This is a genomic window from Streptomyces sp. NPDC057428, from assembly GCF_042803195.1.
In the GTDB taxonomy this organism is placed as follows: domain Bacteria; phylum Actinomycetota; class Actinomycetes; order Streptomycetales; family Streptomycetaceae; genus Streptomyces.
In genome coordinates this window covers 1-55757 of the sequence record NZ_JBHVCT010000040.1, presented here as the reverse complement: position 1 = coordinate 55757, position 55757 = coordinate 1, and the positions used below count along the sequence as shown (strand labels likewise).

Annotated in this window: 56 protein-coding genes and 1 pseudogene; 28 read left to right on the top strand and 29 right to left on the bottom strand. The window is 70.2% G+C overall.

Translation table 11 applies throughout. From position 1 onward, the window contains the following. Nucleotides 1-257: 257 nt before the first annotated feature. Nucleotides 258-1607: an ISL3 family transposase gene (locus ACFU5K_RS17660; RefSeq protein ID WP_384062247.1), complete on the top strand. Its 1350-nt coding sequence runs from the start codon at nt 258-260 to the stop codon at nt 1605-1607. A gap of 150 nt (nt 1608-1757) precedes the next feature. On the opposite strand, the gene ACFU5K_RS17655 is transcribed toward ACFU5K_RS17660, so the two are convergent. Beyond that, a complete protein-coding gene (locus ACFU5K_RS17655) occupies nt 1758-2111 on the bottom strand; it encodes a hypothetical protein (RefSeq protein ID WP_384062245.1) in 354 nt (117 codons plus the stop codon). Nucleotides 2112-2677: 566 nt separating this feature from the next. Between ACFU5K_RS17655 and ACFU5K_RS17650 the strand changes: the two genes are divergently transcribed. Next, a complete protein-coding gene (locus ACFU5K_RS17650; protein ID WP_384062242.1) occupies nt 2678-3613 on the top strand; it encodes an acetate/propionate family kinase in 936 nt (311 codons plus the stop codon). A 252-nt stretch (nt 3614-3865) separates the two neighbouring features. Here ACFU5K_RS17650 and ACFU5K_RS17645 read toward each other — a convergent pair whose 3' ends face one another. Then, nucleotides 3866-5644, bottom strand: a complete 1779-nt coding sequence (locus ACFU5K_RS17645; RefSeq protein ID WP_384062241.1) for a PucR family transcriptional regulator — start codon at nt 5642-5644, stop codon at nt 3866-3868. A 472-nt stretch (nt 5645-6116) separates the two neighbouring features. Between ACFU5K_RS17645 and dnaK the strand changes: the two genes are divergently transcribed. From dnaK to ACFU5K_RS17590, 11 genes and pseudogenes are all read left to right on the top strand, one after another. Further along, nucleotides 6117-8015 carry a molecular chaperone DnaK gene (dnaK, locus tag ACFU5K_RS17640; RefSeq protein WP_384062238.1) on the top strand — a complete coding sequence of 633 codons (1899 nt, stop codon included), beginning with the start codon at nt 6117-6119 and terminating at the stop codon, nt 8013-8015. A gap of 7 nt (nt 8016-8022) precedes the next feature. Further along, a complete protein-coding gene (locus ACFU5K_RS17635) occupies nt 8023-8625 on the top strand; it encodes a nucleotide exchange factor GrpE (protein ID WP_384062236.1) in 603 nt (200 codons plus the stop codon). 6 nt (nt 8626-8631) lie between these two features. Further along, nucleotides 8632-9591 carry a DnaJ C-terminal domain-containing protein gene (locus tag ACFU5K_RS17630; protein WP_384062233.1) on the top strand — a complete coding sequence of 320 codons (960 nt, stop codon included), beginning with the start codon at nt 8632-8634 and terminating at the stop codon, nt 9589-9591. After that, nucleotides 9588-9998 (top strand): chaperone modulator CbpM, encoded by a 411-nt coding sequence (locus tag ACFU5K_RS17625; RefSeq protein WP_384062229.1) that lies wholly within the window; start codon nt 9588-9590, stop codon nt 9996-9998. Before ACFU5K_RS17630 ends, ACFU5K_RS17625 begins: the two co-directional genes overlap by 4 nt. Beyond that, nucleotides 9989-12628 carry an ATP-dependent chaperone ClpB gene (gene clpB, locus ACFU5K_RS17620; RefSeq protein ID WP_384062226.1) on the top strand — a complete coding sequence of 880 codons (2640 nt, stop codon included), beginning with the start codon at nt 9989-9991 and terminating at the stop codon, nt 12626-12628. The genes ACFU5K_RS17625 and clpB overlap by 10 nt, the downstream gene beginning before the upstream one ends. Further along, entirely contained in the window at nt 12625-13083 is a 459-nt protein-coding gene (gene trxA, locus ACFU5K_RS17615; RefSeq protein WP_384062223.1) for a thioredoxin, read from the top strand. Before clpB ends, trxA begins: the two co-directional genes overlap by 4 nt. Nucleotides 13084-13128: 45 nt before the next feature. Next, complete coding sequence (locus ACFU5K_RS17610; protein WP_384062221.1) at nt 13129-13392, top strand: UBP-type zinc finger domain-containing protein; 264 nt, start codon at nt 13129-13131, stop codon at nt 13390-13392. Next, nucleotides 13392-15119: an FAD-dependent oxidoreductase gene (locus tag ACFU5K_RS17605; protein ID WP_384062219.1), complete on the top strand. Its 1728-nt coding sequence runs from the start codon at nt 13392-13394 to the stop codon at nt 15117-15119. The genes ACFU5K_RS17610 and ACFU5K_RS17605 overlap by 1 nt, the downstream gene beginning before the upstream one ends. Before the next feature lie 274 nt (nt 15120-15393). Then, nucleotides 15394-16476 (top strand): annotated as a pseudogene (locus tag ACFU5K_RS17600) (ABC transporter); the annotation flags it as partial. A 185-nt stretch (nt 16477-16661) separates the two neighbouring features. Then, complete coding sequence (locus ACFU5K_RS17595; protein WP_384062216.1) at nt 16662-17783, top strand: hypothetical protein; 1122 nt, start codon at nt 16662-16664, stop codon at nt 17781-17783. 318 nt (nt 17784-18101) lie between these two features. Then, nucleotides 18102-20273 carry an FUSC family protein gene (locus ACFU5K_RS17590; protein WP_384062213.1) on the top strand — a complete coding sequence of 724 codons (2172 nt, stop codon included), beginning with the start codon at nt 18102-18104 and terminating at the stop codon, nt 20271-20273. Between the two features lie 442 nt (nt 20274-20715). On the opposite strand, the gene ACFU5K_RS17585 is transcribed toward ACFU5K_RS17590, so the two are convergent. Genes ACFU5K_RS17585 through ACFU5K_RS17555 form a run of 7 tightly spaced genes read right to left on the bottom strand, consistent with a single transcriptional unit; the run spans nt 20716 to nt 27358 of the window. After that, a complete protein-coding gene (locus tag ACFU5K_RS17585) occupies nt 20716-21408 on the bottom strand; it encodes a CBS domain-containing protein (RefSeq protein WP_384062210.1) in 693 nt (230 codons plus the stop codon). Further along, nucleotides 21408-21677: a phosphopantetheine-binding protein gene (locus ACFU5K_RS17580; protein WP_384062207.1), complete on the bottom strand. Its 270-nt coding sequence runs from the start codon at nt 21675-21677 to the stop codon at nt 21408-21410. The genes ACFU5K_RS17585 and ACFU5K_RS17580 overlap by 1 nt, the downstream gene beginning before the upstream one ends. Beyond that, the gene (locus ACFU5K_RS17575; protein WP_384062204.1) at nt 21674-23023 is read right to left on the bottom strand and encodes a dihydrolipoamide acetyltransferase family protein; all 1350 of its coding nucleotides are present in this window, start codon (nt 23021-23023) and stop codon (nt 21674-21676) included. The genes ACFU5K_RS17580 and ACFU5K_RS17575 overlap by 4 nt, the downstream gene beginning before the upstream one ends. Nucleotide 23024: 1 nt before the next feature. Next, on the bottom strand, nt 23025-24038 hold the full coding sequence (locus ACFU5K_RS17570; protein WP_384062201.1) for an alpha-ketoacid dehydrogenase subunit beta: 1014 nt from the start codon (nt 24036-24038) through the stop codon (nt 23025-23027). Continuing rightward, nucleotides 24035-25093, bottom strand: a complete 1059-nt coding sequence (gene pdhA, locus ACFU5K_RS17565) for a pyruvate dehydrogenase (acetyl-transferring) E1 component subunit alpha (protein WP_384062198.1) — start codon at nt 25091-25093, stop codon at nt 24035-24037. The genes ACFU5K_RS17570 and pdhA overlap by 4 nt, the downstream gene beginning before the upstream one ends. Beyond that, nucleotides 25093-26871: an acetate--CoA ligase gene (gene acsA, locus ACFU5K_RS17560; RefSeq protein ID WP_384062196.1), complete on the bottom strand. Its 1779-nt coding sequence runs from the start codon at nt 26869-26871 to the stop codon at nt 25093-25095. The genes pdhA and acsA overlap by 1 nt, the downstream gene beginning before the upstream one ends. Then, nucleotides 26858-27358 (bottom strand): CBS domain-containing protein, encoded by a 501-nt coding sequence (locus tag ACFU5K_RS17555; protein WP_384062193.1) that lies wholly within the window; start codon nt 27356-27358, stop codon nt 26858-26860. Before ACFU5K_RS17555 ends, acsA begins: the two co-directional genes overlap by 14 nt. A gap of 168 nt (nt 27359-27526) precedes the next feature. Here ACFU5K_RS17555 and ACFU5K_RS17550 point away from each other — a divergent pair, with 168 nt between their 5' ends. Both ACFU5K_RS17550 and ACFU5K_RS17545 read left to right on the top strand, forming a co-directional pair. Further along, a complete protein-coding gene (locus ACFU5K_RS17550) occupies nt 27527-27775 on the top strand; it encodes a DUF1918 domain-containing protein (protein ID WP_384062190.1) in 249 nt (82 codons plus the stop codon). Nucleotides 27776-28134: 359 nt separating this feature from the next. Further along, complete coding sequence (locus ACFU5K_RS17545; RefSeq protein WP_384062187.1) at nt 28135-28884, top strand: SDR family oxidoreductase; 750 nt, start codon at nt 28135-28137, stop codon at nt 28882-28884. 295 nt (nt 28885-29179) lie between these two features. On the opposite strand, the gene ACFU5K_RS17540 is transcribed toward ACFU5K_RS17545, so the two are convergent. Next, nucleotides 29180-29332, bottom strand: a complete 153-nt coding sequence (locus tag ACFU5K_RS17540) for a hypothetical protein (protein ID WP_384062185.1) — start codon at nt 29330-29332, stop codon at nt 29180-29182. Nucleotides 29333-29344: 12 nt separating this feature from the next. On the opposite strand from ACFU5K_RS17540, the gene ACFU5K_RS17535 reads away from it, so the two are divergent. Continuing rightward, nucleotides 29345-30745, top strand: coding sequence for an SIS domain-containing protein (locus ACFU5K_RS17535; protein ID WP_384062183.1), 1401 nt, complete (start codon nt 29345-29347; stop codon nt 30743-30745). 42 nt (nt 30746-30787) lie between these two features. Here ACFU5K_RS17535 and ACFU5K_RS17530 read toward each other — a convergent pair whose 3' ends face one another. Beyond that, the gene (locus ACFU5K_RS17530; protein ID WP_384062180.1) at nt 30788-32182 is read right to left on the bottom strand and encodes an NAD(P)-binding domain-containing protein; all 1395 of its coding nucleotides are present in this window, start codon (nt 32180-32182) and stop codon (nt 30788-30790) included. A gap of 104 nt (nt 32183-32286) precedes the next feature. On the opposite strand from ACFU5K_RS17530, the gene ACFU5K_RS17525 reads away from it, so the two are divergent. Continuing rightward, the gene (locus tag ACFU5K_RS17525) at nt 32287-32664 is read left to right on the top strand and encodes an ArsR/SmtB family transcription factor (RefSeq protein ID WP_384062177.1); all 378 of its coding nucleotides are present in this window, start codon (nt 32287-32289) and stop codon (nt 32662-32664) included. 127 nt (nt 32665-32791) lie between these two features. On the opposite strand, the gene ACFU5K_RS17520 is transcribed toward ACFU5K_RS17525, so the two are convergent. Genes ACFU5K_RS17520 through ACFU5K_RS17505 form a run of 4 tightly spaced genes read right to left on the bottom strand, consistent with a single transcriptional unit; the run spans nt 32792 to nt 35398 of the window. After that, nucleotides 32792-33850 carry an ArsO family NAD(P)H-dependent flavin-containing monooxygenase gene (locus tag ACFU5K_RS17520; protein ID WP_384062174.1) on the bottom strand — a complete coding sequence of 353 codons (1059 nt, stop codon included), beginning with the start codon at nt 33848-33850 and terminating at the stop codon, nt 32792-32794. Further along, the gene (locus ACFU5K_RS17515; protein ID WP_384062171.1) at nt 33847-33987 is read right to left on the bottom strand and encodes a hypothetical protein; all 141 of its coding nucleotides are present in this window, start codon (nt 33985-33987) and stop codon (nt 33847-33849) included. Before ACFU5K_RS17515 ends, ACFU5K_RS17520 begins: the two co-directional genes overlap by 4 nt. Beyond that, a complete protein-coding gene (gene arsB, locus ACFU5K_RS17510; protein WP_384062169.1) occupies nt 33987-35093 on the bottom strand; it encodes an ACR3 family arsenite efflux transporter in 1107 nt (368 codons plus the stop codon). Before arsB ends, ACFU5K_RS17515 begins: the two co-directional genes overlap by 1 nt. Next, nucleotides 35090-35398, bottom strand: a complete 309-nt coding sequence (locus ACFU5K_RS17505) for a helix-turn-helix transcriptional regulator (RefSeq protein WP_023416076.1) — start codon at nt 35396-35398, stop codon at nt 35090-35092. Before ACFU5K_RS17505 ends, arsB begins: the two co-directional genes overlap by 4 nt. 92 nt (nt 35399-35490) lie before the next feature. On the opposite strand from ACFU5K_RS17505, the gene ACFU5K_RS17500 reads away from it, so the two are divergent. Both ACFU5K_RS17500 and trxB read left to right on the top strand, forming a co-directional pair. Beyond that, nucleotides 35491-35904 (top strand): arsenate reductase ArsC, encoded by a 414-nt coding sequence (locus ACFU5K_RS17500; RefSeq protein ID WP_384062166.1) that lies wholly within the window; start codon nt 35491-35493, stop codon nt 35902-35904. Continuing rightward, nucleotides 35901-36884 (top strand): thioredoxin-disulfide reductase, encoded by a 984-nt coding sequence (trxB, locus tag ACFU5K_RS17495; RefSeq protein WP_384062165.1) that lies wholly within the window; start codon nt 35901-35903, stop codon nt 36882-36884. Before ACFU5K_RS17500 ends, trxB begins: the two co-directional genes overlap by 4 nt. Nucleotides 36885-36956: 72 nt before the next feature. Here the strand turns inward: trxB and crcB are convergent, their stop codons facing one another. From crcB to ACFU5K_RS17480, 3 genes are read right to left on the bottom strand one after another with little or no spacing between them, the layout of a single operon-like run. Beyond that, nucleotides 36957-37334, bottom strand: coding sequence for a fluoride efflux transporter CrcB (gene crcB / locus ACFU5K_RS17490; protein WP_384062162.1), 378 nt, complete (start codon nt 37332-37334; stop codon nt 36957-36959). Further along, nucleotides 37331-37681: a DUF190 domain-containing protein gene (locus tag ACFU5K_RS17485; RefSeq protein ID WP_384062159.1), complete on the bottom strand. Its 351-nt coding sequence runs from the start codon at nt 37679-37681 to the stop codon at nt 37331-37333. Before ACFU5K_RS17485 ends, crcB begins: the two co-directional genes overlap by 4 nt. Then, the gene (locus ACFU5K_RS17480; RefSeq protein WP_384062157.1) at nt 37678-38172 is read right to left on the bottom strand and encodes a fluoride efflux transporter FluC; all 495 of its coding nucleotides are present in this window, start codon (nt 38170-38172) and stop codon (nt 37678-37680) included. Before ACFU5K_RS17480 ends, ACFU5K_RS17485 begins: the two co-directional genes overlap by 4 nt. 410 nt (nt 38173-38582) lie before the next feature. Here ACFU5K_RS17480 and ACFU5K_RS17475 point away from each other — a divergent pair, with 410 nt between their 5' ends. Both ACFU5K_RS17475 and ACFU5K_RS17470 read left to right on the top strand, forming a co-directional pair. Then, nucleotides 38583-39155: a DUF2243 domain-containing protein gene (locus ACFU5K_RS17475; protein ID WP_384062154.1), complete on the top strand. Its 573-nt coding sequence runs from the start codon at nt 38583-38585 to the stop codon at nt 39153-39155. Next, complete coding sequence (locus ACFU5K_RS17470; protein ID WP_384062152.1) at nt 39152-39991, top strand: cytochrome c oxidase assembly protein; 840 nt, start codon at nt 39152-39154, stop codon at nt 39989-39991. The genes ACFU5K_RS17475 and ACFU5K_RS17470 overlap by 4 nt, the downstream gene beginning before the upstream one ends. Before the next feature lie 47 nt (nt 39992-40038). On the opposite strand, the gene ACFU5K_RS17465 is transcribed toward ACFU5K_RS17470, so the two are convergent. Beyond that, complete coding sequence (locus ACFU5K_RS17465) at nt 40039-40437, bottom strand: DUF302 domain-containing protein (RefSeq protein ID WP_384062149.1); 399 nt, start codon at nt 40435-40437, stop codon at nt 40039-40041. A 167-nt stretch (nt 40438-40604) separates the two neighbouring features. Between ACFU5K_RS17465 and ACFU5K_RS17460 the strand changes: the two genes are divergently transcribed. Genes ACFU5K_RS17460 through ACFU5K_RS17450 form a run of 3 tightly spaced genes read left to right on the top strand, consistent with a single transcriptional unit; the run spans nt 40605 to nt 43120 of the window. Next, entirely contained in the window at nt 40605-41969 is a 1365-nt protein-coding gene (locus ACFU5K_RS17460; RefSeq protein WP_384062146.1) for a rhodanese-like domain-containing protein, read from the top strand. A gap of 45 nt (nt 41970-42014) precedes the next feature. After that, nucleotides 42015-42380, top strand: coding sequence for a rhodanese-like domain-containing protein (locus ACFU5K_RS17455; RefSeq protein ID WP_384062143.1), 366 nt, complete (start codon nt 42015-42017; stop codon nt 42378-42380). After that, entirely contained in the window at nt 42377-43120 is a 744-nt protein-coding gene (locus ACFU5K_RS17450; RefSeq protein ID WP_384062140.1) for a sulfite exporter TauE/SafE family protein, read from the top strand. The genes ACFU5K_RS17455 and ACFU5K_RS17450 overlap by 4 nt, the downstream gene beginning before the upstream one ends. Before the next feature lie 21 nt (nt 43121-43141). Here ACFU5K_RS17450 and ACFU5K_RS17445 read toward each other — a convergent pair whose 3' ends face one another. Then, the gene (locus ACFU5K_RS17445; protein WP_384062252.1) at nt 43142-43420 is read right to left on the bottom strand and encodes a metal-sensitive transcriptional regulator; all 279 of its coding nucleotides are present in this window, start codon (nt 43418-43420) and stop codon (nt 43142-43144) included. An 85-nt stretch (nt 43421-43505) separates the two neighbouring features. Here ACFU5K_RS17445 and ACFU5K_RS17440 point away from each other — a divergent pair, with 85 nt between their 5' ends. Beyond that, complete coding sequence (locus ACFU5K_RS17440; protein ID WP_384062138.1) at nt 43506-44072, top strand: rhodanese-like domain-containing protein; 567 nt, start codon at nt 43506-43508, stop codon at nt 44070-44072. A gap of 118 nt (nt 44073-44190) precedes the next feature. Here the strand turns inward: ACFU5K_RS17440 and ACFU5K_RS17435 are convergent, their stop codons facing one another. Then, complete coding sequence (locus tag ACFU5K_RS17435; RefSeq protein ID WP_384062135.1) at nt 44191-45294, bottom strand: SPFH domain-containing protein; 1104 nt, start codon at nt 45292-45294, stop codon at nt 44191-44193. Between the two features lie 42 nt (nt 45295-45336). Next, entirely contained in the window at nt 45337-45774 is a 438-nt protein-coding gene (locus ACFU5K_RS17430) for an NfeD family protein (RefSeq protein ID WP_384062132.1), read from the bottom strand. Between the two features lie 250 nt (nt 45775-46024). On the opposite strand from ACFU5K_RS17430, the gene ACFU5K_RS17425 reads away from it, so the two are divergent. Continuing rightward, nucleotides 46025-47296, top strand: a complete 1272-nt coding sequence (locus tag ACFU5K_RS17425; RefSeq protein WP_384062129.1) for an MFS transporter — start codon at nt 46025-46027, stop codon at nt 47294-47296. Between the two features lie 97 nt (nt 47297-47393). Here the strand turns inward: ACFU5K_RS17425 and ACFU5K_RS17420 are convergent, their stop codons facing one another. From ACFU5K_RS17420 to ACFU5K_RS17405, 4 genes are all read right to left on the bottom strand, one after another. Further along, nucleotides 47394-48182 (bottom strand): VOC family protein, encoded by a 789-nt coding sequence (locus ACFU5K_RS17420; RefSeq protein ID WP_384062126.1) that lies wholly within the window; start codon nt 48180-48182, stop codon nt 47394-47396. Between the two features lie 108 nt (nt 48183-48290). Then, nucleotides 48291-49619, bottom strand: a complete 1329-nt coding sequence (locus tag ACFU5K_RS17415) for a carboxyl transferase domain-containing protein (RefSeq protein ID WP_384062249.1) — start codon at nt 49617-49619, stop codon at nt 48291-48293. A 19-nt stretch (nt 49620-49638) separates the two neighbouring features. Continuing rightward, entirely contained in the window at nt 49639-51105 is a 1467-nt protein-coding gene (locus ACFU5K_RS17410; RefSeq protein WP_384062123.1) for an acyl-CoA synthetase, read from the bottom strand. Between the two features lie 10 nt (nt 51106-51115). After that, nucleotides 51116-51274, bottom strand: a complete 159-nt coding sequence (locus tag ACFU5K_RS17405; protein ID WP_384062120.1) for a hypothetical protein — start codon at nt 51272-51274, stop codon at nt 51116-51118. Between the two features lie 149 nt (nt 51275-51423). Here ACFU5K_RS17405 and ACFU5K_RS17400 point away from each other — a divergent pair, with 149 nt between their 5' ends. Then, on the top strand, nt 51424-51855 hold the full coding sequence (locus ACFU5K_RS17400) for an Lrp/AsnC family transcriptional regulator (protein WP_384062117.1): 432 nt from the start codon (nt 51424-51426) through the stop codon (nt 51853-51855). On the opposite strand, the gene ACFU5K_RS17395 is transcribed toward ACFU5K_RS17400, so the two are convergent. From ACFU5K_RS17395 to ACFU5K_RS17385, 3 genes are all read right to left on the bottom strand, one after another. Continuing rightward, a complete protein-coding gene (locus ACFU5K_RS17395) occupies nt 51833-53329 on the bottom strand; it encodes a GAF domain-containing protein (RefSeq protein ID WP_384062114.1) in 1497 nt (498 codons plus the stop codon). The genes ACFU5K_RS17400 and ACFU5K_RS17395 overlap by 23 nt on opposite strands. 18 nt (nt 53330-53347) lie before the next feature. Beyond that, nucleotides 53348-54385, bottom strand: coding sequence for a rod shape-determining protein (locus ACFU5K_RS17390; RefSeq protein ID WP_384062111.1), 1038 nt, complete (start codon nt 54383-54385; stop codon nt 53348-53350). A 132-nt stretch (nt 54386-54517) separates the two neighbouring features. Further along, nucleotides 54518-55090, bottom strand: coding sequence for a hypothetical protein (locus ACFU5K_RS17385; protein ID WP_384062108.1), 573 nt, complete (start codon nt 55088-55090; stop codon nt 54518-54520). A gap of 123 nt (nt 55091-55213) precedes the next feature. On the opposite strand from ACFU5K_RS17385, the gene ACFU5K_RS17380 reads away from it, so the two are divergent. Then, nucleotides 55214-55757: hypothetical protein (locus ACFU5K_RS17380; protein ID WP_384062105.1), on the top strand; the 544-nt coding region annotated here is incomplete at its 3' end.

Genomic DNA, 55757 nt, shown 5'->3' with positions numbered 1-55757 from the left:
TCCGTAACCGCGCCAACCAGCGGCTCCGATCACGTTGTGCAACCACCCGGCGGAGCCGACGGGAAGCACACCCCCACTAAATTCGAAGACCCGATTTAATGGGTCTTCGAATTTAGTGGGGGTGCGGCGGTGACGGCCTGACGTTCGGTCACCGAGCGTGATGGGCTTGGGGTGTGGGTGGCCTGGGCGCAAGGAGCCCGCGGGTCTTCGTGATCATGGTTGTTGTCTAGGCAACCGATCATGAAGAACCCACGGGCGTGAGCATCGACGATACCGGGACCAACGAGGCTGCGACGCGACTGCTTGGGCTGGAGGGGGTGAGTGTGACGCAGGTCAAGGAAGACAAGGCAGGCGGATCGACGGTATACGTCGTGACGAACGAGGAGTCCGCGAGGGCCTGCCCCTCGTGCGGGGTTTTCTCCACCCGGCTGAAGGACTACCGCACCACCGTCCCCAGACACCTGTCCTGCGGCGGGCGCCCCGTGAGTATCCGGTGGCGCAAGGCACGCTGGTACTGCACCGAACTCGACTGCGACCGCCGCTCGTTCACCGAGTCCATAGACCAGGTACCCGCGCGGATGCGTACGACCGGGGCGCTTCGGCGGGCGGCCGGGGCCGCGGTGTGTGACGGCGGACGATCGGTGGTGCAGGCCGGCCGGGATCTGGGCCTGTCCTGGCCGATCGTGCAGCACTGCTTCGAGGACTACGCCGCGAAGGTCCTGCCCGAGGAGCCGCCGGCGTGCGAGGCGATCGGGATCGACGAGACCCGGCGGGGCAAGCCGGTGTGGAAGCAGAACCCGGACACGCAGAAGTGGGAACTGGTCGCGGACGCCTGGCACATCGGCTTCGTCGACGCGATCGGCGGGCGCGGCCTGTTCGGCCAGGTCGAGGGCCGCAACTCCGCCTCCGTCGCCGACTGGCTGACGGCCCGGCCCGCCGCCTGGCGCGAGCAGGTCCGCTACGTCGCCATCGACCTGTGCTCCACCTTCCGCGCCGCCGTCCACCGTGCCCTGCCGCACGCGGCGGTGGTCGTGGACTGCTTCCACATCGTCCAACTCGCCCAGCGCCACCTCGCCGACCTGCGCCGACGCCTCACCTGGAAACAGCACGGCCGCCGAGCCCGCAAGGGCGACAGCATCTACAGCGTCCGCAAGCTCCTACGCCGCAACAAGGAAGACCTCACCGACGAACAACGCGAGCTCCTCAAGACCGAGTTGGAGTACATGGGGACCTACGGCCGACAGATCTATGCGGCCTGGCAGGGCAAGGAACTCCTGCGCGACCTCCTCCACCTGGCCGTCACGCGCACCCACGTCACCCCCGACCACTCCGCGATCTCCGCCGCCCGCCACCGCTTCTTCGCCCACGTCACCGACCACGCCCACCTGCCCGAACTCGTCACCCTCGCCGAGACCATCGAGCAGTGGTGGGACGGCATCGAGACCTACCTGACCACCGGGATCACCAACGCCGCCTCCGAGGGCAACAACCGCCTCATCAAGCTCGAAGCGCGCAACGCCTTCGGCTTCCGCAACCGAGCGAACCAACGCCTCCGCTCACGCTGTGCAACCACCCGGCGAAGCCGACGGGAGGCACACCCCCACTAAATTCGAAGACCCGGTCTTCATGGCCGACGCGTCGGTCTGGAGCGGTGAGGTCAGCTTGCCGATCATCTCGGTCCACTGGGGCACCGCCGTGTCGAGCGGGCCGAGTCTGGCAGTGAGGAGCTGTTCGAAGGTGGGCATGGCAGCGGCTCCTTACTGGAAGTACTTGCTGATCTGCGAGGCGGGAACGGCCCCGTCCGCTTCCGGGGCGACGGGACCTACGATGCGCAGCTGCGTCTCGATCCACTCGTCGTCGGCCTTCGTCGAGGCTTTCGTGTAGTCGAGGTGGTTGGAGATATGGGCGCACGCCTGAAGGAGAGTCTTCACCTGCGTCTCCCACGTCCCGATCACCTCCGTGAACGCCGCGCCGGTATCGAACCCGTCGCCCTTGAGGCTCGTACCAGCGGTCTCACTGGCCACCTTCGCGTGCTTACCGGTCGACTCGAGGCCGTTGAACAGGCCGAAGGCCGCGTGGCCGATGTCCCCCAGCTCGTCGTCCGAAACCACGTAGTCGGCTCAGCCTTTCGCCGCCCCTGAACCGCCACTGCCGCCGGCCGAGTTCAGCCTCATCGCGGCGGCGGCCTTCAGCTCGCCCCACTCCTCTTCGAACGACATGATCCACACCCCGTGTATTCATAGACAGCCCTCTGGCGCGCCACGATACCGGTGTGATCAAACGACTCCCCAAGCGAAGAGACTTCCGCATCCTGGGGAGGCGCCGAAGCTCCATCGAGGCAACGGTCGCCACAACTTGCTTGGTTCGGATGAGCTTCGAGGGAGTCCATCGGAATCATCGCACTCGGCTACGAGCCGCCCTCGGCTGGACCGGCCGCTGGGTTCCGGCGAAGACGCACCTCACTACGGAGTGTCACCTTGTGTGTCCAAGAGAGGCAGTTCGGCCCACCGCCGTGCGTAGACGATCCGATGGTGTTGCAAGGTGAGATTCTCGCCGTGCGACGGTCTTCGGGGACGGTGGTCAAGTCCTCAACGAACACCACAGTGACTCTCCGCCTGGCGAGGGGGCAACCGGATCGCTGCGGCAGTTACTGAAGGAAGGGCCGGCTCCTGCAGCTGTGGGTCACCGCATCGTCCACGGCGGATCGGAGCTGCACAGCCACACTCTGCTCGATGACGATGTGCGTGCCCGCCTGGACCGGGTGGCAGACCTCGCGCCGTTGCACGTCCCGCAAGCACTGACCGTTCTGGACGCGGCTCGGGATCTGCTGCCGGGAGTTCCGCACGTCGCCTGCTTCGACACCGTCTTCCACGCCGGCTTGCCAGTTGCGGCACGGGAGTACGCGGTACCTTCCCGCTGGCGTGATGCGTACGGACTGCGCCGCTACGGCTTCCACGGTCTGTCCTACGCCTGGGCGCTGGCGCGCACTGCTGAACTCCTCGGCCGCCGTCCCGAGGAGCTGCACCTGGTGATCGTGCACCTTGGCGGTGGCTGCTCCGCCTGCGCGGTGCGCGATGGGCGCAGTGTCGACACGACGATGGGCTTCACGCCCTTGGAGGGTCTGGTGATGAGCCATCGCAGCGGCAGCGTCGACCCCGGCGCTCTGACCTGGCTGCTGACACGGAAGGCTGTGTCTGCGGACGAGATCGAGGACGCTCTGAACCACCGGTCCGGTCTGCTCGGCCTCTCCGGCACTTCGGATGACACGCGCGACCTGGTCCGAAGCCGGGTGGCCGGCGACGAGCGTGCCGCACTCGCTCTCGACGTCTTCACCCACCAGTTCCGTCGCGGCATCGCCGGGATGGCTGCATCCTTGGGCCGTCTGGATGCTCTCGTCTTCACCGGCGAGATCGGCGAGGACCAGCCTGAGGTTCGTGAAGAGGTGTGCGCCGGGCTGTCCGTGTTCGGCCTCACGGGCGGTCTGCGACCACTGATTGCCGAACGTCCCGAAATCATCAGTGAGCCCGGCGCGCGAGTTCCCGTCGTGGTCGTCCCCACCGGAGAGGCTCAGCAGATCAACCTTGAGACCCGGGCTCTCCTGGCTCACCGCTGAGGCAGGGCCGCCGCCACCGCCACGCCGGCATCCGGAGTTCACGCACAGGGCCTGACGCTTGCGGGGATCCGATGCTTCGAAGAAGCCCAGGGATCAGGCATGACGAGAGTGCCGGTCAAACGGTGGCCGCGATGTACCGGCTCTTTTTGACGTGTTCTTTAGACGTTGCTCAGCCTGGGGTCGTACGCTGCTGCCGCTCTCGCAACCAGAAGAGGGCGGGGTAACGCGCTTGCCCGGCTCTTGTACGAGGCATCAGCCGGATCCGCCCAGCACGATCTTCCACACACGGGTCGCCACTTGGAGGTTGAGCCGGTCCTCGACGTTCGCGAGGTCGTTGCCGCTGATGTCGTGGATGCGCTGAAGCCTGTAGCGCAGCGTGCTGCGGTGGATGTCGAGGGATGCGGCGGTCTCGTCGTAGTTGCCGCCGCAGTCGAAGTAACGGGCCAAGGTATCTGCCATGGCCGAGTTGTGTCGGGCGTCGTAATCGATGAGTTGCCCGAGCCACTCGTGGACGAACGCCTCCAGCTCCCGGAAATCGTTGCCAGGCCCCAGGATGCGGTAGAGACCGAGTTCGTCGAAGAACGTCATGCCGTATCGCTTGCGGGAGTGGCGCCGCACTTCCAGGGCGCGCTGCGCCTCCTGATATCGCTGGGGGATGTCGTCCGGGGTATCGCACGGGGAGCTCACGCCGATGGTCCCGGCCGGCGTCCCCGTCTCCAGGGTGAGCGCCTCGTACAGCGCTCGGGCGTGCGGCCTGTCATCAGCGAGCAGGACCACGTGCTCGGCACGTCGGGTCAGCAGTGAGCGCATGCCCACGGCAGAGGCCGCCCGGCCCACGGTCTGTGCGAAGGAATCGTCCGCGGTCCGGTCCGACCACTGCACCACGACGATGTAGTGACTGCGGTGCAGGTCGTGTCCGACGGCCTCGGACCGGGCGTAGGCGCTGGTCTCGTCCGTTCCTGCCAGTAGGTCGTCGGCCAGCTCGCGGTGCAGCCTCAGTTCCACTTCGGCCAGGTCGCGCAGGTGCGCCAGCTCCGGGGCGAGCGACGTGGCGGCCTGTTCCAGCGCGAGCACGGTCTGCTCGTCTGCCTCGTCCTGAGGGTCGACCAGGGCGAGCATGCCCAGGATCTCGCCGTGCGGGCGGATCAGAGTGATCAGTCGGTCGTTGATCCGCACCGGCCCGGCCTCCCGTGCGACGGCGTTCAGCAGTTCGTCCTGGCGCACGGGGTCGGGTTCCGGATAGGGGTCGGGGCGGCTGGGGCCTGCCCAGGACCTGAGCCGACCGAAGCAGTCCTCGACCAGAGCCGGGAGGCCGGTCAGCCCGTGCAGGGCTTGGGTGACGGCCTCCTCGGCATCGCCCGAGGCGGCGACGTCGGCCATGCGTGCGTGAACGGCTCGCCCGTACGCCAGCTCGGCTACGACGGCGATCAGCTGCCGCTGGAGGCCTGCGCGTTCCTCCCTCAGCCGGTGCAGCTCCAGGGCATCCTCGCGGCGGCGGCGATGCGCGAAGGCGACTGACAGCGCAGCCGCGGTGTGCAGGACGAGTGTGGCGAGCAGGGACCGCTCGGCTTCGGTGGGCCGGGAGCGGGACGTCACTACGAGGTAACCGTGGAGTCTCTCGGGTCCACGCAGCCCCAGCGCTTGGCCCCGGCACCTGCCGGGTACGGCTACAGGACCGTCCTGCCCGTCCAGCTCCCGCACCCGCCGGTCCACGGTCACGGCATGATCCTGGCGGTTCCTCGGGCTGGGGACCAGTTCACCGTCCGCTTCGAGATAGCCCGCCTCGGCGCTGTACGGCCCGGCGGCGGCTATGTGGTCCATGGCCAGGCGCAGGATCTCGCTTTCGTGCAGGTTGTCGGACAGGGTGCGGGCCAGCACCGTGAGTTGGTGGCGGGCGTGGTCGGCGGGGGGCCGAACAAGTGGGTGGGGCTCTTTGTGTGCGGCTGCGGGGGCTCGCCGGCGGCTGCGCCGCGCCGTACTGCCCTCCCCGTCGGAGCGGCGGTACAGGTTGTGCGGCCAGCTTCTGCCCATGGGATCACTCCCGAGCCCTCAGAGGGCGAGGCGAGCGGTGGTTTCGGGTACCACTCGCGAGCCACCCAGTGTGATATGTCCGTATTTTCAACTCTAGTACTCGTAGGGCGACCGGGCGCGTGCATTCCTGGCCGCCCAGGCGCAGGCGTCGAGCCACTCGGCTCGCCATCCTGGGGTGCGTAGGAAAACCTCCGCACACAAGCCCGCGGGAGGGGCGCCGCGATGACGGAACAGCATTGCAGGTCGGCCGTCTCGTAGGGACGTACCGGCTGGTTGTTCGGTCTTGTGAACCGACTCGGCCCCGTCGTCCCAGTTCGTACTTCGCTCCGCTCGACGAAGCCGAGCCGGTACGAGGTGGCCGCGACGACGCAGTACCTGGCGCGCCGCGGGGTGCCAGCGGAGGCCCCATCCGTAGCTGAACGAAAGTGAACCGGAAAGTCGGCGCAGGCCGCAGCACCGGGAGGAGTTCCTCATGGCTAGGGCAGTGGGTATCGACCTGGGTACCACCAACTCGGTGATCGCCGTGTGGGAGGGCGGCGAGCCGTCCGTCGTGCCCAACACCGAGGGCAACCGGACGACACCGTCCGTGGTTGCCTTCACCGACACCGGGGAGCGCCTGGTGGGCCAGATGGCCCGGCGCCAGGCGATCCTCAACCCCAAGGGCACCATCTACTCGGCCAAGCGATTCATAGGCCGGCACTTCGACGAGATCTCCGACGAGGCGAAAGCGGTGGCGTACGACGTCGTCGAGGGCGACGGCGGGGCGGCCCGCTTCGAGGTGCGCGACAAGCTGTACGCGCCTGAGGAGATCAGCGCACAGGTCCTGCGCAAACTCGCCGACGACGCCTCCAAGCAGATGGGGGAGCGCGTCACGGAGGCGGTCATCACGGTGCCCGCCTACTTCAACGACGCCCAGCGCACCGCCACCAAGGATGCCGGTCGGATCGCGGGTCTGGAGGTGCTGCGGATCATCAACGAGCCGACCGCGGCCGCCCTCGCGTACGGCATGGACAAGAAGGAGCACGAGACCGTCCTCGTCTTCGACCTGGGCGGCGGCACCTTCGACGTGAGCATCCTCGACGTCGGCGACGGCGTGGTGGAGGTGCGCTCCACCGCCGGGGACAGCCACCTGGGCGGCGACGACTTCGACCGGCGTCTGGTGGACCATCTCGCAGACGGCTTCCAGAAGGAGAACGGCATCGACCTGCGTAATGACCCGCAGGCGCTGCAACGGCTGTTCGAAGCGGCGGAGAAAGCCAAGACCGAGCTCAGTTCGGTGACGCAGACGCAGGTCAGCCTGCCGTTCATCACCGCCGACGCGTCGGGCCCCAAACACCTCACCGACTCCGTCATGCGGTCCACATTCGAGCAGATCACCGGCGACCTCGTGGAACGGTGCCTGGAGCCGGTCCAGCAGGCAATGGCCGACGCCAAGGTCGGTGAGAGCGACATCGACGAGGTCATCCTCGTAGGCGGCTCCACACGCATACCAGCGGTCCAGGCCCTGGTGCGCCGGCTGACTGGCGGCAAGGACCCCAACATGAGCGTCAACCCCGACGAAGTCGTGGCCCTGGGCGCCGCGATCCAGGCCGGGGTGCTCAAGGGCGAGGTCAAGGACGTCCTGCTGCTCGATGTCACGCCCCTGTCGCTGGGCGTCGAGACGCGCGGCGGAGTCATGACGAAGATCATCGAGCGGAACACCACCATCCCGGTGCGGCGTACCGAGACGTTCTCCACGGCCGAGGACAACCAGCCGGCCGTCGATGTGGTGGTCCTCCAGGGGGAGCGCGAGCGTGCTGCCGACAACCGGGTGCTCGGCCGGTTCCAGCTCACCGACATCCGGCCGGCGCCGCGAGGCGAACCCCAGATCGAGGTCACCTTCGACATCGACGCCAACGGCATCCTCAATGTCAAGGCGCGCGACGGGGACACCGGCAAGGAACAAGGCATCACCATCAGCGAAAGCTCCAACCTGGACCGCGGTGAGGTCGAGCGCATGGTCCAGGAGGCCGAACGCAACCAGGGCCAGGACCGGGAGCTCCGCGAGGCCGTAGACGCACGCAACGAACTCGACGCGGTCGCGTACCAGGTCGAGAAGCGCCTCGCCGAACTGGGCGACGCGGCCCCCGCGCACGAGAAGGCGCGCGCCGAGATGCTCGTCTCCGACGCCCGGGCAGCGGTCAAGGAAGAGGCAGGCGTGGAGCGTGTGCGGCCACTGGCCTCCGAACTCCAGCAGGTCCTCGCCGGACTGGCTGCCCAGCAGGGTGCCACCGCCACGGGAGGCCCGGGCCAGGACGCCGCCACCGGCGCTTCCCCGAGTGGTGGCGACGGTGACGACGATGTCATCGACGCCGAGTTCGACAAGAGTTGAGGCCGCCATGCCCCGCCCCCAAGAACCCGACCGGGCCACGCCGGCCGAACCGGCCCCGGAAGGCGCCGTACGCCCTCCCCGCGAGGACTCGCGTCAACCCGGCCCGACTCCCCGGCCGCCGGCGACAAACGACGAAACGGGACTCGACGCCGTCGGCCCTGCACCCGCGGAGGGCGACTACAGAGCCGCGATGCAGGAACTGGAGGACCGCTGGCGGCGCACGCTCGCCGACCTCGACAACCTGCGCAAGCGTCACGCCAGGGAACTGGAGCGGGAGCGGACGGTCGAGCGTGCCCGTACCGCTGCTGCCTTCCTGCCCGTCCTCGACAACCTCGAACTCGCCCTGTCCCACGCCGACGCCGATTCGGATGCGATCGTGGAAGGCATCCGGGCAGTCCGCGACCAGGCGGTAAACGTCCTCGAACTGCTCGGCTTCCCGCGGCACGCGGAGACCGGCGTCCCCTTCGACCCGGCCCGGCACGAGGTGGTCAGCGTGGTCGACGACCCCGACGTCGAGCCGGGCACCGTCGTGCAGGTGCTGCGTCCGGGCTACGGCGACGGCGATCGGCAGCTCAGGCCCGCCACCGTGACTGTCGCGAAGCGGGAGTGATCTGTCATGGCACGGGACCTCTACGAAGTGCTGGGAGTGTCGCGGAACGCGAGCCAGGACGAGATCCAGCAGGCATATCGCAAGCTTGCCCGCAAACACCATCCCGACGTCAACAAGGACCCGGCGGCGGAGGAACGCTTCAAGGAGCTCAACGAGGCTTACAGCGTCCTGTCAGACCCGAAGACCCGGGCACGCTACGACCGCTTCGGCGAAGACTTCCGCAAGATCCCCGAAGACTTCGACGAGCGGGTCGCGGCCGGAGCGGGCGGCGGATTCCGTACCCAGCGGACCGCAGGCGCGGGCGGCCCCCGCGTCCGGTACACCACCGGCTTCGGCGATGGCTTCTCAGCCGAGGATGTGGACATCGAGGACCTGTTCGGCTCGCTCTTCGGCGCAGGCGCCGGCGCCGGCTCCGCAGGCGTACCGGGAGCCGACCAGGAGGCCGAACTGCCGCTCACCGTCGAGGAGGCGTACAAGGGCGGCCGCCGTACCGTCACACTCGCCGGGCCCACCGGGCAGCCGCGGCGCTACGAGGTCGACGTCCCACCGGGCGTCACCGACGGGCAGCGCATCCGGCTGGCCGGAGAGGGAGGGCGGGGCAGTGGTGCCGCACCCGCGGGCGACCTGCATCTGCGGGTGAGGATTCAGCCCCATCCTCAGTTCCGGCTGGACGGCCGCGACGTCCATGTGCAGCTCCCGGTCAGCCCCTGGGAGGCGGCCCTGGGCGCGACCGTGCCGGTGCCCACCCCCGGCGGTGGCACAGCCAAGGTCACGGTGCCTGCCGGCTCGTCCACCGGCCGTCGACTGCGGCTGCGCGGCGAGGGCATGCCGAACCCGCGCGGTGCGAACGGCAACCTGTACGCCGAACTCCGCGTCATGGTGCCACCCACGCTCGGCGACCGGGAGCGTGAACTGTTCGAGGAGCTCGCCGCGACCTCCTCGTTCGACCCCAGGAGGACGCGATGAACGACCGACCCACGGGAACGGCAGGTATCGGCCGGTCCGGTGCAGGTGACCGTCCGGGACAGCCGGTCACCTATGTCGCCACCGCTTCGACGGCTGCCCGGTACGCGCTCGTTCCCACCCCGAGACTTTCCCTGGAGGCCGTGGCCCGTCGATCGGGTCTCCATCCTGATCTGGTCCGCCGGTTCGTCGCCCTCGGGCTGGTCGACGCCGAACGCGACGCCGCCGGCCACCTGGTTTTCGACCGCGACGCCCCAGCGGGACTTGCCCGCATCCAGCGGCTGCGCTCCGGACTCTGCCTCAATTACGCATCCATCGGGCTGGTGCTCGACCTGCTCGACCGCATCAGCCTGCTCGAAACCGCCCTGCGCGCCCGCGGCACGAGGAGTGATACACCCCCATGGACATGAACCGTCTCACACAGAAATCCCAGGAAGCCCTTCAGGAGGCCCAGACCGCGGCCGGCCGCATGGGGCAGACCGAAGTGGACGGAGAACACCTGCTGCTCGCACTCCTCGATCAGGAGGACGGTCTGATCCCACGGCTGCTGCAGCAGGCCGGAGCCGAGCCGGAGGAACTGCGCGCGGCCGTGCGCAAGGAAGTCTCCCGCCGCCCGAAGGTCACCGGCCCCGGTGCGACACCCGGCCAGGTCTTCGTCACTCAGCGCCTCGCCGGCCTGCTCGACGCCGCTGAACGGGAGGCCAAACGCCTCAAGGACGAGTACGTGTCCGTGGAGCACCTCCTGCTCGCCCTGGCTGAAGAGGGGGCATCAACAGCCGCCGGACGTCTGCTCAACCAGGCCGGGATCACGAGGGACTCGTTCCTGGGCGCGCTGACCCAGGTCCGCGGCAACCAGCGCGTCACCTCCGCCAACCCCGAGGTGGCCTACGAGGCTCTGGAGAAGTACGGCCGCGATCTCGTCGCCGAGGCCAAGGAAGGCAGGCTCGACCCGGTCATCGGCCGGGACGCCGAGATCCGCCGCGTCACCCAGATCCTGAGCCGCAAGTCCAAGAACAATCCGGTTCTCATCGGTGACCCCGGTGTCGGCAAGACCGCCATCGTCGAGGGCCTCGCCCAGCGCATCGTACGCGGCGATGTCCCCGAAGGACTCCGCGACAAGATCGTGTTCGCCCTCGACATGGGCTCCCTGGTCGCCGGCGCCAAGTACCGGGGCGAGTTCGAGGAACGCCTCAAGGCCGTGCTCAGCGAGGTCAAGGCCGCACAGGGCGGCATCTTGCTCTTCGTCGACGAACTGCACACCGTGGTCGGTGCGGGCGCCGCCGAAGGGGCCATGGACGCGGGGAACATGCTCAAGCCGATGCTCGCCCGCGGCGAATTGCACATGATCGGCGCCACCACCCTCGACGAGTACCGCAAACACATCGAAAAGGACGCCGCGCTCGAACGACGATTCCAGCAGGTCCTGGTCGACGAGCCCAGCCTCGAGGACGCCATCTCCATCCTGCGTGGACTGCGTGAGCGCCTGGAGGTCTTCCACGGCGTCAAGATCCAGGACACCGCGCTGGTCTCCGCCGCCACCCTCAGCCACCGCTACATCACTGATCGATTCCTGCCCGACAAGGCCATCGACCTCGTCGACGAGGCATGCGCCCGGCTGCGTACCGAGATCGACTCCATGCCTGCCGAACTCGACGAGATCACCCGCCGCGTCACCCGCCTGGAGATCGAGGAAGCCGCCCTCTCCAAGGAGACCGACCCCGCCAGCGAAACCCGTCTGGAGGAGCTGCGCAAGGAACTGGCCGACCTCCGCGGTGAAGCCGACGCCAAACACGCCCAGTGGGAGGCCGAACGGCAGGCGATCCGGCGTGTGCAGGAGCTGCGCCAGGAACTGGAGCAGGTCCGCCACGAGGCGGAGGAGGCCGAACGCGCCTACGACCTCAACCGCGCCGCCGAACTCCGGTACGGCCGACTCCAGGACCTGGAGCGCCGACTCGCAGCGGAGGAGGAGCAGCTGGCCACCAGGCAGGGACAGAACCGGTTGCTGCGCGAGGTGGTCACCGAAGAGGAGATCGCAGAGATCGTCGCCGCCTGGACCGGCATCCCGGTCGCCCGTCTGCAGGAGGGTGAACGCGACAAGCTGCTGCGCCTCGACGAGATCCTTCGCGAGCGCGTCGTCGGCCAGGACGAGGCCGTCAAGCTCGTCACCGACGCAATCATCCGAGCCCGCTCCGGCATCCGCGACCCCCGCCGCCCCATCGGTTCCTTCATCTTCCTCGGCCCCACCGGCGTCGGCAAGACCGAGCTGACAAAGACCCTCGCCCGGGCACTGTTCGACTCCGAGGAGAACATGGTCCGCCTCGACATGAGTGAGTACCAGGAGCGGCACACCGTCAGCAGGCTCATGGGCGCACCACCTGGATACGTCGGCTACGAGGAAGGCGGCCAACTCACCGAGGCCGTACGCCGCAAGCCGTACTCGGTCGTGCTGTTCGACGAGATCGAGAAGGCGCACAGCGACGTCTTCAACACCCTGCTGCAGATACTCGACGACGGCCGCATCACCGATGCTCAGGGCCGCACCGTCAACTTCCGCAACACCGTGATCATCATGACGTCCAACATCGGCTCCGAGCACCTCCTCGACGGCGCCACCGCCGATGGTGAGATCAAGCCTGACGCCCGCGCCCTGGTGATGGGCGAGCTGCGCGGGCACTTCCGTCCGGAGTTCCTCAACCGCGTCGATGACATCGTGCTGTTCAAGCCGCTGGGTGAGCGGCAGATCGAACGTATCGTGGAGCTGCAGTTCGACGAACTACGGAAGCGACTCGCAGAACGTCGCATCAACGTGGAACTCACCGATGCGGCCCGAGAGCTGATCTCCCACCAGGGCTACGACCCGGTGTACGGGGCCCGGCCGCTGCGGCGGTACATCTCCCACGAGGTCGAGACGCTGGTCGGGCGTGCCCTTCTGCGCGGCGACGTCCAGGACGGCGCGACGGTCCGTGTCGACGCCGAACACGGAGAGCTGGTGGTCACCTACGACCAGCAGCAAGAGGCCCGGGAAGCGAGGCCATCGTGAACACCACCCGTGCAACGACGGTGACCTGCCCGCACTGCGGGCGCGACAACCGCATTCCTGTTGCCGCCGAGGGACGCCCCAAATGCGGCCACTGCAAGCAGCCGCTGCCCTGGGTCGTCGACGCGGGTGACGACGACTTCACCGAAGTCGCCGACAACGCCGTCCAACCTGTCGTCGTCGACCTCTGGGCCACCTGGTGCGGCCCCTGCCGCATGGTCAGCCCCGCCCTCGAACAGGTCGCCCGCGACCTCGCCGGACGGATCAAGCTCGTCAAAGTCGACATCGACAAGAACCCGGAAGTCAGCCGGCGGTTCGAGGTCCAAGCAGTGCCCACACTGCTCGTTCAAGACCGAGGCGAGACCGTGGCCCGACAGGCCGGTGCGGCGCCGGCGCACGTCCTGCGCCAGTGGGTCGAACAGGCCCTGGAAGGCCGACAGACCACCGCGGGGCGGTGATTCACCGTGGACCGCCCACCAGACCATCCATGAGAGGAGAACGTCATGGCCACGATTCCGGATCCGCACCTGGCAATGGTGCGTCCAGTGACGCCGCGTACCCCACAGGGCTGCGAGGAGTGCCTCAGGGAGCACTCCCCATGGTTGCACCTGCGGCTCTGCCTCACCTGCGGACACGTCGGCTGCTGCGACTCCTCACCCCTCAAACACGCCCGACGACACGCGGGAACCGCCGAGCACCCCATCGTGCAGTCCTTCCAGCCGGGAGAAGACTGGCGCTGGTGCTACGTCCACGAGGCCTTGGTCTGATGAGTACTGCCCAGCACAAGAATGGTGCGGTCCGCGAGACGCCGGACCGATACGGGGCGTTCCCGCGCCTGACACCGGAACAACTTCAGAACCTGACCGCGCACGGTGAGCGCCGGAGGACCACGGAAGGTGAGGTGCTGTACCGGGAGGGCGAGCCGTTCCGGGAGTTCCTCGCGATCCTCAGCGGGACCGTCGAGATCCTTCAGGACCACGGCGGGCCGGAAGAGCGCACGGTGGCGGCACACGGACCCGGCAGGTTCCTGGGTGAACTCGGGATGCTGGAGGGGCAGGCGGCGTTCGACACCGCCGTGGTGCGTGAGGCCGGTGAGATCCTGGCGGTACCGGTGGAGCGCCAACGCACCTTGGTCGGCCGCGACCCCGTACTCGGCGACCTGATCCTCCGCGCCTATCTGGGCCGACGGTATCTGCTCATCGGCCTCGGCGCAGGCTTCCGCATCCTGGGATCGTGCTACTCGCGGGACACGCTGCGGCTGCGTGAGTTCGCTGCCCGCAACCGGTTGCCCCACCGCTGGCTGGATCTGGAGAGGGACAAGGAGGCTGAGGCGCTGCTGCGTCGGTTCTCCATCCGCCCCGAGGAAACTCCGGTGGTGGTCTGGAAGGGCGAGCGGGTGCTGCGCAATCCGAGCAACGCCGAACTCGCCAGGCTCATCGGGCTGCCCGCCCCCACGGCGAAGGCCGCCCAGTGCGACGTGATGGTGGTCGGCGCGGGCCCCGCGGGACTCGCCGCAGCCGTGTACGGCGCATCCGACGGCCTCACCACGATTTCCGTCGACGCCGTGGCCACCGGAGGCCAGGCAGGCACCTCGTCCCGCATCGAGAACTACCTCGGCTTCCCGTCAGGCATCTCCGGAGGCGAGCTCACCGAACGGGCGGTGCTCCAGGCCCACAAATTCGGTGCCCGCCTCATGGTCCCGGCCCAGGTCAACAGGCTCATCCCGCAGGACGACGAGTACGTAGTCACCTTCACAGACGGGTCCCAAGTCCGGGCCGACGCCGTGGTGCTCGCATCAGGTGTCCGGTACCGCAGGCTCGAGGTGCCCGGCATCGAGCGTCTGGAGGGCATCAGCGTCCACTACGCGGCGACCGTGCACGAGGCCAGTCTCTGCGAGGCGGACCCGGTCGCCGTGGTCGGCGGGGGCAACTCCGCCGGACAGGCGGCGCTGTTCCTGGCCCGCCACGCGTCCGGAGTCCACCTCCTCGTCCGGGGCGGCGACCTCAACGCGAACATGTCGCGTTACCTGGTGGACCAGGTGGAACGGCACCCGAAGATCGAGGTGCTGCTCCACACCGAAGTCCGGGGCGCCTCCGGGAAGGAGAAACTGGAGTCGCTGAGCATCGAGGACAACGCGAAGGGTGAACGCCGCACGCTGCCGGCCGCCGCGCTGTTCGTGTTCATCGGGGCTCGCCCGCGCACGGAGTGGCTGAGGGGCGTGCTCGCCCTGGACGAGAAGGGCTTCGTCCTGACCGGGGCGGACGCCCAGGCTGCTGCCGACGCGAACCGGTGGGACCCGCTCGGCCGTGGTCCGTTGCTGCTGGAGACCAGCCTCCCCGGGGTCTTCGCAGCCGGCGACGTCAGGAGCGGCTCGGTCAAACGGGTTGCCTCGGCCACCGGTGAAGGTGCCGTGGCGATCCGCCTCGTGCACGAGCACCGGGAAAATGCCGGCAACCTGGTCCGCACCGCAGGCCCTGTAGGGCCTCGGCCGTGACGGGCCAAGCCATGCCCTGTCCGTGCCCTGGCACTGATTTCTCACCGGCAGACCCTCAGGTGGCTGGAAACCACCCAGTCCAGTTGCGCAGCAGAGGGCTGCCTTATCCGCTCGCGGCCGCTCGTCGGCGCCGGCCCGCGCCGTGGCTCATCGAACCAGTGTGGCACCGGCCCCAGCCAGGTCGTGTACCGAAAATGGATCCGGGACACTCCGGACGCTCATGTGAGCGAGGCCGGTGAAGGTGTCTGTCGCGCGGTTCCCGGCGCAATCAGGGTCGGCCACGGGCCAGTACCTGTTCGGGCGCGCCAAGCCGCTCGATCACCGCCCACGCACACCGCACGGCTGGCTGCACCTGAGCGGGGTCTCCCGCCACAATCTGCACGACGTGTCCGTCGACGTACCGCTCTGCGTACTGACGGCGGTGACGGGCGTGTCCGGTTCCGGAAAGTCGACGCTGGTGACGCAGGTGCTCGCCGAGGTCGTCCGAGGGCACCTCGGACTCGTACCCGAGGAGCCCGACGAGGCGCAGTTGGAGGTCGACGTCCAGGACGCGTCGGGGGTCGAGTCGTTCGACCGGCTGGTCCGGGTCGACCAACGGCCCATCGGCCGAACCCCCCGGTCCAACCTTGCCACGTACACGGGGATGTTCGACGCGGTGCGCAAGCTGTACGCGGCGACGGACGAGGCCAGGGCGCGCGGCTACTCGGCCGGGCGGTTCTCCTTCAACGTGCCCGAAGGGCGGTGCGAGACCTGCCAGGGCGAAGGATTCGTCGCGGTGGAACTGCTCTTCCTGCCTGGTACCTACGCGCCGTGCCCAACCTGCCAGGGTGCCCGGTACAACGCCGAAACGCTGGAAGTCACCTACCGCGGCAAGAACATCGCGGAAGTGCTGGGGCTGTCCGTCGACGCCGCCGCCCAGTTCCTGTCCGCCGTCCCGGCCGCCTCCCGCAGTCTGGAGACGTTGCGCGAGGTAGGGCTGGGGTACCTGCGGCTGGGGCAGCCCGCGACGGAGCTCAGCGGTGGTGAGGCGCAACGCATCAAACTGGCCACCGAACTGCAGCGAGCCCGCCGCGGCCACGCGCTCTACCTGCTCGACGAGCCGACGGCGGGGCTGCACCCCTCGGACGTCGCACTGCTGCTGCGTCAGCTGCACCGGCTCGTCGACGCGGGCAACACGGTCGTCCTCGTCGAGCACGACCTGGACACGATCGTCACCGCCGACTGGGTCATCGACCTCGGGCCGGGCGGCGGCGACGCGGGCGGACGGGTGGTAGCGGCGGGGCCGCCGGCCAAGGTGGCGAGGGCCCGCCGCAGCGTCACCGCGCCCTATCTCGCGGCCCGGCTCGCGGGCTCCTGACGACGGCGCGAGGGGCTGAGCACCGGTCACAGGGGGCAGGCCCCGTGCTGGGAGAACGAGGAGATCCGGCCGGGCCAATCGCACCGGCGGGACGGGCCAGCGTGTCATCGCAGCGCCGACGCCACCCCGGGGGCATCCTGTGGGCACTTGCGGTCGCGGGGACAGACAACGAGAAGGATCCAGTCATGCAAGCGTCGTCGCAGGGCGTTACGGTAGTGGCTCTCCTCGCGGACCCGGACGCACCGACCGAGATCGCGAAGCGCCTGGCACGGGCCCTTCCTGCTCGGCTCGCCGACAAGTCAGGCCAGGGGCAGCGGTTCGATGTCGAGGTGGTCAGCAAGCCCTTCACCGCAGGGGCCGAGGACCCGTCCACCTTGATGCGCCGGATCGTGGACCGCGGAAGTGCGGAGAACTGGGACGTCGTCGTGGCTCTTACCGACCTTCCGCTGCACTCACACAGGCGAAGGCTCGTTGTGGATCTGAGTCACGAACACGGGGCGGCGTTGCTGTCCCTTCCGTCCCTGGGGGGCTGGCGGCTGCAGAGAAAGGCCCGGCGGGCCGTGGAGGAAGCCGTGCTCAGCTTGACAGGCCCGCCGGCCACCGGGGCTGAGCGTGCTCCGCGAAGCCAGTCACCGCTGGGGCCCTTCGCCGGTCGTCTCGCACCTATCCATCCGGGCCCGGTCGATGAGGAGGAGTTCGCCGATCTGCGCTACGTCGCCAGCGGGCCGCGCGGTTACCTCAGAGTGCTCGTCGGTATGGTCCGCGCCAACCGGCCCTGGCGGCTGGTGCCGGGCCTTTCGAAAGCCCTGGCCGCCGCACTCGCCACGGGAGCCGTTGCCACTGTGGACTCCACCGTCTGGAGCCTGGCTACGTCCCTGAGCACGCCACGCCTCGTCATCGCCACGGTCGGTTCTGCCGGGCTCATGATCGGCTGGCTGATCGTGGACGCGAACCTGTGGCATCGAGCAGCGGAGGGCTCGCCGGAGGCGAGGCAGAGGGCGGCTCTCTACAACACCTCGACCGTAGTGACCGTGAGTATCGGGGTACTCGTCTGCTACGTGGGCCTGATGGCCATCAACTTTGTGTGGGCGCTGTTCATCCTCAACGACCAGGTGTTCGCTTCCATGACACGAAACCCGTTGAACACAGCTGACTACTGGACGCTGTCATGGTTCGTGGCTTCGATCGCCACAGTGGGCGGCGCGCTGGGATCAGGCTTGGAGAGCGACGAGGCGATCAGGGCAGCGGCCTACTCAAAGCGCGAACAGGAACGTCTCCACATGCTCCAGGACGAGCACGATGGCTAGCTGTACGGAGATGCACAGGAGCCGGTGGCGATGGAGTACGGCTCATCCCGCCCGTCTCCTTGACGGCGGTGATGAGACGAACGTGATGGTGCGTCTGGTGACCGGGCTGACGGAGGGCAGATCGGTTGTTCAGCAGTACATCGGCTCGTCGGCGTTTGCCGGACCTTCGGCCGGAGGTATCCGCAGTAGCAGCGTCCTGTCCCAGCACCTGCGGCCGTCACCCTGTTCTCGGGCCGTGCGGGAAGCTCTCCCGCACGACGGCCGAACCAATATCCGGCCGACGCGAGCCGGCATGACCTTCCGGCTGGGCTCACGCCCGTGACGTGGCCGCGGGCCTTCAGGGAAGTCCTTCGGTCCGGACTCAGAATCGAGGAGACGCGGCTGGAGCCCCTGCTCGCGCTTCGCACGGCCGTCGGTGTGGCTATCGTCATCGGGCCGGCGCTATGGCTCGGCTCCCCTGCGTACGCCGCATCCGCTGCCCTCGGCGCTTTCTCCGCCGGTGGGGCCACCTTCCAGCGCACCTGGCGCCCACGCAAGGTGATCGCGCTCGGCGCCGGCGCGGGGCTGGCGCTCAGTACCCTGGTGGGATACCTGGCGGCGGGGCGACTCGTGACGTTCCTTCCGCTGCTGGCCCTGTGGGCCTTTGTCGCGGGGCTGGCGTGGGCCGTCGGATCCACCGCCGGTATCGTCGCAGCGACGACGGTCGGCAGCATGCTGGTGACCATCACCCTGCCCACGAGCGTCGGACGAGCCCTGGAGCACGCCGGGATCATCGCGCTCGGCGGGGTGGCACAGACCGTCCTGATCTTGCTGTTCCCGATCCGCCGATGGGGCGCGCATCGTGACGCGCTCGCCGACGCCCTGGCCGCCGTGGCGGACTACGCCCGCCAGCTCCGGCACGACCCGACCGCCCGGTTCGACCCGGAGCCGTTGATGACAGCCCGGGACGCGGCCGCCGTCACGCCCTCACAGGCTCGCACCCGTCCCACCGTCCTCCACGGCCCGCGAGGGCTTGCCGAGCGCATTCTGCCGGCCATCGCCGCGCTCGCCGACCCGGACGTCGGCGCCCCGGCGGAGGGACCTGGGAGGGACCGTGCGCGGGAGCTGCTCGACGCGGCCGCCGAGGTGTTGGATGCGGCCGCCCGATCGATCCGCCGCGGCACCCCCGTCGAGGTGCCGCCCAGGGCTGTGGACCTCCTGCGTGGAGACGAGGAGAACGAGGTGCTCGAGGGTCCCGCGCGGCAGGCCGCCGAGAGGCTCGCGGGACTGCTCGGTGAGGCGCTGGAGATCGCTGAGTGCGGCAACGCGTACAGAAGCACGCCCGCGCAGCATGGCCCCGCGGGCGTTCAGTTCCTGGTGCGCCCGACCATGTTCCGGCTGATCCCGGTCATCGTGCGGGCCGTCCGTCGTGAGCTCCGCCACGACTCGCCCGTCTTCCGGCATGCCGTTCGGCTGGCGGCGGTAGCCACGCTCGGCTACCTGATCGCCGCCCGGCTGCCCCTGGGGCACGGCTACTGGGCGCCCATCGCCTCGGTGATGGTGATGCGTCCGGACTTCCACCGGACGTACGCGCGTGCGGTCGCCCGTCTCGCCGGGACGCTGGTGGGGGTCGCGCTCGCCACCGGGGTGGTGCGGGCCCTGGGCCCGGACGCCTATGTGTTCGGTGCGCTGGCGGTGGTCTCGGCGGGCCTGTCGTACACCCTGGTCCGTACCGGCTATGCCTACTCCCAGTGCTTCACCGCCGCGTACGTCGTCTTCCTGCTCGGCATGGGCGGCCAGGCATGGGAACAGACGGTCCCGGAGCGGATGGTACTCACCTTGCTGGGCGGGGCCCTGGCGATGCTGGCCTACGCGGTGTTCCCGGCATGGGAGACGCCCCGGCTGCCGGGCCGGCTTGCGGACTGGCTCGCCGCCAACGGCCGCTACGCGGCCGCGGTACTCCGCAGCTACGCCGAACCGACCAGGGAGCGCCGTGCCGACATGCGCAGTGCCCAACTGGCGAGCAGGAGAGCGCGTGCCGCTTGGCAGGAGGCATTCGACCAGGCCAAGCAGGAACCGGTTCGCCCCAGGGGCCTGACTTCGCGTGAAGCGGAAGAGGCACAGAAGGCGCTCAAAGGGTTCGACAGGGCGGCAACGCTCATGCAGAACCACGTCCCGCTGGACGACGACCCTTCCGCTCCCGAGGCGGAGGGGCTCGCCAAGGCCCTGGAAACGGACACGGCGCAGGCGGCAGCCGACATGCGTGAGCACAGGAATCCGGACTGGGGACGCGTGGAGAGAGCTCTCCGGGCGTGGGATGGCGCCGGTGCCCGGAGCCCGGCGCTACGGCGCGAGGCGGACCTGCAGAAGCGCGCCCTGGAGGACCTTGCGACAGCCGTAAGCCGCACCCCCCTGGAGCGCGATGTCGGCTCCGTGCGCGAGGAGCAGCGGGTGCGGGAGGCCATGGACGCTGAAGGCGATGGCCCAGGACCCGTGCACCGGGGTGGGTGACTGTCCTGGCGACGGCAAGTGCTCCAATAGGCGACGCAGTCCGCAACGTGCTTCCCGCCGCGTCTTCCTGCTTTCCTGAGGTGTCATGCTTCCGAACAGCACTGAATCCTCGTGATCACCAGGTGGCTGGGGGCGTCAGGTGCCGGGGGCTGTCGGTTCGGATCGGACCGGTGGCCGCTTTCTCGTCGAACAAGACGTCACTCCTATGGGTTCGAGTCGCACCCGCCCCACCGGGCATCCCCAGGCAGAGTCGTTCTGACCTGGGGAAACGCGTTTTCCGGGAGTCGTTTTGCGGGCGGCGAGCATGGGCCTTCGCGTATGGAAGGTGAGCCCTGAGCGGCTGTGAGCTGGTCTTCTGTGGAAACCTCGGCTACCCGTGCCGCCAGTTCGGCGGCCTCGGCGCTCCCGGACGTACCGTCCGGACCGACCACGATGGTTCGCCTCATGGCCGCGCACCTCCTTGTACCGTGGCGTTCCCGCGTACCGTGTCGTCCTCGTCGTACGCGAAATGGGCGGATACCGACACCACCCCGTCGACCATCGAGCACATCCGCTCGACCGCTGGGACCATGCCCCGGAACGGCAGCCTGCCGGCGAGCTCCACACGTCCGTCGCGCACCGCGACCGTGAGCGGTGCCGGGTCGATCCGCAGGGTGCCGGCGAGGACGTCCTCGATGATCTCCCGCTGAATGCTCTCGTCCTTCCGAAGGAAGATGCCCAGGAGATCCCGGCGGCTCACGATCCCCACCAGCCGGTCCTCCTCGTCGGCCACCACCAGCCGCTTGACGCCTTGGACCTCCATGAGCCGTGCCGCTTCCACGACGGTCCACTCCGGTCGGGCGCACACGGCGGGTGCCGACATCAGCTCCTGCGCGCGGATCCCTTCGGCCTTCGCCCGCTCCCACGCCTTCAGTGCCGGTACGGCCGGGAGGTCGCCCGGCGCAGCCTGATCGGCGGTCTTGCGCAGCAGGTCGCCCTCCGAGACGACTCCGATCACCCGGTTCTCGGCGTCCACGACGGGAACCGCGGTGACCCGATGCGCGGAGAGGACCCGCACGATCTCCTTGAACGGCGCGTCTCCGCGCACGCTCACCACCTCGCTGGTCATGAGCTCGCCGATCCTGCGATGACGCATCACCGACTCCTTCCTTCCGTGACCGGGGCGGCCCCGGTCACCAGACGGTCGGCACACCCGTCCCAGGTGACGAGAGCCGGGTAGTCGTCCTCCGTGAGTTCCTGGCCGCTGAGTTCGGCGAGTGCCGCGACGAATTCGAGGAAGTCCAGCGAGTCGAGTTCGAAGGCGTCCCGAAGTCCTTCGTCGGGCGCGAGCCCCGAGAAGTCGGCGTCCGGCACGATCCGCTGGACGGCCTGCCGTACGAGCGCGCGTGCCTGGTCGTGTTTCACAGTTCCTCCGGTCGTTGCAGCAGCCGGTCAAGGGCGGTGAGAAGACGTGCGCCCGTGGCACCGTCGGCCGCCCGGTGGTCGGCGGAGAGCGTGGCGGTCAGCATCGGGTGGACGCCCAGCAGGCCGTCCACGGCCACGGGCCGCTCGACGATCCGGCCGAGTCCGACGAGTGCGACCTGCGGCGGGTAGACGACGCCGAGGACCGACTCGACGCCCTGATCGCCGAGGTTGGTGACGGTGATGCCGGGGTCGGCTGTCTCCGACGCGCGGAGCCGTCCGCCGCGTGCCCGCGCCACGAGGTCCTTCATGCCGGCCATCACCTCGGCCACCGACAGGGTGTCCGCGTTGCCGAGGACCGGTGCCGACAGACCTCCGCCGCGCAGGGACACCGCGACCCCGAGCCGAACCTCCTCGGCCGGGACGAACGCGTCGTCGATCCAGTACCCGTTGAGCTCGGGGACCTTGCGGGCGCACAGTGCCACGGCCTTCAGCATGAGGGCCGCGGGAACCAGTCGCTCGGACAGCGGGAGTGTCCGGTTGCGTGTGTGCATCCAGTCCAGCGCGGCCGCCATGTCGACGGTCGTGGAGAGGTAGAAGTGCGGGATCTCACGCTTCGAGCGGGCCATGAGGCGGCCGGTGGCCCTTCGCGCCGTAGCTGCTCGTGCCGCCGACGTCGCGGCTGTCACCGGGCGCCCTTCGCGAGCCGGGGGCCGGGGAGCCGCCGTAGGGGCCGTCGCGCCCCGTTCCCGCGCGACGGTACGGACGTCCTCGGCGCGGATCGTGCCGCTCCGGCCGCTGCCGGTCAATGCGTTCAAGTCGACGGCGAGCTCCGCGGCGAGCCGCCGGGCGAACGGCGATGCCTTGACCCGCTCGGGCTTGGACTCCGGAGGCGCAGTGGGAGGCTGTGCATCAGGTGCCTGATGGGGCGGAGTGGCTGCGTGGTCCACATCCGCCCGGGTGATCCGTCCGCCTCGCCCCGAGCCATGGACGTGCGCGAGGTCGACATGGTGCTCCTCCGCGATACGGCGGACCAGCGGTGTGGTTGTAGACGGTTGCCTCAACCGGTCGCCCTCCTCGACGACGGCGGCAGTCTCGTCGGCCGACGTCTCGATGACAGCCAGCGGCGTGCCCACCGGCACCGTGGCGCCTTCCTCGGCGAGCAGGCTGCGGACCGTCCCGGTCTGGAAGCACTCCACCTCGATCGAGGACTTGGCGGTCTCGACCACCGCGACGACATCACCATGCGACACCCGGTCGCCCGGCCGCACCAGCCACTGGGACAAAGTGCCCTCATCCATGTCCGCGCCGAGGGACGGCATCCTGAACTGGGCCGTGCCGGTGGCCATGTCAGTCCACCACCCGGTGTACCGATGCCACGATCCCGGCCTGCTGGGGGAGTGCGGCCTCCTCCAGTTGCCGGGCGTACGGAATCGGGACCTCGGCCGCACAGACCCGTTCGACAGGCGCGTCCAGGTCGAAGAACGCCTGCTCGGTGATCCTCGCCGAGATCTCGGCAGAGAGACTGCCGCTGCGCCAACCCTCATCGACCAGCACAGCGCGATGGGTTCGCCGGACGGAGTCGAGGATCGTGGCGTCGTCCAGCGGCCGGAGCGTGCGCAGGTCTACGACCTCGGCGTCCACGCCCTCGCCGGCGAGCTCCTCCGCCGCGGCCAAGGCCTTGGCCAGGCTGCCGCCGTAGGCCACGATCGAGACGTCCGTGCCCTTGCGGCGTACCACCGCACGGTCCAGATCGACCTCCCGGACTCCCTCGTCGAGCACCCCGGTCGTGTTGTACAGACTGTTGTGTTCGAAGATCAGCACGGGGTCGGGGTCGGCGAGGGCGGGCGCCAACAGATGACGGGCGTCGTCGAGCGTGGCCGGAGTGAGGACCCGTATACCGGGGATATGGGCGTACCAGCCTTCGAGGCTGTGCGAGTGCTGGGCGGCGAGCTGACGCCCGGCGCCCGTGGTCATCCGGATCACCAGCGGTACGCCAAGTTGACCACCCGACATGTGGCGCAGTGTGGCGGCGTTGTTGAGGATCTGGTCGAGCGCGAGCAGACTGAAGTTGACGGTCATGATCTCGACGATCGGCCGCATGCCCGCCAGCGCGGCGCCGATCCCGGCCCCCACAAAGGCGGACTCGGAGAGCGGAGTGTCCCGGACTCGGTCCGGCCCGAACTCCTCCAGGAGCCCGAGACTCACGCCGAAGCAGCCTCCGTAGCGCCCCACGTCCTCGCCCATGACGAACACCCGGTCGTCCGTCGCGAGTGCTTCCCGCAACGCTTCGCGCAGTGCCTCGCGATAGGTGAGCGCCCCGTCGTCGGCCGGTGTGCTGCCGCCCTTCCCTCGGGTGCTCATGACGGCACCTCCTCGTGCCGCCCGGTGACGTGGCGCAGGAGGCTCTCCACCGGTTCCTCGGGGGCCTGCTCAGCGGTGTGGACGGCGTGGTCGATCTCCTCGGTGACCTCGCGTTCCAGCTTCTTGAGGGCGCTCGCGTCGAGCGGACCGGCCGCCTGCATCCGCTCGGTCAGGATGGCGATGGGGTCGCGCCGCTTCCACTCCGCGACCTCGTCCTTCGGTCGGTAGCGGTCCGGGTCGTACATCGAGTGGGCGCGGAAACGGTATGTCCGCGCCTCCAGGAAGTGCGGACCGTTTCCGGCGCGGATGGAGGTCACAGCTCGGCGCGCGGCCTTCTCCACCGCGTGCACGTCCATGCCGTCGACGGCCCACGCGGCCATCCCGTACGAAGCGGCCCGCATGGCCAGGTCCGTCTGGGCGTGTTCGCGGGCGAGTGCCGTTCCCATCGCGTACAGGTTGTTCTCGCAGACGAAGAGCACGGGCAGCCCCCACAGTGCGGCCAGGTTCGCGCTCTCGTGGAACTCGCCCTCGGCGAAGGCGCCGTCACCGAAGAAGCAGCAGGTGACCTCGTCGTGGCCTCGCATGCGGTCGGCCAGTGCCAGGCCCACGGCAAGGGGCAGTCCGCCGCCGACGATCGCGTTGCCGCCGTAGAAACGCCGTCCGGCGTCGAAGAGGTGCATCGACCCGCCGCGTCCGTGGCTGCAGCCCGAGACGCGGCCGTACATCTCCGCCATCACGGCCTCGGCCGGTATTCCGCGGGCCAGCGCGTGACCGTGCTCGCGGTACGTCGACACCACCGCGTCCTGCTCGGTGAGGGCGTGATGGACCCCGACGGTGACCGCTTCCTCGCCGATGTAAAGGTGGACGAACCCGCGGATCGCTGCGGCGCTGTAGAGCTCCACGCATCGCTCCTCGAAGCGACGGATGAGCAGCATCTCCCGGAGCAGCTCGAAGTCGTGCGCGGCTTCGGGAGCCACCGGGCGCGTCCGCTTGCGGTCCCGGTGTCGGCGCCCGGTTTCCGGGGGCTTGGCGTGGGTGCCTCGTGTGGTGGCCATCACCGCTCCTCTCCGGCCGGCGTGGTCGTCCCGGGGTCCTCTGGGGACTCCAGGGTGGACACGTCGCCCTCGGGCAGGCCGAGTTCACGTGCCCGCAGCAGTCGGCGCATGACCTTTCCACTGCGGGTCTTCGGCAGGTCCCGCGCGAAGTCGATCTCGCGCGGTGCGACGGCGGGGCCCAGACGCCGCCGGGCGAACGCCAGAATTTGACGGCGCAGTTCGGGACTCGACGCGTACTCCGGGCGCAGAGAGACGAATGCCTTGACAATCGTTCCCGCCACGGCGTCGGGGCGGCCGATGACGCCGGCCTCGGCGACCGCCGGGTGCTCCATGAGTGCGCTCTCGACCTCGAAGGGCCCTATCAGATGGCCCGCGGACTTGATGACGTCGTCGGCGCGGCCCACGAACCAGTACCAGCCATCAGTGTCGCGGGTGACCAGGTCGCCGGTCAGGTACCAGCCGTCGGCGAAACATGCCTCGTACCGGTCCCGCTCGTGCAGATAGCCGCGGAACATCGACGGCCAGCCGGGCCGGAGGGCTAGTTCCCCCTGGGCACCGGGCCGGTCGAGGACGCGAACAGAGCCGCCCGCGACCTGGGCGCGGCCGTCGTGGCCGCACTCCAGGACGGCGGCCTCGACACCGGGCAGCGGCCGACCCATGGATCCGGGGCGCACGGGATCGGCGGCAAGGTTGGCAATCATGATCGCGCCGGTCTCGGTCTGCCACCAGGTGTCGTGCACGGGCAGCCCGAGTACCTCCTCACCCCAACGCACCGCCTCCGGATTGAGGGGCTCGCCGACGCTCGCGACGAAGCGGAGCGCCGACAGGTCGTACTGCTCGGGAGGTGTCCTGCCTTCGCCCGTTCGGGGTGTGGCTCGCATGAGCATCCGGAGGGCTGTGGGCGCGGTGTACCAGACCGTGACGTGCTGATCGGCGAGGACGTTGTACCACCGTCGGGGATCAAAATCCCCTTCGTCGACGACTGTGGTCACCCCGTGGGTGAGCGGGGCGATGATTCCGTACGACATTCCGGTCACCCAGCCCGGGTCGGCCGTGCACCAGAACACGTCGCCCTCGTGCAGGTCCAGCGCCTGGGCGGCGGTCGCGTGATGTGCGACGACCGCTTCGTGGACGTGCATCGCTCCCTTCGGTGTCCCCGTGGTGCCGCTGGTGAAGTGCAGCAGTGCCAGGTCCCCGGGGCTCGTCGGCGGGACCGTGAACTCAGGGGAAGCCTCGGCCATGAGAGACGGGAAGGAGGACGTGTCCGGGGGCGGGTCGTCACCGGGGTCGAGCAGCAGGACGTGCCGCAGGCCTGGGAGCCTCGTGCGTATGGGCGCGACCTTGCGCTCGTACAGCCGGCGCGTCGTCACCAGGACTCGAGCATCACCCAACTCCATGCGAAGCGCGACGGGTTCGGGGCCGAAGGCGGTGAACAGGGGGCACAGGACGCGGCCGGCCCGCAAGGTGCCCAGGACGGTGACGTACAACTCGGCCCGGCGGCCGAGCAGGGTGAACACCCTTTCTCCGGGGGCGACTCCGAGGGCGTCGAGCGTGTGGGCGAAGCGGGAGCTGAGGTCGGCGAGCTGTGAGTACGTCAGGGTCGTGAACGATCCGTCGGCCGCCACGCACTGCAGGGCCGCACGCGCTCCGTGCCCGTCGCGCAGCTGCCGGTCGACCGCCTCGTAGCCCATGTTGAGGCCGTCGCCGGGCAGGCCGGCGAGTTGTGCACGTGCCTGTCGCCAGCTGAACGCGGCGCGCGCGCTCTCATAGCCGGGCATGGCCGGCTCCACCCGCAGGGGCTTCATCGCGGTGGCTCCACGTCGAGGGCGAGGCTGGCGTAGGCGAAATCGATCGACTGGTGGAGCGCGACCAGGCCGTCGACGGAGCGCTCACCCCCTTGCGACGCATCGTCCGGGCGGTCTTGCGACGCATCGTCCGGGCGGTCTCGACGCGGTTCCACTCCGGCCGCGCGGTGACGGCTGGGGAGGTCGTCAGCTCCTCGGCGGTCTCCTCATCACGAGATCCACCTTCCTGGGACAGCAGACGCGCGCAGGCCCAGCGGTCCTCGAGGTCGGGCAGCTCGGCCGTGGGCCGAAGGAGGTCGGCCTCCGAGACGACACCGAGCGGGAGTCGCTCGTGGTCGCCGACCGGGGCGGCGGTGATGTCGTTGTCGTTGAAGAGCCGGACTATCTCCTTGAAGAGCGTCGCGGGAGTGAGGGTGACGACCTTGTGTGTCATCACCTCGAAGACGGTGCGATGCTGCATGCTCCTCCTCCTTATCGGAGTCCTGCATGGCGGCATTCCTCACCTTGACCCGTTCGACGTCCCGGCGGGGAGTGCCGGACGGTCCCCTTCTGGGACGGTCGGCCCCATGACGGGTCGGCCGACCGCGGCGGAGAATGGCGGGGTGAGGTATTTCGGGAGGAGAGGGCGATGGCCGGAAAAGGAACGCAACGCCAACCCGAGGATTCCCACGCCGGCGTCGGCTTGTGGGCCCGGGTGGGGGATCGCCTTATGGTCGGTGGCGCGGTCGTGGGCGACGAGGGTCGCGACGGGGAGATCGTCGGTGTGCACCACGCGGACGGCAGTCCACCATTCGACGTGCGGTGGTCGGACACAGGGAAGGTCTCCCTGGTCTTCCCGGGGCCCGACGCACGAGTGCAGCACTTCCCGGCACATTGAGCCACGGGACGTGGACGCCCGGCAGACAACTGCTTGGCCTCCGGGCCCGGCATGTTGGATCCGCCAGCCTCCTCGCCGCCGAGGCGGACGCCCGCAAGGCATCGCTACAGCTGGTGAGCGTCTGGAGCCTGCTCACACGTATCGGAGACCCACGTCATTCCTGCACCCTGCCCGCTGAGCGACTCCGGACTCCCACACCTGTCTCAGCCTGGTGGCGGCGCCCGCAGGTCTGCGCTGATCTGCTGGGGACCTGTCGGACCCAGCACCGGGCCTTTCGGCTCAAGCCGCCCGGGCGCTGACGGTGTCACTGTCGAAGGACAGTCTCGAAGACGCCGGACCGAGCAGTGAAGGAGGCAGTCATGAAGAGCCTCGATGGGAAGGTCGCGCTGGTCACGGGGGGAGCCCGGGGCATCGGTGCGGCAGTGGTGCGCGCCTTCGCCGCCGAAGGCGCCTCCGTACTGATCACCGACGTGCTGGTGGACGAGGGCCGTGCCCTCCAGGAGGAGATCGGCGCACCAGCACGGTTCTACGCGGAGGACGTGACGAATGAGGCCGACTGGACCGCAGCCGTCACTGCGGCCGAGCGCGAGTTCGGACCCGTCTCCCTGCTCGTCAACAACGCAGGAATCCTCGAATTCGGCTCGATCGAGGAGACGGACCCCCGTACCTTCCGCCATGTCATCGACGTCAACCTCTTCGGCCCCTGGCTCGGAATGCGGGCCGTCGCACCATCGATGCGTCGCGCGGGAGGCGGGGTGATCCTGAACGTGTCGTCGACCGCTGGTCTGATGGGATACGCCGCTCTTGACGCGTACGTCGCCAGCAAGTGGGGCCTGCGGGGGCTGACGAAGGCCGCCGCACTGGATCTCGCGGCCGATCACATCCGAGTGTGCTCCATCCACCCTGGACCGATCAGCACGCCCATGACCGCGGGGATGGACGATTCAGTCATCGCGGACCAGCCCATCGCGCGGTACGGCACTCCGGAGGAGGTGGCGCGGATGGCGGTGTTCCTGGCCGCCGAGGCCACGTACTCCACGGGCTCGGAGTTCGTGGTCGATGGCGGCGCCACCACCGGCAGCACGGTGCTCGCCGGATCGGAGGACTGACTCGCTCGCTCCCCCGGGGGCTTTCTGTCCGGCTCCGTCCGTGCGGTCTTGCCCTTGCTCTCCCACTCGTCCGTGCTGACCTCGCTCCCCCTTGCCGTCGTCAGCCGGTTCCGCCGTCTCCCGGTTGAGCGCACCATGACACAGGCTCTGCGGCAGCGGGGGCCCTCCTCGTTGTCAGGCCGGAGGCTCGCCGTCAGCACGGCCACCCCGGCGGCGCGGAGCACGGCGGTCAGCGGCAGCCGCTTCTTGTCCACCGGTTCCGTTCCGCCGGGCACGCCTGGCGCCGGCCGCTACGTCAGGACAGGGCGAGGCCGCAGCTGTAGGCAGCCGAACCCGATCCGGAGTAGGACTCCAACTCCAGGTAGTACGTCCCGCTGCCGGACGCCGTCCGGGTGTAGGAGACCGACTCGTCCGCGCCGCGCCCGTCGTGATGCACGGCGCGGCCCATACCGACTCCAAGGTGCTGGCAGCCATCCGTGCCAAGCTCGCGCGCGGGGCGGTCGTCGCGGGGTCGAGCGCGGGAGCCCAGATCATGGCCGGTGCCGACATGATCACCGGAGGGGAGTCCTACGAAGGTCTGCGCGACGGCAGTCGTGCGGGCTACTTCGAGGACGCGTCCACACTCGGTTACCTGCCGCAGGGCGGCTTCGACTTCCTGCGCTCAGGCCTGCTGGACACCCACACCGGTACGTCGGGCCGCGAAGGCCGCTCGCTGCGACTGGCCGCCGACACCGGCCATCAGCGCGTCTACGCGCTGGAGGAGAACACCGCTCTCGTCGTCGAGCGCGCCGGCTCCCGCGACGAGAGCATGCGGGTCGTGGGTCCTCAGGGCCTCGCCGTGTTCGACCTGAGGCACGCCCGCACCCGCGAGGGAGCTGCCGGCTGGTCACTGAGCGGGGCCGACTACAGCTATCTCACCGACGGTGACCGCTACGACCCCCGGCACTGGCGGGTGCGTCCCGCCGCGGACAAGACGCGCCTGCGTCCGCGGGAGCGGACCGCGGTGCCCGGGAACAACGACGTGTTCTACTCCCTGGCCAACGCCGACGGCGTGCCGTACAGCTTCCTGGGTACGGCGCGTGCCGGCTATCCGGCAGCGGGGTTCGAGACGATCGCGACCATCGCCGAGCGTGCGGCGGTCAGCGCGCCGACCGTCCTGCGGTTCGTCGGACGCCTCGGCTTCCGAGGCTATCCCGACTTCCAGGCCGCCCTGCGTACCGAACTCGACGAACGCAGCGCGTCCCCGCTCTCCCTGTACGAATTCGCCGTGCACACCGCGTCCGCGGACGCGGACGACCAGTCGCTGCTGCAGCTCGGCAGCCGGCTCTTCGCCACGGCGCTCACCCAGAGTCTCGCGGAGCTCCCGCCGCACGACGTCAACCGGGCCACCCAGCTGCTGACGGATCCCAAACGGCGGATCGTCCTCGCCGGCGGGCGGTTCACGCACCTCCTGGCGCAGTACCTCGGGCTGCATCTGATGCAGTTGCGCGACGGTGTCATGTTTCTGCCGGACCGTGACGTGGAACGCACGGCCGTGCTGGCCGCACTGACCCGCCGCGATGTGCTCGTCGTCTTCGACTACCGTCGCTACGAGAAGGACAAGGTAGCCATGGCCCAGCTCGTGCGCGAGCAGGGAGGGAAGGTCGTCCTGTTCACCGACACCTGGCTCTCCCCGGCCACCGCGCACGCGGAGGTCGTCCTGCCGAGCCAGGTCACGTCCCCTTCCCCCTACGACAGTCTCGTCCCCACGATGGCCGTCATCGAGACCGTCGTGGCGGCGGTCATCGCGTCGCTGGGCGAGGCCGCACACCAGCGCCTGCGGCACGGCGAGGACGTCGCCCAGCGCGCGGGCCTGGTCTGACCGAAGCACGGGTCTCTGACCCGGGCGCCGGGACTCAGTTGGTCACGCGCAGCAGCCACCGGGCGACGCGGGCTCCTCGACAGCCGCAGTGGAAGCGGAAGCAGCGGTACCGATCTGCACCGGAGCGGGCGCCGGGGCGCAGCAACCGCCACCGTCCGCCTCTCCCGCAGAAGGATCGTCGTAGAGTCCGGCGCCGCCGCAGACTCCGGTCTCGGGGAGGGTGAGCTCGACTCGGTCGGCGGACTCGATGTCACCGGCGATGGCGGCGGCGACGGAGCGGACCTGTTCGTATCCGGTCATGGCCAGGAACGTGGGGGCCCGGCCGTAGGACTTCATGCCGACGAGGTAGATCCCCGTCTCGCGGTGGGACAGTTCGCGGTGGCCGTGCGGGTAGACCGTGCCACAGGAGTGCTGGTTGGGATCGATGAGCGGGGCCAGCTCGACCGGTGCCTGAAGGCGTTCGTCGAGGCCGATGCGGAGTTCGGAGAGGAAGGAGAGGTCGGGGCGGAAGCCGGTCAGCACGATGATCTCGTCCACCGGGTCCAGGCGGCGGCCGTCCTCGCCGACCAGTACCGAGCGGCCGTCGGCGTCGCGCTCGACGGCTTCGGTGCGGAAGCCGGTGACGGCGTCGGCGTGGCCCTGGTCGACGGCGGCCTTGGCGGCGAGACCGAGGGCGCCGCGGGCGGGGAGCTCGTCGGCTGCGCCGCCTCCGAAGGTGGAGCCGCTGATGCCGCGGCGCAGGATCCACACCGCGTGCGTGCCGGGCTCGCCCTTCGCGACGTCGGCGAGGGTGGCCAGGGCGGTGAAGGCGGAGGCTCCGGAGCCGATGACGGCGGTGCGCTTGCCGGCGTAACGGGCGCGGACGGCCGGGTCCTTCAGGTCGGGCACGCGGTAGGTGATCCGGCCGGCCGCCTTCTCCTCGCCGAGGGCGGGCAGACCGGAGGCGCCTGCGGGGCTCGGGGTGCCCCAGGTGCCGGAGGCGTCGATGACCGCGCGGGCGAAGACCCGCTCTTCGCTGCCGTCCGCGGTGGTGAAGTGCACGACGAAGGGCTGGCTTTCGCGGTCCGCGTCGACGATGCGGTCGCGGCCGGTGCGTGAGACCCCGGTGACGGTGGCGCCCAGGCGGACTCGGTCACCCAGGGCGTCGGCCAGCGGCTGGAGGTACAGGTCGGCCCAGTCCCCTCCGGACGGGTACGTCGTGGCGTCGGGCTTCGTCCAGCCGGTCGGTGCCAGAAGTTTCTCGGCGGCCGGGTCGGTGACCTCGCCCCAGGTGGAGAACAGCCGCACGTGTGACCAGTCCCGTACGGCGCTGGCGGCGGCGGGGCCGGCCTCCAGGACCAGCGGCTGGAGTCGTCGCTCGACCAGGTGTGCGGCGGCGGCGAGTCCGGCGGGGCCGGCGCCGATGACGACGACCGGCAGGTCTGCAGTGATGGTCATAGCGGTGATGTCCTCCGTGAGAGGCGACCGGTCCGGTCGCTGTTTCGATTGCTGTCGATGTCTTGGAGCTTGCCACCGGTATTGATGAGTGTCAACATAGACACATGTCGAATTTCGAGGTTGCGGAGCTGCCGGTCCTGGATGCCGGTGACGTGGTGCCGTGCTGCCCGCCGATCACCGCAGGGGAACTGTCGCAGGGCGACGCGGAGAGGATGGCCGTGATGTTCAAGGCGCTCTCCGACCCGGTGCGACTGCGCCTGTTCTCCAAGGTCGCCTCACATGCGGGCGGTGAGGCGTGTGTGTGCGACATTTCCGATGTCGGCGTCTCTCAGCCGACCGTCTCCCACCATCTGAGGAAGCTGCGCGAGGCAGGGCTGTTGACTTCCGAGCGTCGCGGGACCTGGGTCTACTACCAGGTAGCCCCCTCCGTCGTGGCCGCCATGTCAGCGATGCTCGACCTGCGCCCGACCGCCGACCGCTGAGCGGCTCGGCTGGTCAGCCGGCGCGGCCGGGCCGGGCGGCAGCGCCAGATGCGCATGGAGCGCGGAGACACGCTCGGCCGTGGAGGCGCCGTCGACGCCGCAAGTGTGTGTCCCCTGATTGCCGCAATTATTGCAAGAGAAGCCTGGCGATGTCCGCGGCCGCCTCCCGGGCAGGCCGGCCTACGCCGATGAGGGTGGCCGAGGCGGGACCGGTCCAGTCGCCGTAGCCGAGCAGGTGCACCCGGGGGTCGTCCACCGCCTGGGTGCCGCGGGTGGCGATATGTCCTCGAGGCCCTCGAAGGCCCAGCGGCGCGAGGTGGGAGAGAGCGGGGCGGAAGCCGGTGCACCAGATCACCGCGTCCGCGGGTGCGGTCGTGCCGTCGTTCCACCGGACGCCATCGGCGACGAGCCGCTCGAACATGGGCCGTGCATTCAGCAGACCTGCGTCCCGGGCGGCGCGGACCGGCGGTACGGCCACGATGTCCCCCAGGGACGCGACGCCGCCGGTGTCGGCCCGTCCTTGGTCGAGGGCCTGGCGGTGGGCGGTGGCGGCGTCGAAGAGGGCGCGGCCGTCGATGTCGTCGGCCAGGAAACGCGCGGGCCGTCGGGTGACCCAGGTCAGGTTGGTGTGCGGGGCGAGGTCTGCGGCGATCTGCGCACCGGAGTTGCCTCCTCCGACCACGATGACCCGCTGCCCTGCGAACTCGCGAGGGCCGCGGTACTGCACGGTGTGCAACTGACGGCCTGCGAACGTCTCGCGGCCGGGTACGGCGGGGAGAAAGGGACGCCACCAGGTCCCGGTCGCCGAGACGACCGCACGGGCGGACCAGGCACCCCTGTCCGTCTCCACCCGCAACCGCTCACCATCACGGTGCACGGCCCTTGCTCGGACCGGTCGTTGGACGGGCAGGGCGTATCGCTCCTCGTACGCGGAGAGGTACTGGACGACGTGATCCGCGTCCGGGTACTCCGTCCCGTTCTGGACGGGCATCAGCCAGCCCGGGAGAGAGGAGTACGCGGCCGGGGAGAACAGGCGAAGGGAGTCCCATGTGCGCTGCCACGCGCCGCCCGGTGTGGGCTGGGCGTCGAGGATGACGAAGTCGAGGTTCTGGCGGCGCAGGTGGTAACCGGCGGCAAGTCCTGCTTGGCCGCCGCCGATCACCACGACGTCCACCGCTCGCGTCACCAGTTCACCGCCGTGTCGACGCCCGGCATCTCGGCTCCCGCCACATGCCCGCGCAGCGCTGCTCCCGCCGTCGGCTGGGTGGCGACGCGGGCCGGGGCGTGGACGGCGGAGTGCGGGCGGGAGCCGAGACCTTGCATCAGTGCTGCGTGGCGCTGGTGATGAGCGCGGACGAGGTGAACTTCTTACGCCAGGCCAGGGCCACGTACACCAGCGCGATCAGGACCGGGACCTCGATCAGCGGGCCGACGACGCCGGAGAGGGCCTGCCCGGAGGTGACGCCGAAGGTGGCGATGGCCACCGCGATGGCAAGCTCGAAGTTGTTGCCCGCCGCGGTGAAGGCCAGCGTGGCGGTGCGGTCGTAGGCCAGGCCGATGGACTTGCCGATCAGGAAGCTGCCGAAGAACATGATCGCGAAGTACACGAGTAGCGGCAGCGCGATGCGGACCACGTCGAGCGGCTGCGAGGTGATCGTCTTTCCCTGGAGGGCGAAGAGGATGACGATCGTGAAGAGCAGGCCGTACAGGGCCCAGGGGCCGATCTTCGGCAGGAACTTCGCCTCGTAGGACTCGCGGCCCATCTTCTTCTCGCCCAGGCGGCGGGTGAGGAAGCCGGCCAGGAGCGGTACGCCGAGGAAGACGACGACGTTCAGCGCGATCTTCCACATGGAGACGTCGAGGTGCTCGCCCTCGCCCAGGCCGAGCCAGCCGGGGAGCAGGTCGAGGTAGAGCCAGCCGAGCAGGCCGAACGCGATGACCTGGAAGACCGAGTTCAGGGCGACCAGGACCGCGGCGGCCTCGCGGTCGCCGCAGGCCAGGTCGTTCCAGATGATGACCATGGCGATGCAGCGGGCGAGGCCCACGATGATCAGGCCGGTGCGGTACTCGGGCAGGTCAGGCAGGAAGATCCACGCCAGCGCGAACATGACGGCCGGGCCGATGATCCAGTTGATGACCAGCGAGGAGGCCATCAGCTTGCGGTCGCCGGTGACGGCGTCCAGCTTGTCGTAGCGGACCTTGGCCAGGACCGGGTACATCATGATCAGCAGACCGACGGCGATCGGCAGGGAGATGCCGCCTATTTCGACCTTCGCCAGAGCGTCGTTCAGGCCGGGGATGAGCCGGCCGAGGCCGAGGCCGAGGGCCATCGCGATCAGGATCCAGACGGCGAGGAAGCGGTCGAGCGTCGACAGCTTCCGCACCACCGAGGAATCCTCGGTGGTCGCGGGTGCTTGCGTGGGGGTCACGGACAGGCCCTCTTGTTCTCGGCTGCGGTACGGGCGGACTCGGCCAGGTCGGCGAACTGACCGGCAAGTTGGGCGATGACGTCCGGGCGGAGCTTGTAGTACGTGAAGCGGCCGCACGGCTCGGTCTCCACCACCCCGGCCTCGCGCAGGACTCTCAGGTGGTTGGAGAGGTTGGTCTGCCTGGCACCGGTCTCCTCCACCAAGTGGGTGGTGCACAGAGTCTCGCGGGCGAGCAGGGTCACGATCTGGAGCCGGAGCGGATCGCCCAGCACCCGGATCAGTTCAGTGTCGACTGACGTCATCATGTGCTGATACTCTCACACATCAGTGGCTGCTGATGCCACCGGGTGCTGATGTCAGAAGCGCCTGATTCGATCGTGAGACGAGAGACCTCCTGATGTCCGAGAAGCCCTCCGTGCTGTTCGTTTGTGTTCACAACGCCGGCCGTTCCCAGATGGCCGCCGCGTGGCTGACCCACCTCGCCGGAGACCGGGTGGAGGTCCGCTCCGCCGGATCGAACCCGGGCGACGCGGTCAACCCCGCCGCTGTCGAGGCGATGGCCGAGGTCGGTATCGACATTTCCGCCGAGACCCCCAAGATCCTGACCGTGGACGCGGTCAAGGAGTCGGACGTCTGCATCACGATGGGCTGTGGCGACACCTGCCCCGTCTTCCCCGGCAAGCGCTACCTCGACTGGGAGCTCGAAGACCCCGCCGGTCAGGGCGTCGCGGCGGTGCGCCCGATCCGCGACGAGATCAAGGTCATGGTCGAGGGCCTGATCAAGGAGATCGCGCCGGAGCCCTCGTCATGAGCGGCGACATCCGCAACGTCATCGTCATCGGCTCCGGCCCCGCTGGGTACACCGCCGCCCTGTACACGGCGCGCGCCGACCTCAAGCCGCTGGTCTTCGAGGGCTCGGTGACCGCGGGCGGCGCCCTCATGAACACCACCGAGGTCGAGAACTTCCCCGGCTTCCGCGACGGCATCGTCGGCCCGGACCTCATGGACAACATGCGGGCCCAGGCGGCACGCTTCGGCGCCGAACTCGTCGCGGACGACATCGTCGCCGTCGACCTCACCGGCCGCATCAAGACGGTCACCGACACCAGCGGCACGGTCCACCGGGCTCACGCGGTGATCGTCACCACCGGATCCCAGCACCGCAAGCTGCACCTCGACCGCGAGGACGAGCTGTCGGGCCGCGGAGTCTCGTACTGCGCGACGTGTGACGGGTTCTTCTTCCGCGACCGCGACATCGTGGTCGTCGGAGGCGGCGACACGGCGATGGAGGAGGCGACCTTCCTCACCCGCTTCGCCAGGTCCGTCACCGTGGTGCACCGGCGCAGCGCGCTGCGGGCCTCCCAGGCGATGCAGAACCGCGCGTTCGCCGACGACAAGATCTCCTTCGCGTTCGACAGCGAGATCGCGGAGATCAAGGAGGAGGGCGGCGCGCTCTCCGGCCTCGTCCTTCGCGACACGTTCAGCGGACAGACCCGGAATCTCGACGCCACCGGCCTGTTCGTGGCGATCGGCCACGATCCGCGCACCGAGTTGTTCACCGGTCAGCTGGATCTGGACGACGAGGGATACCTGAAGGTCGACGCCCCGTCGACCCGCACGAACATCCCCGGCGTGTTCGGGGCGGGCGACGTCGTCGACCACACCTACCGTCAGGCCATCACCGCCGCGGGTTCCGGCTGTGCGGCTGCCCTGGACGCCGAGCGCTACCTCGCCGCCCTCACCGACACCACCCAGAGCGCTGATCCGGACAAGACGCCGGCCGCGGTCTGACCACCCCCTGCGGGACTCCGCCCATGCCTGGACCGCACAGCCCATCGGCCGTCTCCATGACGCCGGCTCACGTCACGAGAACAGGGCCTGGGCGAAGGCGATGCCGACGAAGACCGCGCCGAGCCCCGCCACGATGGAGGCGACGACGTTGGCCGCGGCGAAGAACCTCGCACCGCTTTCGGCCAGGCGCAACGTCTCGTAGGAGAACGTCGAATACGTGGTCAGCGCCCCACACAGTCCGACGCCCAGCAGCAGCTGCACGGTGTGCCCCGCGGTACCGGACAGAGCAGCGCCGGTGAGGAACCCGAGGATCAGGCAGCCGACGACGTTGACCGTGAAGGTGCCCCAGGGGAAGACGGTGTCGTGGCGGGCCTGGACGGCCCGGTCGGTGAGGTAGCGCAAGGGAGCGCCGACCGCGCCGCCGATGGCGACCAGCAGGAAGTCGCTCACCGGTCCGCCCGGTGTGCGCCGTGGAACTGCACGATCTGAACGGGTTCCAGGGTGATCAGGCCCTCGATGTCCAGTTCTTCCAGCTGCGGGACGAACGCCTGGACGCGATCTTCGGTATCGACGATGACGACGGCCACAGGCAGGTCGTCGGCCATCGACAGCAGCCGGGTGGTGTGCACGATCTGCCGACCGCCGAAGCCTTCCATGCCGTGGAAGATCGAGGCGCCGGAGAGCCCGGCGGCATGGGCCCGGTGCACGATCTCGCTGCACATCGGCTTGTGGTGCCAGGTGTCGGTGTCATCGACCAGGACGGTCAGCCGCAGCGCGGCCTGTGTGCTCCAGCTCATGATTGGCTCCACTTCGCCAGGATGCGGCGCGTGCTCCACGCGCCCACGGTCACCGCGGCCAGTGCGGCCAGGGCTGTTGCCGCCAGGTAGGTGAGCGCGATTCCCGCACGGTCACCGGTGACGAGGCGCTCGATGTCCACGCAGTAGGTGGAGAAGGTGGTGAAGCCGCCCAGTACTCCGGTGCCGAAGAACGGGCGCAGCAGGGGATGGGCGGAGAAGATCTCGGTGACGGCGACGAGGAAGACACCGATCACCAGGCACCCGGCGGCATTCACGGCCAGGGTGGTGAAGGGGAAACTGCCGGTCGCGGTCGGCCATGTCTGGGCGGCGCCGAAGCGGGCGAGCGCGCCCAGCGCCCCACCGACCGCGACCACCAGCAGGACACCGTAGTGCGAACGCCGCAGTTCCTTGCGTTGCCGGATATCGGCCAGGTCGATATCGGGATCGGTGGGCTCTGCCCCGGTCGACAGCCCGGATTCGTCCGAAGACATGCTTCTCCCCACACGTGGTGCCCTGTCCGCGCCATACGGACAGGATTCTTCACGGGCAGGGACTGTTGGTGGCTGCATCGCCACGGTTCGGGTACGGCGAGCCCCACCGCCGTGCGGCAGAGGACCACCGCTTACGCCAGGTTAGTCGCGCCACGTGTGAAGCGCGGGGCCGGGCCAGTCACCAAGCACCTCGTGTCCCAGGATGGCCTGCCCGCAGTTCGCCGATTCTTCTGCCCCCTGGCCGGCAGTGGCTTCGGACCGATCGCGAGCAGTGTCTTCCAGCAGGCGGACGCACGTAGCGCTGTTTGCCCCCCGCAGGATGCGCGGGTGAGGTGCTACTGCTGTGGTGGGAGGGCTGATACCTGGGTCGCCCGGGCATCCGATCGCCGGTCCAGTGGAGGGCAGCGGCAATGTCGAGCAGTGTGAATGCGGAACCCCGGGGCGCGATGGCGGGTGAGCGGCCTCGGAGTCTGCAGTTGCCGGGGGTCATCCTCGGTGTGGGTCTGGGTGGCTTCGTGGACGGGATCCTGTTGCACCAGCTGCTGCAGTGGCATCACATGCTGACCAGCACTGATGACGACCGGATCGGGGTGAAGTACTACCCGGCGAACACCGTGGCCGGTCTGGAGATGAACACGGTGTGGGACGGGATCTTCCACGCGATCTGCTGGGTGGCGGTACTCGCCGGTCTGGCGATCTTGTACGCGCGGGTGACGCACGGCCGGCGCCGGGTGTGGACGTCCCCGGCGTTGTGGGGCTGGATCCTGGTCGGCTGGGGACTGTTCAACCTCGTCGAGGGTGTTCTCGACCATCACATCCTCGGGATCCATCACGTCTACGCCGGTGACCAGCAGATCTGGTGGGACCTGGGGTTCCTGCTGCTGGGCGCCGTCCTGGTCGCGGTGGGCTGGTTGATCCAGCGCCGGGCGAGGCCCTTCGGCCCGGAGGGTGACGGGCCGGTACGGGAGGCGCGGCGCGCATGACGGGCCACCCCGCACATCACCATGAGGAGACCGGCGGCCTGCCGCTGGACGTTCTGCTGTTGACGGTGTTCGTCGTGCTGCTGGCCGGTGGCTACGTGCTGCTGGCGGGCCGCGCGCGTCGGCGCAATCCGCAGGCCGGATGGAGCCGGTGGCGCACCGGATGGTTCCTGGCGGGGTGCGCGCTCCTGGCGGCCGGGTTGCTGCCCCCGATCGCGCCGTGGGCCCACGGTGACTTCCGCGGCCACATGCTCCAGCACCTGCTGATCGGTATGTACGCACCGCTGGGGCTGGTGCTGGGAGCGCCCGTCACGCTGCTGCTGCGGAATCTGCCCGCTGACAAGGGGCGACGTCTGACCGGCCTGGTCCGGAGTCGCCCGGTGCACGTGCCGGCCAACCCGGTCACCGCGCTCGTGCTCATCGTCGCCACGCTGGGGCTGCTGTACTTCACGCCGATCTACAACACGCTGTCGGCGCACACGTGGCTGCACTGGCTGCTGCACGCCCACTTCCTGCTCGCCGGGTGCCTGTTCACCCACGCCATCGCCGGCCCTGACCCGGCCCCGGCCCGGCCCGGGGTTCCGGTGCGCCTGGTGGTGCTGGGCGTGGCGATCGCCGCGCACGCGGTGATCTCGCAGCTCATGTACGGCGGCTTCGGCATCAACATCCACGCCCCCGTCGACCAGGTCCAGGGCGGCGCTCAGATCATGTACTACGGCGGTGACATCGCCGAGTTGCTCCTGGCCGTCGCCCTGGTAGCGACCTGGCGCCGGCGGCCCGCCACCCGCCGGGCCCCGCGGCCGCAGCGCCGGCCGGAGGCGCGGCCCGCGGTGCCGTGAGCCGCTCATCCCTTTCGCTGCCGCCGATGGCGCGGCGGCGCCTTGTGCTATTCCTTGACGCCGTTGAGCGCGGACAGGGCGGCGTCCAGCCGGCGGGCGACTTCCTCGGCGACGGGCTCGAGGGCGTCCTGTCCGGTCAGGGTGACCATGGTGTCGGGGTCGAGGGCCTGGACGGTGACGCGCTCGCCCTCGGACCGGACGACGACGTTGCAGGGCAGCAGCAGACCGATGGAGCGATCCACTTCGATCGCGCGGTGTGCCAGGGGCGGGTTGCAGGCGCCGAGGATCAGGTAGTTCTCCATCTCGTGGCCCAGCTTCTCCTTCAAGGTGGCCTGCACGTCGATCTCGGTCAGGATCCCGAAGCCCTGTTCGGCCAGTGCCTCGCGTACGGCAGTCACGGTCTGTGCGAAGTCGCCGTCCACGTGCACGGTGCGGCTGTAGTTCATGGCCGTTTCTCCTTCTTCTCGTCCGGTGTGCTGATGCGCTCGGAGTCCGCGGGGTGCCCGCCCGGGCAGGGCGGACCTCGCATCCGAAATATACCCCCGGGGGTACAGGTGTTACGGTGGAGGCAAGATACCCCCCGGGGTAATTTTCACCCGAAAGGAGTACCCGCGTGTTCTTCGTTGACACCATCGAGCTGGAAGGTCTCGGCAACCGCAGCTATCTGGCCGGTGGTGAGCACACGGCGGTGGCGGTGGACCCGCCGCGTGACGTCGACCAGGTCATGGCCGCAGCCGCCCGGCGCGGTGTGCGGATCTCGCACGTGGTGGAGACCCACCTCCACAACGACTACGTGACCGGCGGCCTCGAACTCGCCCGGATCGCCGGCGCCCAGTACCTCGTACCGGCCGACGCCAACGTCGCCTTCGCCCGCGTGCCCGTGGCCGACGGCGACACCGTGGACATCGACCCTGGCAGCGGGGTGACGCTGGAGGCGATCGCGACCCCGGGTCACACCCCGCACCACACCTCCTACGCCCTGCATGAGGCGGGGCGGCCGGTGGTCGTCTTCACCGGCGGGTCGTTGCTGATCGGCACGGTGGGCCGGCCCGACCTGGTCGAGCCGCGGCTGACCGAGCAGCTGGCCCGTGCCCAGCACTCCTCCGCCCACCGCCTGGCCTCCGATCTTCCCGACGAGACGGCGGTGCTGCCCACCCACGGCTTCGGGAGCTTCTGCTCCTCGGCCCAGTCCGAGGGGGAGGAGACCACGATCGGCAAGGAGAAGGGCGCTAACACCGCCCTCACCGTCGACGTGGACACCTTCGTCGCGGACCTGCTGGCCGGGCTGGAGGACGTGCCCGCCTACTACGCGCACATGGGCCCTGCCAACGCCGAGGGCCCCGCATCGCTCGACCTGACCCCGCCCGCACTCGCGGACGCAGACGAGATCGCCGCCCGCCTCGCGGCCGGCGAATGGGTCGTCGACCTGCGCAGCCGGGTGGCCTTCGCCGAAGGACACGTGGCCGGGTCGTTCAACTTCGAGGCCGACGGCAAGATCGCCACTTACCTCGCCTGGATGATCCCCTGGGGCAAGCCGGTCACCCTGCTCGCCGATTCCGCCGAGCAGCTGGCTGCCGCCCAGCGCGAACTGGTGCGGGTCGGCATCGACCGCCCGGCCGCGGCCGCCACCGGTGGCCCCGCCGCATGGCTGCCCGCCGGAAAGGCTCCGGCCTCCTTCCCCCGCTCCACCTTCGCCGCGCTCGCCGCCCACGGCGGCGGTGAGGTGGTGGTCCTGGACGTGCGCCGTGACTCCGAGCGTGCGAACGGCTGGATCGAGGGCTCGGTGCACATACCCGTCCACGAGCTCCACGGCCGCCTCGCGGAGGTGCCGCCCGGGACGGTGTGGGTGCACTGCGCCGGCGGCATGCGGGCCGCTATCGCCGCGTCCCTGCTGGACGCCGCCGGCCGCGATGTCGTCGCCGTCGACGACGGCTTCGACGCCGCCACCGACGCCGGCCTGCCCCTGACCACCGGCTGACACCCCGCCACCTCACGAGATCCGAGAAGGAGAGGGGAGAACTCGATGTTCCTCTTCCGCCGCAGCCGGCCCCGCGTCAGCGTGGACCAGGCCCGCAGCCTCACCAGCGGCGACACGCCGGACGCCGTCCTGCTCGACGTCCGCGAAAAGCCCGAGTGGAACGCGGGCCATGCCCCCGGCGCCGTCCACGTACCCCTTTCGAAACTCGTCGCCGGCGCCGGCCTGCCGGCCGAAGCAGCCGACCGGCCGCTGGTGCTGATCTGCCGCAGCGGACACCGCTCCCAGCAGGCCGCGAAACTCCTCACCCAGCGCGGCGCCCAGGCCGTCGACGTCGAGGGCGGCATGAACGCGTGGGCCGCCGCAGGACACCCGGTCCTCGACGAACGCGGGAACAACGGCCGGATAGCGTGACCGCGATCGTTCTCGCCCTCGTCGCCGGGGCGGTCGTCGGCCTCGCCCTCGGAGCCCTGGGCGGAGGCGGCAGCGTTCTGGCCGTACCCGCCCTGATCTACCTGCTCGGCTTCAGCCCGTCCGCGGCCACCACCGCCAGCCTGATCATCGTGGCCGCCACCTCCGCCACCGCCCTGTACGCCCACGCGCGCGACGGACACGTCGCCTGGAAGACCGGATCACTGTTCGCCGCCGCGGGCGTTGTCCCCGCCTACCTCGCGGGGGCCGCCGCCGGACGCGTGCCCGAAGCGGCCCTGACCATCGCGTTCTCCGGCATCGCCGCCCTGGCGGCCGTCCGGATGTTCCGCCCGTCCTCGTCGCGGCCGCCGGAGCGGATACGGCCCGGCAAGGCGGCCGGGGCAGGAGCCGGACTCGGCGCGGTGACCGGCTTCCTCGGAGTCGGCGGCGGCTTCCTCGCCGTCCCGGCCCTGGTGAGCGTGCTCGGCCTGACCATGCGGCGGGCGGTGGGCACCAGCCTGCTCGTCATCACCGTCAACTCTCTCGCCGCCCTGACCGCCCGCACCGGGACCGGCGGCGGCCTCGACTGGGCGCTGATCGCGCCGTTCACCGGAGCGGCGATCCTCGGCGCCTGGGACGGTAAACGCCTCAGCACCAAGGTCTCCGGCAACAGGCTTCAGAAGGTCTTCGCCGGGGTGCTGCTGGTGGTGGCCGTGTTCATGCTGATCGATGTGATCGCATGAGCACCACGGCGACCACGCCCGTCAGGCCAGGGACAGGAACAGCTTCTCCAGCCGGGCCCGCATCTCATCTCGGTCTTCGGCCGGCTGCCCGCCCTCGGACATGCAGTGCTGCAGCCCGGTCGCGATGATCGCGAACCCGGCCCGGTCCAGCGCACGGGAGGCCGCGGCGAGCTGCGTGACCACGTCCTCGCAGTCCCGGCCCTCCTCGATCATCTTGATGACCCCTGCGATCTGGCCCTGAGCCCGCCGCAGCCGGTTCAGCACCGACTTCAGTTCGTCGGCCGCCATTTCCAGCTCCACCATCCACCTCCATAAATACCCCTAGGGGTACCATACGGGATCGGGCTGCCCACTCCCGGAACAGTACGGAAGGACCACCCCGCACATGACCACCCCCACCGCTCTCATCCCCGCCCAGGCCGCCGCCCGCCTCGACGACTACACCGTCGTCGACGTACGGACCCCTGGCGAATACGCTTCCGGCCACCTCCCCGGTGCCCACAACGTCCCCCTCGACCACCTCCGCGCCGCCCTGCCCGCCCTCAGGACAGCAGCCGCCCGCGGCACCCTCCTCATCGTCTGCGCCTCCGGCAACCGCTCCACCACCGCCTGCACCGACCTCGCCGCAGCCGGCATCCCCGCCACCACCCTCACCGGCGGCACCACCGCCTGGGCCGGCGAAGGCCACCCCCTGCACCGCCCCGACAACGCCAAGGCCGTCTGGCCCATGGAACGCCAGGTCCGCCTCGCCGCCGGATCCCTCGTGGTCCTCGGCCTCGCCGCCGGCACCCGCTGGCGCCCTGCCCGCCGGCTGTCCGCCGCCATCGGCGCCGGTCTCGTCTTCTCCGCCGCCACCAACACCTGCGGCATGGCCGCAGCCCTCGCCAGACTCCCCCACAACCAGCCCCGCACCGGCGACCTCCACGCCACTCTCCGGGCGCTGCAGGGCTGACAGGATTCCGGCGGCGAAAGCCCGCGCCGTGAGCGTCACCACCGGGTCGCAGCACCGCGGCTGCACCTGGAGCGCGAGGGCGGCGTCGACCGGTGCGTGGCCGACGCCGAGGCCGGGCTCAGCCGCCGGAGGTTTGTCCCCGGCGCGGCACCTGGGGCGACTTCGCAGCCTCGGCCTCTGCCTTGGCGTCGCTCACCGCGGCGGCGGCCTCTTTCTCGGCCTCGTCAGTAGCCCTGGCGGCGTCGAGCGGGGGCGCCGCACCTGCGCTGAGTTCCGGAATCCGGGTCTCGTCCGATGCGGCGTCGGTGGCGGCCGCGTCCTCGGGCCGCGTAGATGGGGGAGTACCTGCCGTCGACTGATCACCGAACGCGCTGGTGACGGTCCGAACCGCTTCGGTCAGCTCTCCCGGGATCACCCAGAACGTGTTGTTGTCGCTGCTCGCCAGGTGGGGGAGCGTCTCGAGGTATTTGTAGGCCAGGACCTTCGGGTCGGCGTTGTTGCGGTGGACGGCCTGGAAGACGTGCTCCACCGCCTTCGCCTCGCCGTCCGCCCGCAGGATCATGGCTTGCTGCGTGCCCTGTGCCTCCAGGATGTCCTTCTGCTTCGTGCCTTCCGCGGTCAGGATCTTGGCTTGCCGTTCCCCTTCGGCGTGGAGTATGGCCGCACGCTTGTCGCGCTCGGCCCGCATCTGCTTCTCCATCGCTTCCTTGATGGTGTGCGGGGGATCGATGGCCTTGATCTCGACGCGGTTGACCCGGATGCCCCACTTGCCGGTGGCATCGTCCAGGACGGCGCGGAGCCGGGCGTTGATCTCCTCACGCGAGGTGAGCGTCCCCTCCAGGTCCATGCTGCCGATGACATTCCTCAGCGTGGTCACGGTGAGCTGATCGATCGCGTGCAGATAGTCGGCGACCTCGTAGGCCGCCGAGCGCGGGTCGGTGATCTGGTAGTAGAGCACGGTGTCGATGTTCACCACGAGGTTGTCCTCGGTGATCACCGGCTTGGGCTCGGACGAGTAGACCTGCTCGCGCACGTCGAGTTTGGAGTTGACACGGTCCGCCACCGGCAGGACCAGGTTCAGGCCGGGCTGGAGCGTTCTGCGGTATCGGCCGAACCTCTCGATGTTGTAGCGGCGCGCCTGCGGCACGATCCGCACGGTGGCGGCCACGAGGAAGATGACGACGATGGCCGCCACGAGAATGGGGATGACAACTGGGTCCACAGCGCCTGCCTCCGTTGCTATGCGTCAGCCGTTCATGGCCGTTCATGGAAGGAGTTCGCGGGGGTAGACGATGGCCATCGCGCCTTCGATCTCCATGACGTCCACCAGCGCTCCCGCCGGGATCACCAGGTTCTCGTCGAGGGCACGGGCGGACCACTCCTCGCCGGAGAGTTTGATCAGGCCGCGGGTCGCGGTGACCTCCTGTACGACCTCGGCCCGCTTGCCGATCAGTGCGTCGCTGCCCTCGCGCGTCATGGGCTGCTGTGCGATATGTCGCAGCGCGATGGGACGGACGAGGACGAGACCCGCCGCTGCTGCCACCCCCAGGGCTACGAGCTGGCCGAAAACACCGATACCCACACCAGCGACTACGGCGGCAACCAGCGCAGCGCCCGCCAGCAGCCCAAGGACCAGCGTCAGGGTGAAGAACTCTGCGGCACCCAGTGCCGCAGCGGCGAGCAGCCATACGAACCACGGCATCGAATCGCCCTCCTCAGGGGGCCTTCTCTACCAAGCTACCTCCCGGAACGCCGGCCTGGCCTGACGTGGCGGTGCGACCACGACCCCCGGCCCGGGAAGCCGCCTGCAACGCCGACCCACCCCTGGCATCGCGCATTCCGCCCTCGGCTTCGGGCGGGTGCATTCCATGCCAGGGGCTGGTTGCAGCCCACCGCCTCGATGCGCCCGCCCTCGCACCATCGCTCCCGGGCGGGGGCCGTTACCATCCCCTGTGACCGAAACAGCCGAACCGCGTGTACCCCGCACGCGCATACTCGCCGACCTGACGCCGCTGCGTACCTCCCCCGACTACCGGCGGCTCTGGTTCGGGAACACCGTGTCCTGGATCGGGCAGGGCATGACGGCGCTGGCCGTCTCCCTCCAGGTCTACGACATCACCGGGTCCGCGTTCTCCGTCGGCCTGATCGGTCTCTGCTCACTCGTCCCCCTGGTGCTCCTCGGCCTGTACAGCGGGGCCGTCGCAGACACCGTCGATCGCCGCAAGCTGGGACTGTTCAGTGCCGGAGGTTCGTTCCTGCTCTCCGTGGTGCTGGCCGTCGTGACCTTCGCCGGGGTCGAACACGTCGGGCTGCTCTACGTGGTCGTGGCGCTCCAGGCCGTCTGCTTCGCGCTCAACTCACCGGCCCGCAGCTCGATGATCGCCCGGCTGCTTCCGGCCGGACAGCTCCCCGCGGCCAACGCCCTCAACGCGATGACCTCCACCACGGGCGGCCTCGCCGGGCCGATGCTCGGCGGGATCATCGTCGGCTGGTGGGGCTACCGGGCGGCGTACACCGTCGACGCCGTCACCTTCACCGCCTCGCTGTACGCGATGTGGCGCCTGCCCTCGATGCTGCCCGACCGCGGAGAGAAGGAGCAGGGGAGGGCCGGGCGGGCCTCCGTGCTGGACGGCCTGCGCTTCCTGGGCACCAGGCCCAATCTGCGGATGACCTTCTTCAGCGACCTGAGCGCCATGGTGCTTGCCCAGCCGCGCGCTCTCTTCCCCCTCGTCGCCGTCGTGTGGTTCGGAGGCGACGCGAAGACCACGGGACTGCTGGTCGCCGCACCGGCGTTCGGTGCCCTGCTCGGCAGCGTCTTCTCCGGGTGGCTGAGCCGGATCCGGCGGCACGGGCTGGCGGTGCTGATATCGGTGGCGTGCTGGGGCGCTGCCGTCGCCGTGTTCGGGCTCACCCGGCAGCTCTGGCCGGGCCTGGTCCTGCTAGCCCTCGCCGGATGCGCCGACTCCATCTCCATGGTCTTCCGCAACACCATGCTCCAGGCGGCGGTGCCCGACGAGATGCGGGGCCGGCTGCAGGGGGTGTTCATCGTCGTCGTGGCAGGCGGCCCGCGTCTCGGCGACCTCATGGCCGGTTCCGTGGCCGACCTGACGTCCCCTGCCGTGGCCGTGACCGGGGGAGGCCTCGCCTGTGTCCTGGTGGTCTGCCTTCTGGGGCTTCGCTGGCGCGGCTTCGCGCGATACGACGCGCTGGACCCCCAGCCCTAGGGACAAGCCTCTTGGCGCCTGAGACCGGGCCGGGTGAGGGCGGCGCACCTATGGGTACGCGCCCCTACGGATAGGCGCACCCACGTTCAGTGCACACCTACGAGACCTTGGGCATCTCGCCTGCGGTGGTCGTGACGTCGATGATCGAGAACACCGCGCCCTGCGGGTCCGTCAGGGTGGCGAACCGGCCGAACGGGATCGTCATCGGACCGAACCTGAGCTCCGCTCCGAGCGACTTCGCCTTCTCCACCGCGGCGTCGCAGTCCGCGACTGTGAAGTAGACGTTCATGTGGGCCGGCACCTGGGGCGGGAAGTCCCCGGTCATCCTCATCCTGCCGAGCACCGGGTCCGCGCCCAGGTCGTAGAGCGAGAAGTCGATGGCGTCGTCCTCCATGTGCTTGACCCCGTACCCGAACACGGCGGAGAAGAAGGAGTCCGCCTTCTCCGGCTCACGGGTGTAGACCTCGGCCCAGCAGTAGGCACCGGGCACCGCGTGTGCCTCGAACCCCTGGTGGGTCCCCTTCTGCCACACCCCGAAGGGCGTCCCGCCCGGGTCGAGGGCGAGCACCATCGTTCCGAAGTCGCCCACCCGCATGGGCTCCACCAGCACCTGGCCGCCGTGTTCGCGGATCCTCGCGGTGACGGCGGCTGCGTCCGGCGTGGCGAGATACAGACACCACGCGGACGGGACCTCCTGGCCGGGCATGGGCGGCGACAGGGCGGCGACCGCCTTGCCGTCCGCATAGGTCTGGGTGTAGTTGCCGTACTCGGGCATGGAGTCGCCGTACGACCAGCCCAGGAGCTCACCGTAGAAGCGCTTCGCCCCATCGAGGTCGCCGAACGTCCCGTCGGCCCAGCACGGAGTGCCCTCGGTTTCTGCGGCCATGACTCGGACCTTTCCTCACTCGGTGGATGGGTTCTCCCGTCACGCTAGCCAACAGCCGTTCGAGCGGCGCGCAGGCCGCTCTCGGGCGCCGTCGCGCCGCGGGGTGTGTCAGCCGCCGGCCGGACCCACGACCGAGCGCGCCACCCCGAGGTCCACCAGGTCCTGAGGGCGCAGCCGCAGCTGGTCGGCGGTGGACCGCACCTCGCCGGGACCGCGCTTCAGGATCGCCGCCGCCAGTTCCGGAGCGATCACCGAGAAGTAGCTGTCGGCGGTGACGTGGGTGTTGCCCGGAGCGGCCAGGGCCAGTGCACCGCCGGAGCCGCCCTCGCCGATCACCAGCGTGGTCACGGGCACCCCGGCCGCGGCCACCGCGGCGAAGGCGTCGGCGATGGCCGCACCGGCGCCCGCCCGTTCGGCCTCGGCGTCATTGGCCGCGCCCGGTGTGTCGACGAGCGTCAGCACCGGGAGGCCGAGCCGGTCCGCGAGCCGGACGACCCGGGCCGCCGTGCGGTAACCCGCCGGACGGGTCGCCGTGCCGCACTGTGCGACGTACGCCACCGGCCGCCCGGCGTGCAGGCCGACACCGGCGAGCAGCCCGGGGTCGGTGCCCCCGCAGCGGTCGCCGGTCAGCGGCAGCCGGTACTCGAAGTACGCGTCCAGATAGGCCCCGGCCCGCGGGCGGACGGCGGAACGTGCTTGTTCCACCGCGTCCCAGCCGGTCGGGGGCAGCCCGGTGGCCGACAGCGCCCGGGGTACGGGGGCCGCCTCGGCCGGGCCCGTCGCCGTCAGCGCCGTCAGCCAGCGGTTCAGCACCCCGGGAACTTCCTCCGGCGGGACGACGGCGTCGACCTGCCCGGCCGCCGACTGCCCCTCGGCGGTGTACGCGTACGGATCGGCGCCGGCCGGTCGCACCCGGGAGCCCGCGAATCCGATCTGCGCCCCGGGCAGTGCCAGCACCACGTCGGCGCCCGCACCGACGGTCGCCCAGCCGCCCCCGGTCGTCGGGTCCCGCACCACCGCGATCTGCGGCAGTCCCGCGGCCCTCAGCAGCGCGGAGGCCCGGGCCACGCGTTGAAGCTGTATCAGCGCGATCATGCCCTCCTGCATCCGGCTGCCCCCGGTCGCCACGAGCGAGACCAGCGGCAGGCGCAGCTCCCGAGCCAGCGCGTAAGCGGCCTCCAGTCTGTCCCCCGTACTGCCGCCCAACGAGCCGCCCAGAAAGCCGAATTCAAAGGAGACCAGGACGCAATCCCGGCCGCCGACCGAGGCGGTCCCGTACAGGACGGACTCCTCCTCGCCGGTCCTTTCCACGGCGCGCGCCCTGGACTCGGCGTAGCCGGACCAGCCGAGCGGTCCGTCCGCGGTCGCCGGGCCGGTGGCCGTGTGGTGCTCGGTGAAGCGCTCGGCGACGGCGGCGACGGCGTCCCGCGCGGACATGCGGCCGTTACCGGGGGCGTCAGGCACCGAGCGACCTCTTCATGATCTTGCCCAGCTCGTTGCGGGGCAGCGCGTCCAGGTGGTGCACCACGCGCGGGCGTTTGTGCGGAGCCAGCAGATTCGCCACGTGGTCCGCCAACTCCCCTTCGTCCGGAGGTGATCCCGGGTCGGCCGGAACCACCCAGGCGACGATCCGCTCGCCCAGGTCCGCGTCCGGCTCCCCGGTGACGGCGGCCTCCCGCACACCGGGGTGCTCCAGCAGGGCGTTCTCGATCTCACCCGCTCCGATCTTGTAGCCGCCGCTCTTGATCAGGTCGGTGGCCTTGCGTCCGACGATCCGCACGTACCCGTCGGGGTCGACCGTGGCCATGTCGCCCGTGCGGAAGAAGCCGTCCTCGGTGAAGGCGGCCGCCGTGGCGTCCGGCCGGTTCAGGTAGCCGGTGAAGAGGTTCGGGCCGCGCACCTGGATCTCGCCGGTGGAGGCGGGATCCTCGATCACGCTCCCGTCCTCCTCGACGAGCCGGAGCTCGACCCCCGGGAGCGGCGGGCCGACCGTCCCGGCACGCCGTACGCCGTCCGCCCGTACCCCGGTGTTCATCAGTGTCTCCGTCATCCCGTACCGCTCGACGACCCGGCGGCCGGTGGCCGACGCGATCCGCTCCTGGTCGTGGACCGGCAGCGCGGCCGAGCCGGAGACCAGCAGCCGGGCACCCGCCAGCGCCTCGCGGAGGTCCGTGGAGCCGGCCGGATCCTCCAGCTCGCCCGCCAGCCGGTGGTACATCGTGGGCACCCCGAACAGCATCGTGCCCCCGGACAGCAGTTCGCGCGCCACGCCCTCGGCGGAGAACCGGCCAAGGTGGCGCACGGAGCCGCCCCGGCGCAGCGGGCCGAGGACACCCAGGATCAGTCCGTGCACGTGGAACAGCGGAAGCGCGTGGACCAGGACGTCCTCGCCCGTCCACTGCCAGGCGTCCTCCAGTGCGTCCAGCGAGGCGGCGATCGCCCGACGCGGCAGGACGGCGCCCTTGGGCGGGCCGGTCGTGCCCGAGGTGTACACGACGAGGGCGGGGGAGTCGGCGGAGGGCTCCGGGAGATCCGCGTCCGGGCCCGGAGCGGCCGTGCCGGTCGTCTCGACGTGCAGCCGCTCCGTGGCGTCGAGCGCGGTCGGCAGTGCGTCGCCGGCCGCGGACAGCACCCAGCGGGGCGTGCTGTCGGCGACGATGTGCGCGAGTTCCCGCTCGCCCGTCCTCGGGTTGAGCGGCACGGCGGGAACCCCGGCCCGCAGGGCGGCCACGACACCGACCACGGTCTCCGGGGTCGGCGTGGCCCAGACGGCGACCCGTCCCGCACCCGCGATCCGGGAAGCCAGGGAGGCGGAGGCATCGTCCAACTGCGCGTAGGTCAGGACGTGTTCCCCGAACCGGACGGCCTCGGGGGAATCCGGTCTGCGGGACGCTCCGCTCAGCGCGGGCAGAAGAGAGGTCACCCGGTGCAGCCTAGGCGGTACGAGCTTGACCGTCCCTGGAGCCGGGCACCCCGAGGAAAGTGAGGGTGGATCCGATCGTCGCCGTGATCAGGTTGCGGTACGAGGCGGCGGTGGGCGCGGTCCGGTCCGGGGCAGGGGCCTCGTGGACGGCGCCCACATCACGGGTCAAGGGACGATCCGCGGGGGTGGAGCGCGGTCGACTGAGCCATCCGGGGAAGGCCATCCCGCGTAGACGCCCCTAGGGCGGAGGGGTCCCGGCGGCCGGCCGGGGCGTCTCTCGACGGTCGCTTCCGGTCCCCGGCTGCCACAATCGTGCCTATGGACCGGCTGGACAGGGAGATCCTCGGCATTCTCCAGGAGGACGCCCGGATCTCGTACCGCGATCTGGGTGTACGCGTGGGGCTCAGCGCCAACGCGGCGGGCGACCGCGTGCGCCGCATGCGTCGCGACGGGGTGATCCGCGGCTTCACCGTCATCCTCGACCCGGCCGCCGACACCCGTTCCGGTCTCGTCGTCTTCATCGACGTGTCACTGCGCCTGGACACGACGAACGAGGAGTTCGAGCGCGCGGTGCTCACCCTGCCCGGCATCACCGAGGTGGTGCACGTGACGGGCGGCCACGACTACCTGGTACGCGCCACCGCAGCCGACCCCGGCTCCTTGGACGCGTTGCTGCGCCGGCTGAGAAAGGACGCGGGCGTCGCCCACTCCAGCACCCGTATCGCGCTCAGAGCGGCACCTGCCAAGTGACGGTCGGCGACCGCGTGCCGTCCTCGCCCCGCCCGTCGTCCGCCACCACCAGCCGCACCGCGGCGCGCCCGTCGGACTGACGCGCCGTCGCGTCCACCTCCACCTCGACGGCCGTCACGGCCGTCCGCCGGTGCGCGGCCGCCAGCGCCCCACGCAGGACATCGAGCAGCCGGCCGGCCACCGGCTCCGTCACCAGGGTGTCCACCGCGCCCGCGAAGTGCACCGACGGCTGGAAGCCGAGCACGGCCGCGGCACCACCGGTCTCGCGCAGCACCCGGCCCCGGAAGGTGGCGGGTGCCTCGGCCGGCGGCTGCTGCAGCGCGAAGATCGTCGTCCTGACCTCCTGGATGGTGGAGTCCAGCTCGTCGACGGCCCGGGTGAGCAGTTCGGCGGTCTCCGCGTCACCCTCGAGGTCCTTGCGGCGGGTCGACTCCAGCATCATCTCCGTCGCGAACAGCCGCTGTACGACGAGGTCGTGCAGGTCACGGGCGATGCGGTCACGGTCCTCGTAGACCGCGAGCTGCTCCCGGTAGTGCCGCGTGTCCGCCATCACCAGGGCCAGCGCGGCCTGGGAGGCGAACTGCGAGGCCAGCAGCCGGTCCGTGTCGGTGTACGGGAGCCCGCCCCGGCGCCGGGGCAGGGCGAGCGTGCCGATGAGCCGCCCACCGCTCTGCAGCGGCAGCATCATGCTGGGGCCGAACCTGGAACGTACCGGGGTCGTCATCCGGGGGTCCGTCGACGAGTCCTCGATGAAGACCTCCTCGCCGCTCAGCAGCTGGACGAGGACGGGGGAGCCCGGTGCGATGGCGGTACCGACGAGGCCCGCGGGATCGTCGAGGGTGGAGGCGGCGACGATCTCCATCCCACCGTCGTCGTCAGGCTGGAGGATCACCCCGGCCGCGGCACCTGCGAGCACCCGGGCCCGCTCGGCGACGGTCGTCAGGGCGTCGCTCGTCCCGGCGCCCGTCAGCAGGGCCCGGGTGACGGCGGCGGCCCCTTCGATCCAGCGCTCCCGCTGCCGGGCCGCCTCGTAGAGATGGGCGCCTCCGATCGCCGCGGCGGCCTGGGAGGCGAGCAGCCGCAGCAGTGCCAGGCCGGTGTCGGAGAACCACCCGGGTTCCTCCGCGGTGAGGCACAGGCTGCCGAGCAGCTCGGAGCGCACCAGGACCGGGGCCCCGAGGAAGGAACGCATCGGGGGCGGCACGCCCTCGGTGGCGGGGCGGGGTGGCAGGTCGTCGACCCGCACCGCCTGCGCGTCGCCGACGAGGACTCCGAGGAAGCCCGTCCGGCCGTCGAGGAGCGGACCCGTGGACAGGCGTTCGGCGTCGGTCATGCCGGTGGTGAACAGGTCGGTGACGTGGCGGTCCACCGGGTCGAGGAGGGCCAGCGCGCCGTGACGCGCCCCGGCCAGCACCGTCGCGGTGTCCACGATGTGCTGAAGGGTGGTCCGCAGGTCGAGCCCGGTCTCCGTCACCGGCGAGCCCCGCGGCTCTCAGCCGGCGATCGGGGCGAGGACCAGCGGCTTGACCATGCCGTCCAGCATCGCGCCGAGCCCGAGCACCGAGCACACGTCGGGCCGCTCCGCGATGTGCACCGGCACGCCCGTCGCCTCGCGCAGCATCTGGTCGAGGCCGGGCAGCAGGGCGCTGCCGCCGACCATCGTGATCCCGCAGTCCGCGATGTCGGCCACCAGGTCGGGCGGGCAGTCGCGCAGCACCTTGCCCAGTCCGTCGAGCACGGCGGTGAGCGGGGTGTGGATCGCCTGGCGTACGGCGGCGGTGTCGACCTGCACCGAGCGCGCCAGGCCGGTGGCCACGTCCCGGCCGTGGATCTCCGTCATCGCCGGCCCGTTGAGCGTGAGGCCGTTGCCCCGGAGCGCCAGCTGGAGGGGGCGGACGGACTGGCTGGGCAGCATCAGCTCGTGGTGCTGGCGCAGGTGCTGGATCACCGCGTGGTCGATGGCCTCCCCGCCGATGGGAATGCGAACGGCCGTCACGATCGAGCCGAGGGAGAGCACCGCGATCTGGGTGGTGGCTGCCCCGCAGACCATGATCATGGTGGCGGTCGGCTGCTCGACCGGCAGCCCGCAGCCGACGGCGGCCGCGATCAGGGTGTCGACCAGCTCGACGCGTCGTGCCCCGAGCCCGACGAGGGTTTCGACGGTCGCGCGCTGGGCCAGCGGATCGGCGTCGTGCGGGGTGCAAGCGGCGGCCCGCAGCCTCGGCTTGCGGCGCAGCTGGCGGCGCAGCTTCTCGCCGAGCAGATGGCGCAGCATGCGCTGGGCCATGTCGATGTCCACGACGGTTCCGCCGGACACCGGGCGGGCCACCCGGATGTACTCGGGGGTGCGGCCGGTCATCTGCTCGGCCAGGGCGCCGACGGCGATGAGCGAGCCGGTGCGGGTGTTCACGGCGGCGACACTGGGCTCGTCCACGACGAGCCCCACTCCCTTGATGTACACACGGGTCCTCGCGGCCCCGAGATCGACGGCGACATGGCAACGGCGCAACTGATCGAGACTGACGGTCACGGCAGGGTCTCCCGAGAGCGCTGGCGGGGGCACCGGCGGCAGCCGGCTCTCCTGGCATCGTCACGCCGCGGCGGGCCGGGCGCGCGCTGGGTGAGCCGTAGGGGGGACCCGCAGCTGACGGTGCGACAGGTATCAGGAGCGGCCGGGAAGCAGACGCTGGAACAGGCCCCAGGTGAACTCGGCGACCTGTGGCCGGCCGTCGGCCGGGTCGGTGAAGGACAGGGCCCAGCGAGTCGGTGCGCTGCCCTCCATCGGCCTGACCGGGGCGAAGGCCCTGGCCACCTCGTCCACCGTGCAGGACCACGGGAGCAGGTCGGCGGCGCCGCTCAGCCCGGGTCCCGGCACGCCGGGCGCGCGCACCAGCCACTCGTTCCACACGGCCCCGCCGGGACCTGTCATCACCTCGAAGCGCAGATCCGGCCAGAGAGGCAGCGGCCACAGCAGCGCGTCGCACTCCAGGTCGCCGACCGTGCGGCGTACGGACGCCTCGGGCTCGCCCAGCACCGAGCGGTAGCGGCGCAGCGCGCCCCGGCCGCGCGGGGCGCGCAGCATCGCCTGCCAGCGGCGGTTCGCCTCCCGCATCTGGGCCAGGGAGGCCCCCAGTTCGATGCGCGCGTCCTCGACGAGGTCGGGCCGGTGGTCGGCCATCCGGCGCAGCAGGACGAGCTGGAACTGGAGCGGCCCGAACGGGGCGGGAGCGGTCATGGGGCCCATCCTGCCGCGTGTCACGCGTATCGGACGGCGTGCCCCGGAGTTCGGGATTCCACACAGGATCCTCACCTGTGCGGCTTCCTGTGGTGCTCCCCCCGCGTTTAGTCTGCGGGCGCGATGGATTACTGCCACCCGTGCCAACGGCACCTCAACGGGGCTCTGGCCTGCGCCGGTTGCGGGACACCCGCCGACGCGCTGGCCCCTTACGCCGTCCCTGCGGTCCCGGCCCCTGCCGGCCGCGGTGAAGAGCCCGCGAGCGAGACCTCCGGGGCCTCCAAGGCCACCGGACACCGTCGTCGTGCCCCGGAAGCCACCCCGCGCCGCCGGGGACGCCGGGGTCACCGCCGTCGCGGACGTACCCTGCTCCTGACCGCCACCGGTGTCGTGCTGGCCGTCGGCGCCCTGAGCCTGGCCGAGCTGGCCATCGAGCCCGGGGGTGACAGCGGCGCGGCGGAATACGTCAGCGAGGCCACGGACGCGGCCACCGAAAGCGCGCCGTCGGCCTCCTCCGGCGTGGAGCCGGACGACGCCGGGCCGGTGGACGCGCCCACCGTCGTTCCGGTGACCGCCTCCCGCTCCGGCGAGGCCGCGGACGGGCACGCCACCCCCACGGCGACCCGGGGCTGCGCCCCGGGCGCCGGGCCCCAGAGGACCACGCCCG

Bases quoted from the DNA above. Each gene is read 5' to 3' on its own strand.
- ACFU5K_RS17385 (WP_384062108.1), bottom strand. From the start codon at position 55,090: ATGACCGCTCCCGCCCCGTTCGGGCCGCTCCAGTTCCAGCTCGTCCTG.
- pdhA (WP_384062198.1), bottom strand. From the start codon at position 25,093: ATGGCCACCACACGAGGCACCCACGCCAAGCCCCCGGAAACCGGGCGC.
- dnaK (WP_384062238.1), top strand. From the start codon at position 6,117: ATGGCTAGGGCAGTGGGTATCGACCTGGGTACCACCAACTCGGTGATC.
- ACFU5K_RS17550 (WP_384062190.1), top strand. From the start codon at position 27,527: ATGGCCGGAAAAGGAACGCAACGCCAACCCGAGGATTCCCACGCCGGC.
- ACFU5K_RS17475 (WP_384062154.1), top strand. From the start codon at position 38,583: ATGTCGAGCAGTGTGAATGCGGAACCCCGGGGCGCGATGGCGGGTGAG.
- ACFU5K_RS17470 (WP_384062152.1), top strand. From the start codon at position 39,152: ATGACGGGCCACCCCGCACATCACCATGAGGAGACCGGCGGCCTGCCG.
- clpB (WP_384062226.1), top strand. From the start codon at position 9,989: ATGGACATGAACCGTCTCACACAGAAATCCCAGGAAGCCCTTCAGGAG.
- ACFU5K_RS17610 (WP_384062221.1), top strand. From the start codon at position 13,129: ATGGCCACGATTCCGGATCCGCACCTGGCAATGGTGCGTCCAGTGACG.
- ACFU5K_RS17545 (WP_384062187.1), top strand. From the start codon at position 28,135: ATGAAGAGCCTCGATGGGAAGGTCGCGCTGGTCACGGGGGGAGCCCGG.
- ACFU5K_RS17465 (WP_384062149.1), bottom strand. From the start codon at position 40,437: ATGAACTACAGCCGCACCGTGCACGTGGACGGCGACTTCGCACAGACC.
- ACFU5K_RS17455 (WP_384062143.1), top strand. From the start codon at position 42,015: ATGTTCCTCTTCCGCCGCAGCCGGCCCCGCGTCAGCGTGGACCAGGCC.
- ACFU5K_RS17605 (WP_384062219.1), top strand. From the start codon at position 13,392: ATGAGTACTGCCCAGCACAAGAATGGTGCGGTCCGCGAGACGCCGGAC.
- ACFU5K_RS17505 (WP_023416076.1), bottom strand. From the start codon at position 35,398: ATGATGACGTCAGTCGACACTGAACTGATCCGGGTGCTGGGCGATCCG.
- ACFU5K_RS17485 (WP_384062159.1), bottom strand. From the start codon at position 37,681: ATGAGCTGGAGCACACAGGCCGCGCTGCGGCTGACCGTCCTGGTCGAT.
- ACFU5K_RS17570 (WP_384062201.1), bottom strand. From the start codon at position 24,038: ATGAGCACCCGAGGGAAGGGCGGCAGCACACCGGCCGACGACGGGGCG.
- trxB (WP_384062165.1), top strand. From the start codon at position 35,901: ATGAGCGGCGACATCCGCAACGTCATCGTCATCGGCTCCGGCCCCGCT.
- ACFU5K_RS17635 (WP_384062236.1), top strand. From the start codon at position 8,023: ATGCCCCGCCCCCAAGAACCCGACCGGGCCACGCCGGCCGAACCGGCC.
- ACFU5K_RS17585 (WP_384062210.1), bottom strand. From the start codon at position 21,408: ATGCGTCATCGCAGGATCGGCGAGCTCATGACCAGCGAGGTGGTGAGC.
- ACFU5K_RS17645 (WP_384062241.1), bottom strand. From the start codon at position 5,644: ATGGGCAGAAGCTGGCCGCACAACCTGTACCGCCGCTCCGACGGGGAG.
- ACFU5K_RS17555 (WP_384062193.1), bottom strand. From the start codon at position 27,358: ATGCAGCATCGCACCGTCTTCGAGGTGATGACACACAAGGTCGTCACC.
- ACFU5K_RS17500 (WP_384062166.1), top strand. From the start codon at position 35,491: ATGTCCGAGAAGCCCTCCGTGCTGTTCGTTTGTGTTCACAACGCCGGC.
- ACFU5K_RS17595 (WP_384062216.1), top strand. From the start codon at position 16,662: ATGCAAGCGTCGTCGCAGGGCGTTACGGTAGTGGCTCTCCTCGCGGAC.
- ACFU5K_RS17630 (WP_384062233.1), top strand. From the start codon at position 8,632: ATGGCACGGGACCTCTACGAAGTGCTGGGAGTGTCGCGGAACGCGAGC.
- ACFU5K_RS17515 (WP_384062171.1), bottom strand. From the start codon at position 33,987: ATGCAAGGTCTCGGCTCCCGCCCGCACTCCGCCGTCCACGCCCCGGCC.
- ACFU5K_RS17540 (WP_384062185.1), bottom strand. From the start codon at position 29,332: ATGGGCCGCGCCGTGCATCACGACGGGCGCGGCGCGGACGAGTCGGTC.
- ACFU5K_RS17625 (WP_384062229.1), top strand. From the start codon at position 9,588: ATGAACGACCGACCCACGGGAACGGCAGGTATCGGCCGGTCCGGTGCA.
- ACFU5K_RS17415 (WP_384062249.1), bottom strand. From the start codon at position 49,619: ATGTCCGCGCGGGACGCCGTCGCCGCCGTCGCCGAGCGCTTCACCGAG.
- acsA (WP_384062196.1), bottom strand. From the start codon at position 26,871: ATGCCCGGCTATGAGAGCGCGCGCGCCGCGTTCAGCTGGCGACAGGCA.
- ACFU5K_RS17480 (WP_384062157.1), bottom strand. From the start codon at position 38,172: ATGTCTTCGGACGAATCCGGGCTGTCGACCGGGGCAGAGCCCACCGAT.
- ACFU5K_RS17530 (WP_384062180.1), bottom strand. From the start codon at position 32,182: ATGACCATCACTGCAGACCTGCCGGTCGTCGTCATCGGCGCCGGCCCC.
- ACFU5K_RS17575 (WP_384062204.1), bottom strand. From the start codon at position 23,023: ATGGCCACCGGCACGGCCCAGTTCAGGATGCCGTCCCTCGGCGCGGAC.
- ACFU5K_RS17525 (WP_384062177.1), top strand. From the start codon at position 32,287: ATGTCGAATTTCGAGGTTGCGGAGCTGCCGGTCCTGGATGCCGGTGAC.
- ACFU5K_RS17420 (WP_384062126.1), bottom strand. From the start codon at position 48,182: ATGGCCGCAGAAACCGAGGGCACTCCGTGCTGGGCCGACGGGACGTTC.
- ACFU5K_RS17440 (WP_384062138.1), top strand. From the start codon at position 43,506: ATGACCACCCCCACCGCTCTCATCCCCGCCCAGGCCGCCGCCCGCCTC.
- ACFU5K_RS17430 (WP_384062132.1), bottom strand. From the start codon at position 45,774: ATGCCGTGGTTCGTATGGCTGCTCGCCGCTGCGGCACTGGGTGCCGCA.
- ACFU5K_RS17400 (WP_384062117.1), top strand. From the start codon at position 51,424: ATGGACCGGCTGGACAGGGAGATCCTCGGCATTCTCCAGGAGGACGCC.